General features: G+C 62.9%; 59 protein-coding genes and 1 pseudogene (2 of these 60 running past the window's edge). 30 read left to right on the top strand and 30 right to left on the bottom strand.

Going from position 1 to position 55,968, the window contains the following annotated elements:
• Positions 1 to 47, bottom strand: the 5' end (the start) of a protein-coding gene (locus IVB26_RS16675) for a metallophosphoesterase family protein (protein ID WP_247972648.1). 418 nt of this gene lie to the left of the window's left edge; the window shows 47 of its 465 coding nt (coding positions 1–47); the start codon lies at positions 45 to 47; the stop codon falls past the left edge of the window.
• 13 nt (positions 48 to 60) lie between these two features.
• The gene (locus tag IVB26_RS16670; RefSeq protein WP_247972647.1) at positions 61 to 216 is read right to left on the bottom strand and encodes a DUF6894 family protein; all 156 of its coding nucleotides are present in this window, start codon (positions 214 to 216) and stop codon (positions 61 to 63) included.
• Positions 217 to 423: 207 nt separating this feature from the next.
• Between IVB26_RS16670 and IVB26_RS42995 the strand changes: the two genes are divergently transcribed.
• Complete coding sequence (locus IVB26_RS42995; RefSeq protein ID WP_256468924.1) at positions 424 to 546, top strand: hypothetical protein; 123 nt, start codon at positions 424 to 426, stop codon at positions 544 to 546.
• Positions 547 to 1,000: 454 nt separating this feature from the next.
• Here IVB26_RS42995 and IVB26_RS16665 read toward each other — a convergent pair whose 3' ends face one another.
• From IVB26_RS16665 to IVB26_RS16615, 11 genes are all read right to left on the bottom strand, one after another.
• The gene (locus tag IVB26_RS16665; protein WP_247972646.1) at positions 1,001 to 2,155 is read right to left on the bottom strand and encodes an acyl-CoA dehydrogenase family protein; all 1,155 of its coding nucleotides are present in this window, start codon (positions 2,153 to 2,155) and stop codon (positions 1,001 to 1,003) included.
• A 22-nt stretch (positions 2,156 to 2,177) separates the two neighbouring features.
• Positions 2,178 to 3,677, bottom strand: a complete 1,500-nt coding sequence (locus IVB26_RS16660; protein WP_247972645.1) for a tripartite tricarboxylate transporter permease — start codon at positions 3,675 to 3,677, stop codon at positions 2,178 to 2,180.
• Between the two features lie 12 nt (positions 3,678 to 3,689).
• On the bottom strand, positions 3,690 to 4,157 hold the full coding sequence (locus IVB26_RS16655) for a tripartite tricarboxylate transporter TctB family protein (RefSeq protein ID WP_247972644.1): 468 nt from the start codon (positions 4,155 to 4,157) through the stop codon (positions 3,690 to 3,692).
• A complete protein-coding gene (locus IVB26_RS16650) occupies positions 4,154 to 4,969 on the bottom strand; it encodes a carboxymuconolactone decarboxylase family protein (protein WP_247972643.1) in 816 nt (271 codons plus the stop codon). The genes IVB26_RS16655 and IVB26_RS16650 overlap by 4 nt, the downstream gene beginning before the upstream one ends.
• A gap of 12 nt (positions 4,970 to 4,981) precedes the next feature.
• Positions 4,982 to 5,755, bottom strand: a complete 774-nt coding sequence (locus IVB26_RS16645) for an SDR family NAD(P)-dependent oxidoreductase (protein ID WP_247972642.1) — start codon at positions 5,753 to 5,755, stop codon at positions 4,982 to 4,984.
• Positions 5,756 to 5,766: 11 nt separating this feature from the next.
• Positions 5,767 to 6,786, bottom strand: a complete 1,020-nt coding sequence (locus IVB26_RS16640; RefSeq protein ID WP_247972641.1) for an acyl-CoA dehydrogenase family protein — start codon at positions 6,784 to 6,786, stop codon at positions 5,767 to 5,769.
• Between the two features lie 46 nt (positions 6,787 to 6,832).
• The gene (locus IVB26_RS16635) at positions 6,833 to 7,606 is read right to left on the bottom strand and encodes an SDR family NAD(P)-dependent oxidoreductase (protein WP_247972640.1); all 774 of its coding nucleotides are present in this window, start codon (positions 7,604 to 7,606) and stop codon (positions 6,833 to 6,835) included.
• A 46-nt stretch (positions 7,607 to 7,652) separates the two neighbouring features.
• Positions 7,653 to 8,864: an acyl-CoA dehydrogenase gene (locus tag IVB26_RS16630; RefSeq protein WP_247972639.1), complete on the bottom strand. Its 1,212-nt coding sequence runs from the start codon at positions 8,862 to 8,864 to the stop codon at positions 7,653 to 7,655.
• Between the two features lie 57 nt (positions 8,865 to 8,921).
• Positions 8,922 to 10,139, bottom strand: coding sequence for an ABC transporter substrate-binding protein (locus IVB26_RS16625; RefSeq protein WP_247972638.1), 1,218 nt, complete (start codon positions 10,137 to 10,139; stop codon positions 8,922 to 8,924).
• Between the two features lie 68 nt (positions 10,140 to 10,207).
• A complete protein-coding gene (locus IVB26_RS16620) occupies positions 10,208 to 12,340 on the bottom strand; it encodes an acetate--CoA ligase family protein (protein WP_247972637.1) in 2,133 nt (710 codons plus the stop codon).
• A gap of 1 nt (position 12,341) precedes the next feature.
• On the bottom strand, positions 12,342 to 13,112 hold the full coding sequence (locus IVB26_RS16615; protein ID WP_247972636.1) for an enoyl-CoA hydratase/isomerase family protein: 771 nt from the start codon (positions 13,110 to 13,112) through the stop codon (positions 12,342 to 12,344).
• Between the two features lie 192 nt (positions 13,113 to 13,304).
• On the opposite strand from IVB26_RS16615, the gene IVB26_RS16610 reads away from it, so the two are divergent.
• A complete protein-coding gene (locus tag IVB26_RS16610; protein WP_247972635.1) occupies positions 13,305 to 14,285 on the top strand; it encodes a Bug family tripartite tricarboxylate transporter substrate binding protein in 981 nt (326 codons plus the stop codon).
• A gap of 21 nt (positions 14,286 to 14,306) precedes the next feature.
• Here the strand turns inward: IVB26_RS16610 and IVB26_RS16605 are convergent, their stop codons facing one another.
• A complete protein-coding gene (locus tag IVB26_RS16605; RefSeq protein ID WP_247972634.1) occupies positions 14,307 to 14,981 on the bottom strand; it encodes a TetR/AcrR family transcriptional regulator in 675 nt (224 codons plus the stop codon).
• 98 nt (positions 14,982 to 15,079) lie between these two features.
• Here IVB26_RS16605 and IVB26_RS16600 point away from each other — a divergent pair, with 98 nt between their 5' ends.
• The gene (locus IVB26_RS16600) at positions 15,080 to 15,964 is read left to right on the top strand and encodes an SMP-30/gluconolactonase/LRE family protein (protein ID WP_247972633.1); all 885 of its coding nucleotides are present in this window, start codon (positions 15,080 to 15,082) and stop codon (positions 15,962 to 15,964) included.
• A 24-nt stretch (positions 15,965 to 15,988) separates the two neighbouring features.
• On the opposite strand, the gene IVB26_RS16595 is transcribed toward IVB26_RS16600, so the two are convergent.
• Entirely contained in the window at positions 15,989 to 16,906 is a 918-nt protein-coding gene (locus IVB26_RS16595) for a LysR family transcriptional regulator (protein ID WP_247972632.1), read from the bottom strand.
• Between the two features lie 131 nt (positions 16,907 to 17,037).
• Here IVB26_RS16595 and IVB26_RS16590 point away from each other — a divergent pair, with 131 nt between their 5' ends.
• The 3 genes from IVB26_RS16590 (at position 17,038) to IVB26_RS16580 (ending at position 19,036) form a co-directional block, all read left to right on the top strand.
• Positions 17,038 to 18,120, top strand: a complete 1,083-nt coding sequence (locus IVB26_RS16590; protein ID WP_247972631.1) for an LLM class flavin-dependent oxidoreductase — start codon at positions 17,038 to 17,040, stop codon at positions 18,118 to 18,120.
• A 47-nt stretch (positions 18,121 to 18,167) separates the two neighbouring features.
• Positions 18,168 to 18,671 carry a flavin reductase family protein gene (locus tag IVB26_RS16585; RefSeq protein WP_247972630.1) on the top strand — a complete coding sequence of 168 codons (504 nt, stop codon included), beginning with the start codon at positions 18,168 to 18,170 and terminating at the stop codon, positions 18,669 to 18,671.
• A 65-nt stretch (positions 18,672 to 18,736) separates the two neighbouring features.
• Positions 18,737 to 19,036 (top strand): hypothetical protein, encoded by a 300-nt coding sequence (locus tag IVB26_RS16580; protein ID WP_247972629.1) that lies wholly within the window; start codon positions 18,737 to 18,739, stop codon positions 19,034 to 19,036.
• Positions 19,037 to 19,431: 395 nt separating this feature from the next.
• Here the strand turns inward: IVB26_RS16580 and IVB26_RS16575 are convergent, their stop codons facing one another.
• Positions 19,432 to 20,604: an aminoglycoside phosphotransferase family protein gene (locus tag IVB26_RS16575; RefSeq protein ID WP_247972628.1), complete on the bottom strand. Its 1,173-nt coding sequence runs from the start codon at positions 20,602 to 20,604 to the stop codon at positions 19,432 to 19,434.
• Between the two features lie 287 nt (positions 20,605 to 20,891).
• Between IVB26_RS16575 and IVB26_RS16570 the strand changes: the two genes are divergently transcribed.
• The 3 genes from IVB26_RS16570 (at position 20,892) to IVB26_RS16560 (ending at position 23,675) form a co-directional block, all read left to right on the top strand.
• Positions 20,892 to 22,070, top strand: coding sequence for an ABC transporter substrate-binding protein (locus tag IVB26_RS16570; protein ID WP_247972627.1), 1,179 nt, complete (start codon positions 20,892 to 20,894; stop codon positions 22,068 to 22,070).
• A gap of 67 nt (positions 22,071 to 22,137) precedes the next feature.
• Entirely contained in the window at positions 22,138 to 23,286 is a 1,149-nt protein-coding gene (locus IVB26_RS16565) for a thiolase domain-containing protein (protein ID WP_247972626.1), read from the top strand.
• Positions 23,286 to 23,675, top strand: coding sequence for a Zn-ribbon domain-containing OB-fold protein (locus IVB26_RS16560; RefSeq protein WP_247972625.1), 390 nt, complete (start codon positions 23,286 to 23,288; stop codon positions 23,673 to 23,675). The genes IVB26_RS16565 and IVB26_RS16560 overlap by 1 nt, the downstream gene beginning before the upstream one ends.
• Positions 23,676 to 23,750: 75 nt before the next feature.
• On the opposite strand, the gene IVB26_RS16555 is transcribed toward IVB26_RS16560, so the two are convergent.
• Positions 23,751 to 24,896 (bottom strand): CaiB/BaiF CoA transferase family protein, encoded by a 1,146-nt coding sequence (locus IVB26_RS16555; protein WP_247973186.1) that lies wholly within the window; start codon positions 24,894 to 24,896, stop codon positions 23,751 to 23,753.
• 71 nt (positions 24,897 to 24,967) lie between these two features.
• The gene (locus IVB26_RS16550; RefSeq protein ID WP_247973185.1) at positions 24,968 to 26,176 is read right to left on the bottom strand and encodes an enoyl-CoA hydratase-related protein; all 1,209 of its coding nucleotides are present in this window, start codon (positions 26,174 to 26,176) and stop codon (positions 24,968 to 24,970) included.
• Between the two features lie 132 nt (positions 26,177 to 26,308).
• Between IVB26_RS16550 and IVB26_RS16545 the strand changes: the two genes are divergently transcribed.
• The 5 genes from IVB26_RS16545 to IVB26_RS16525 all read left to right on the top strand — a co-directional run bounded on the left by IVB26_RS16545 (position 26,309) and on the right by IVB26_RS16525 (position 31,336).
• Entirely contained in the window at positions 26,309 to 27,577 is a 1,269-nt protein-coding gene (locus tag IVB26_RS16545) for an acyl-CoA dehydrogenase family protein (RefSeq protein ID WP_346732876.1), read from the top strand.
• Between the two features lie 61 nt (positions 27,578 to 27,638).
• On the top strand, positions 27,639 to 28,400 hold the full coding sequence (locus IVB26_RS16540; RefSeq protein WP_247972623.1) for an SDR family oxidoreductase: 762 nt from the start codon (positions 27,639 to 27,641) through the stop codon (positions 28,398 to 28,400).
• Between the two features lie 18 nt (positions 28,401 to 28,418).
• Entirely contained in the window at positions 28,419 to 29,213 is a 795-nt protein-coding gene (locus IVB26_RS16535; RefSeq protein ID WP_247972622.1) for an enoyl-CoA hydratase-related protein, read from the top strand.
• 8 nt (positions 29,214 to 29,221) lie between these two features.
• The gene (locus IVB26_RS16530) at positions 29,222 to 30,151 is read left to right on the top strand and encodes a beta-keto acid cleavage family enzyme (protein WP_247972621.1); all 930 of its coding nucleotides are present in this window, start codon (positions 29,222 to 29,224) and stop codon (positions 30,149 to 30,151) included.
• 39 nt (positions 30,152 to 30,190) lie between these two features.
• Entirely contained in the window at positions 30,191 to 31,336 is a 1,146-nt protein-coding gene (locus IVB26_RS16525; RefSeq protein ID WP_247972620.1) for an acyl-CoA dehydrogenase family protein, read from the top strand.
• 4 nt (positions 31,337 to 31,340) lie between these two features.
• Here IVB26_RS16525 and IVB26_RS16520 read toward each other — a convergent pair whose 3' ends face one another.
• Genes IVB26_RS16520 through IVB26_RS16510 form a run of 3 tightly spaced genes read right to left on the bottom strand, consistent with a single transcriptional unit; the run spans position 31,341 to position 33,851 of the window.
• Entirely contained in the window at positions 31,341 to 32,528 is a 1,188-nt protein-coding gene (locus IVB26_RS16520; protein ID WP_247972619.1) for an acyl-CoA dehydrogenase family protein, read from the bottom strand.
• On the bottom strand, positions 32,521 to 33,402 hold the full coding sequence (locus IVB26_RS16515; RefSeq protein WP_247972618.1) for an HpcH/HpaI aldolase/citrate lyase family protein: 882 nt from the start codon (positions 33,400 to 33,402) through the stop codon (positions 32,521 to 32,523). The genes IVB26_RS16520 and IVB26_RS16515 overlap by 8 nt, the downstream gene beginning before the upstream one ends.
• The gene (locus IVB26_RS16510) at positions 33,399 to 33,851 is read right to left on the bottom strand and encodes a MaoC family dehydratase (RefSeq protein WP_247311537.1); all 453 of its coding nucleotides are present in this window, start codon (positions 33,849 to 33,851) and stop codon (positions 33,399 to 33,401) included. The genes IVB26_RS16515 and IVB26_RS16510 overlap by 4 nt, the downstream gene beginning before the upstream one ends.
• 127 nt (positions 33,852 to 33,978) lie before the next feature.
• Between IVB26_RS16510 and IVB26_RS16505 the strand changes: the two genes are divergently transcribed.
• Positions 33,979 to 34,992, top strand: coding sequence for an NADP-dependent oxidoreductase (locus tag IVB26_RS16505; protein WP_247972617.1), 1,014 nt, complete (start codon positions 33,979 to 33,981; stop codon positions 34,990 to 34,992).
• Between the two features lie 11 nt (positions 34,993 to 35,003).
• Here IVB26_RS16505 and IVB26_RS16500 read toward each other — a convergent pair whose 3' ends face one another.
• Positions 35,004 to 35,879 carry an SDR family oxidoreductase gene (locus tag IVB26_RS16500; protein ID WP_247972616.1) on the bottom strand — a complete coding sequence of 292 codons (876 nt, stop codon included), beginning with the start codon at positions 35,877 to 35,879 and terminating at the stop codon, positions 35,004 to 35,006.
• 132 nt (positions 35,880 to 36,011) lie between these two features.
• Between IVB26_RS16500 and IVB26_RS16495 the strand changes: the two genes are divergently transcribed.
• The gene (locus tag IVB26_RS16495; protein ID WP_247972615.1) at positions 36,012 to 36,815 is read left to right on the top strand and encodes an enoyl-CoA hydratase/isomerase family protein; all 804 of its coding nucleotides are present in this window, start codon (positions 36,012 to 36,014) and stop codon (positions 36,813 to 36,815) included.
• A 1-nt stretch (position 36,816) separates the two neighbouring features.
• Here IVB26_RS16495 and IVB26_RS16490 read toward each other — a convergent pair whose 3' ends face one another.
• The 3 genes from IVB26_RS16490 to IVB26_RS16480 all read right to left on the bottom strand — a co-directional run bounded on the left by IVB26_RS16490 (position 36,817) and on the right by IVB26_RS16480 (position 40,288).
• A complete protein-coding gene (locus tag IVB26_RS16490; protein ID WP_247972614.1) occupies positions 36,817 to 38,442 on the bottom strand; it encodes an AMP-binding protein in 1,626 nt (541 codons plus the stop codon).
• A 116-nt stretch (positions 38,443 to 38,558) separates the two neighbouring features.
• Positions 38,559 to 39,359, bottom strand: a complete 801-nt coding sequence (locus tag IVB26_RS16485) for an enoyl-CoA hydratase/isomerase family protein (RefSeq protein ID WP_247972613.1) — start codon at positions 39,357 to 39,359, stop codon at positions 38,559 to 38,561.
• Between the two features lie 47 nt (positions 39,360 to 39,406).
• The gene (locus IVB26_RS16480) at positions 39,407 to 40,288 is read right to left on the bottom strand and encodes an SDR family oxidoreductase (protein WP_247972612.1); all 882 of its coding nucleotides are present in this window, start codon (positions 40,286 to 40,288) and stop codon (positions 39,407 to 39,409) included.
• A gap of 223 nt (positions 40,289 to 40,511) precedes the next feature.
• On the opposite strand from IVB26_RS16480, the gene IVB26_RS16475 reads away from it, so the two are divergent.
• Positions 40,512 to 41,036: a MarR family winged helix-turn-helix transcriptional regulator gene (locus IVB26_RS16475; RefSeq protein ID WP_247972611.1), complete on the top strand. Its 525-nt coding sequence runs from the start codon at positions 40,512 to 40,514 to the stop codon at positions 41,034 to 41,036.
• A 46-nt stretch (positions 41,037 to 41,082) separates the two neighbouring features.
• Here IVB26_RS16475 and IVB26_RS16470 read toward each other — a convergent pair whose 3' ends face one another.
• Together IVB26_RS16470 and IVB26_RS16465 are read right to left on the bottom strand one after the other, a co-directional pair.
• Complete coding sequence (locus IVB26_RS16470; RefSeq protein ID WP_247972610.1) at positions 41,083 to 41,985, bottom strand: SDR family oxidoreductase; 903 nt, start codon at positions 41,983 to 41,985, stop codon at positions 41,083 to 41,085.
• 15 nt (positions 41,986 to 42,000) lie between these two features.
• The gene (locus IVB26_RS16465; RefSeq protein WP_247972609.1) at positions 42,001 to 43,191 is read right to left on the bottom strand and encodes an ABC transporter substrate-binding protein; all 1,191 of its coding nucleotides are present in this window, start codon (positions 43,189 to 43,191) and stop codon (positions 42,001 to 42,003) included.
• A gap of 242 nt (positions 43,192 to 43,433) precedes the next feature.
• On the opposite strand from IVB26_RS16465, the gene IVB26_RS16460 reads away from it, so the two are divergent.
• Positions 43,434 to 44,288: a MaoC/PaaZ C-terminal domain-containing protein gene (locus IVB26_RS16460; protein WP_247972608.1), complete on the top strand. Its 855-nt coding sequence runs from the start codon at positions 43,434 to 43,436 to the stop codon at positions 44,286 to 44,288.
• Position 44,289: 1 nt separating this feature from the next.
• On the opposite strand, the gene IVB26_RS16455 is transcribed toward IVB26_RS16460, so the two are convergent.
• The 3 genes from IVB26_RS16455 to IVB26_RS16445 all read right to left on the bottom strand — a co-directional run bounded on the left by IVB26_RS16455 (position 44,290) and on the right by IVB26_RS16445 (position 46,866).
• Positions 44,290 to 45,264, bottom strand: coding sequence for a Bug family tripartite tricarboxylate transporter substrate binding protein (locus IVB26_RS16455; protein WP_247972607.1), 975 nt, complete (start codon positions 45,262 to 45,264; stop codon positions 44,290 to 44,292).
• Between the two features lie 134 nt (positions 45,265 to 45,398).
• Entirely contained in the window at positions 45,399 to 45,797 is a 399-nt protein-coding gene (locus IVB26_RS16450; protein ID WP_247972606.1) for a hypothetical protein, read from the bottom strand.
• A gap of 91 nt (positions 45,798 to 45,888) precedes the next feature.
• A complete protein-coding gene (locus IVB26_RS16445) occupies positions 45,889 to 46,866 on the bottom strand; it encodes an amidohydrolase family protein (protein WP_247972605.1) in 978 nt (325 codons plus the stop codon).
• 183 nt (positions 46,867 to 47,049) lie between these two features.
• On the opposite strand from IVB26_RS16445, the gene IVB26_RS16440 reads away from it, so the two are divergent.
• From IVB26_RS16440 to IVB26_RS16390, 12 genes and pseudogenes are all read left to right on the top strand, one after another.
• The gene (locus tag IVB26_RS16440; protein WP_247972604.1) at positions 47,050 to 48,267 is read left to right on the top strand and encodes an NAD(P)/FAD-dependent oxidoreductase; all 1,218 of its coding nucleotides are present in this window, start codon (positions 47,050 to 47,052) and stop codon (positions 48,265 to 48,267) included.
• A 21-nt stretch (positions 48,268 to 48,288) separates the two neighbouring features.
• Positions 48,289 to 49,560, top strand: coding sequence for an aromatic ring-hydroxylating oxygenase subunit alpha (locus tag IVB26_RS16435; RefSeq protein WP_247972603.1), 1,272 nt, complete (start codon positions 48,289 to 48,291; stop codon positions 49,558 to 49,560).
• Between the two features lie 14 nt (positions 49,561 to 49,574).
• Positions 49,575 to 50,060 carry an aromatic-ring-hydroxylating dioxygenase subunit beta gene (locus IVB26_RS16430; RefSeq protein WP_247972602.1) on the top strand — a complete coding sequence of 162 codons (486 nt, stop codon included), beginning with the start codon at positions 49,575 to 49,577 and terminating at the stop codon, positions 50,058 to 50,060.
• A gap of 12 nt (positions 50,061 to 50,072) precedes the next feature.
• Positions 50,073 to 50,834 (top strand): SDR family oxidoreductase, encoded by a 762-nt coding sequence (locus IVB26_RS16425; RefSeq protein WP_247972601.1) that lies wholly within the window; start codon positions 50,073 to 50,075, stop codon positions 50,832 to 50,834.
• 9 nt (positions 50,835 to 50,843) lie between these two features.
• Positions 50,844 to 51,158, top strand: a complete 315-nt coding sequence (locus IVB26_RS16420; RefSeq protein WP_247972600.1) for a non-heme iron oxygenase ferredoxin subunit — start codon at positions 50,844 to 50,846, stop codon at positions 51,156 to 51,158.
• A 1-nt stretch (position 51,159) separates the two neighbouring features.
• Positions 51,160 to 51,348: pseudogene (locus tag IVB26_RS43535) on the top strand (hypothetical protein); the annotation flags it as partial.
• Positions 51,349 to 51,402: 54 nt separating this feature from the next.
• Positions 51,403 to 51,843: a hypothetical protein gene (locus IVB26_RS16415; protein WP_247972599.1), complete on the top strand. Its 441-nt coding sequence runs from the start codon at positions 51,403 to 51,405 to the stop codon at positions 51,841 to 51,843.
• A complete protein-coding gene (locus tag IVB26_RS16410) occupies positions 51,840 to 52,718 on the top strand; it encodes a VOC family protein (RefSeq protein WP_247972598.1) in 879 nt (292 codons plus the stop codon). Before IVB26_RS16415 ends, IVB26_RS16410 begins: the two co-directional genes overlap by 4 nt.
• Positions 52,719 to 52,736: 18 nt before the next feature.
• Entirely contained in the window at positions 52,737 to 53,597 is an 861-nt protein-coding gene (locus IVB26_RS16405) for a VOC family protein (RefSeq protein WP_247972597.1), read from the top strand.
• A gap of 477 nt (positions 53,598 to 54,074) precedes the next feature.
• Entirely contained in the window at positions 54,075 to 55,400 is a 1,326-nt protein-coding gene (locus IVB26_RS16400; protein ID WP_247972596.1) for a 4Fe-4S binding protein, read from the top strand.
• 124 nt (positions 55,401 to 55,524) lie between these two features.
• Positions 55,525 to 55,749, top strand: coding sequence for an acyl-CoA carboxylase biotin carboxyl carrier protein subunit (locus IVB26_RS16395; protein ID WP_247972595.1), 225 nt, complete (start codon positions 55,525 to 55,527; stop codon positions 55,747 to 55,749).
• A gap of 14 nt (positions 55,750 to 55,763) precedes the next feature.
• Positions 55,764 to 55,968: the start of an acyl-CoA carboxylase subunit beta gene (locus IVB26_RS16390; protein ID WP_247972594.1), read on the top strand. The gene runs 1,355 nt beyond the window's last position; only the first 205 of its 1,560 coding nucleotides appear in the window; it begins with the start codon at positions 55,764 to 55,766; its stop codon lies beyond the right edge, outside the window.

Below are 55,968 nucleotides of genomic sequence, written 5' to 3'. Positions count from 1 at the left end.
TCCGGCCTCAGCAGTCCGTGCGTGTCGGAGATCACCCCGATCTTCATGCGAGGTCACTCATCAATGGAGGACATCTAGTGACACCCGCCCGACCTCTTCGCCGTCCTGATTCGTGACGAGGATAGAGAAGTGACGCCCCGCGAGTTCGGGCCGCTCTTTCAGGAGCCGCCCTGCAATCTCCTCCGCGACATTCAGAGCGTTGATGTCATCGGGCAAGTCGGCCCTCCTTCGTCGGCTACGGTCTTAGAATCCACAAGGTCGAAATGATAACGCGGCAAGTCAATCCCTCAAGTTCGCCCGCAGGAACGTGCGGTCCCAGGCCTTCGTTCCGAGGCGAAGGGCACGGCTGTTACCGCATCCGAGAGGAACCTGCCCGTCAGCGAGGCATTGCAGCGTCGAACCACCGGCACTCGGGAGCTGAACATGCTGGAAGAGTTGCGCGTACTTGCCCAACCGGGCGCAATTATCGCCGTTCCCCTGGTCCTGTTGCTGATGGCAGCAGGAGATGCGGCCATCGTGATCGCCGCCAAAGGCTGGCCATTCTGATCGGTTGGCGCGGTGAGGACATAGTCTCCCGGTTCACGCTCCCGATTGCCTGAACAGGAACCTTTGTAGGATGGACCGGTTCCGCCTCTGAAGCGGAGCACGCGAAGCGTCTATGCAGGTCTGGTTGCGAAGGGGTCTGGTGTTATGCATGCCCTACCTGCTGGTTGCGTGCGCCGGACGGCAGTCAGCGCTCGACCCGCAAGGGCTCCAATCCGAGCAGATCCAGCAGACGCTCTTCATCTTTCTCGCGGTCGCGGCGGTCGTATGGATCGCGGTCGTGATTGTGCTCGTCTTAAGCATGTTGCGTCGAAAGCGCCTGGCAATATCGATCGCCGCGGATCATCAAACCGAAGGAGTCAGCGAAAATCCACCCGCCAACCTCGGGCCCGATGCCATCCGGTCTCACCAAAAGCTTGTCCAGCGTCCCCGAAACACATTGAACGTAGTTGGCGGATCACACTGCGTCCCGCAGCACGAGGCGCGCGATGTTGAGCTGGTGAATCTGGCTGGTCCCCTCGTAGAGCCGGAACAGCCGCACGTCTCTGTACCAGCGCTCGATCGAGGAGTGATCGGCGATGTAGCCGGCACCGCCGAACATCTGCACGCAACGATCGGCCACGCGGCCGCACATCTCGGTCGCGAAATACTTGCACATCGACGCTTCGAGCGCGACGTCCTCGCCCCGGTCGCGCTTGCGCGCTGTTTCGAGGATCATCGATTGCGCCGCGAAGATCTCAGTGCGGCAGTCGGCGATCATCGCCTGCACCAGCTGATAGTTCGCAACCGGCTCGCCGAACTGGACGCGGCTGGTGGTGTGGCGGATGACCATGTCGAGCATCCGGATCGCCGGCCCGGTCGACAGCGCGGCCAGATGAATGCGCTGCTTGTTCAGCACATTCATGATGGTCTTGAAGCCCGCGCCCTCGCGGCCGCCGATCAGATTGGCCGCGGGCACCCGGCATTGGTTGAAATAGACGGCGCTGACGGGCGAGCCCGCCTGCCCCATCTTGCGATACGGCGAGCCGGTCACAAGGCCGGAACTGCCGCGCTCGACGATGAAAGCCGAGACGCCCGCCGCGCCCTTCGAATGCGGATCGCTTCGCGCCGTGACGGTGAAGACGTCCGCAAGTGGCGCGTTGGTGATGAAGCATTTCTCGCCGTCGAGAATGTACTGATCGCCGTCGCGGCGGGCGGTGGTCCGGACGTTCGAGGCCTCCGAGCCTGCGTCGGGCTCGGTCACGGCGAGGCAGCCGGTCCACTCGCCGCTGGCAAGGCGCGGCAGGTAGGTCTGCTTCTGCTGCTCGGTCCCGTCGGCGACGATTCCCTCTGAGCCGATGCCGGTGTTGGTGCCGACGCGGGCGCGAAAGGCGACCGAACATTGCGACAGCTCGAACGCCGCCAGGACGAGCTCCTCGGTGGTGAGCCCGGCCCCGCCATAGGCCTCCGGGATGCTCCAGCCGAAGAATCCCTCAGTGCGCATGGTGGCGACGATGTCCGTGGGGACCTCATCGCTGCTTTCAACACGCGCCTCGGCGGGAATGGCGACGTCGCGGACAAACCGGCGAACACGGTCGAGCAGCGCTTCGAAAGCAGCAGGGTCGCGGATCATGACATTGGCCTTCCGGTGCCGCTCATTCCTGGAGCGCCTCCTCGCGTCGCGCGCGGATCGTCGGTAGCATGATCAGGAGGATCGCGATCGCAGCCGCGGCCAGCAGGCTCGCCGAGAGCGGCGAGGTCAGCAGCACGGTGGCGTCGCCGCGCGACAGCACCATGGCCCGGCGGAAATTCTCCTCGATGGCAGGACCTAAAACGAGACCCAGCAACAGCGGCGCCGCCGGCAGCTGCAGCTTGATCAGGACGTAGCCGAACACACAGAACAATGCAGCCTCGTAGACCTCGAACGTTCCGCCGTTGATCGAGTAGACGCCAATCGAGCAGAACACCATGATCGCCGGGAACAGATATCGATAGGGAATGGTGAGCAGCTTCACCCACAGCCCGACCAACGGAAGATTGAGGATCAGCAGCATCAGATTGCCAACCCACATCGAGGCGATCAGACCCCAGAACAGGGTCGGGTTCTTCGTCATCACCTCCGGGCCCGGGTGGATGTTGTGGATGTTCATGGCGCCGACCATCAGGGCCATCACGACGTTGGAGGGAACGCCGAGCGTCAGCAGCGGAATGAACGAGGTCTGGGCGCCGGCATTGTTCGCCGATTCCGGTCCGGCAACACCCTCGATAGCGCCCTTGCCGAACTGCTCGGGATGCCGCGACAGCTTCTTCTCCAACGTATAGGATGCAAAAGACGACAGCACCGCGCCGCCGCCGGGCAATACGCCCAGCAGCGTGCCGAGCACCGTTCCGCGCAGCATCGCCGGCACCATGCGATGGAAATCGTCGCGGGTCGGAAACAGATTGGTGATCTTCTGCGTCACCAGTGACAACTTGTCGTCCTGCTCCAGATTCTTGACGATCTCGGCAAAGCCGAAGATGCCCATCGCCAGCGGTACGAAATCGAGGCCGTCGAACAGCTGGGGAATGCCGAACGCGAAACGCTGGCTGCCGCTGTTGAGATCAGTGCCGACGAGACTCAAGAGCATACCCAGCACGACCATGCCGATGCCTTCGATGAACGGACCGCTCGACAGCACCGAGGCGAGGATCAGGCCCAGGATCATGAGCGCGAAGAATTCCTTGGGACCGAACAGCAGCGCGGTCGCCGTCAGCGGGCCTGCAAGGGCTGCCAAGGCAAGCGTCGCCACGCATCCGGCGAAGAACGAGCCGATCGCAGCCGTCGCGAGCGCCACGCCGGCGCGGCCCTGCTTGGCCATCTGATAGCCGTCGATCGTGGTCACGACCGATGAAGACTCTCCGGGCAGATTGACGACGATGGCCGTGGTCGAGCCGCCGTATTGCGCGCCATAATAGATTCCGGCGAGCATGATCAGCGCGGCATCCGGCGGCAGCGCATAGGTGATCGGCAGCAGCATCGCGATGGTCGCGAGCGGCCCAAGGCCCGGAAGCACGCCGATCAAGGTCCCGAGCAGACAGCCGACGAAGGCGTAGAGCAGATTGGCGGGCTGGGCTGCCGTAGCAAAGCCGATCGCCAGATTGTGGAAGAGATCCATCGATCGGCTCACTCAGTTGAGAAGAGAAGGCCAGACGGGCAATGGCAACCCGAGGCCGTAGACGAAGATGGCCAGACACAGCGCGATCAGAACGGCCGTATTCGCCAGCGCACCCGTCCAGGTGAACTCGTGACTGGCCCGGCTCGACACCATGATCAGGACGAACAGGGCTCCGGCCAGGCCGAGCGGAAACAGCAGGGCGCCGAACAGGACGACGGAGCCGGTTACCCAGGCGAGTCCCTTGAAGTCCCATTTGCGCAGCACCTGCGATTCCGCGGTCGGCTTCAACGCACTGAAGATCACGACGAGACCGATGGCGGCGAGCACGATCGCGAGCAGGCGCGGGAAATATCCGGGCCCCATCTTCGCGGCCGTGCCCGCGGGATACGCCAGCGCCTCGACGAAGAAGAAGATCGCAAAGGCGAGGAACAGGGCGCCGGACGCGAAAGCCCTCTGATTGCGGATCGGTAATCCCTTCATTCCCGTCCCCCTCCCTGGGCCGATGCTTTCCCGTCCTCGCCTGCACCGGCCTTCGCAGCGCGCTCGTCGAGCGCTTCCATCAGAACCGGCACGCCGATCGCGCAGGCATGGACGCCGAGATGAGCCGTCATCTGGAGAACCTGAAGGATCTCCCGCTGCGCGATGCCGAGCCGCAGGGCGCGCCTGATCCGCACGCGCAGCCCATGCGGATTGAGCGCCGTGAAGCAGGCGTTCAACGCGATCGAGATCAGGCATTGCGAACGTTGGTCGAGACCGTCTCCGGCATGCCCGCCTGCGAGGAGATCCAGCAAAACAGTGAAATAGCCGGGATCGCGCCGCAGCCACTGCTCGCAGAAATCAGGCCAGTCCCCGAATTGTGCGACATAGGCATCACGTAGCGCGCGCTGCTCATCCGAGAGCTCGGGCTGGTCGACGTCCCGACCGACGCTCGCCAATTCCTCCGCCAGGATCCCGATGCCGAGATTGCAGCCGTCCAATCCCTGAGCCGTCGCGAGGCGGAACACGTCGACGATCTCGCGTGCCGTGGCGCCTTCCTGAAGCGCGAGGCGAAGATGGAGCGCGAGGCCGGAGCGAAACAGATGCGTCGACGAGCCGTCGAGCGCGACGTAGATCAGCTCGCACATTTTGGAAGACAGCGGTCCCGCGGCCGCGGGATAGCCTGCATATCTGCCATAGGTGTCGAGAAACCCGGGATCGAGGCGCAACAGGCCTTCCGTCCAGGGCCGCCAATAACCGCGTGCCTTGATGTAGGCCTCTTTCAGCACCTGTTGTTCCGGCGTCAGATGGGACATTGCAATCAACCGTCAGGCAATGTTGGTCAGGACGATCCCGCCATCGACGGTGAGCACCTGCGCCGAGATGAAGCTGCTCTCATCGCCCGCCAGAAAACAGATGGCTTTGGCGATGTCGTCGACCGTGCCGAGCCGGCCCAGCGGAGTCCGTTCGATCCGGCGCGCATCGAGTTCGGCGTTGCGGTTGCGCATGGTTCCTTCGGTCGGAATCGCCGAGGGCGCCACCGCGTTGACGCGGATGTTGCGCGCGCCGAGCTCGGCCGCGGCCGCGCGCGTGATGCCCATGACCCCGGCCTTGATGCCGCTGTAGACCATGCTGTTCTTGGCCGAGATCAGGCCGGCCACTGACGCCACGTTGACGATGGCGCCGCCGCGCTCGGCATCCATGACTTCGGCGGCGGCCTGGATCCCCCAGATCACCGCCTTGAAGCCGATGTTGAGCATGCGATCGACGGTTTCCGGGGCGATATCCGGAACGGATTGATAGCGGACCCAGGCCGCGTTGTTGACGAGGATGTCGAAACGTTTCTGCCCCTCCGCCAATGCAAGAACCGCCTGCCGCATGCCGTCGCGACTGGAGACGTCCTGCGTGACCGCGACCGCGTTGCCGCCTGCGGCCTTGATTGCGTCCACCGTGCTATCAACGAATTCCCGCTTCAAATCGTTGACGCCGACGATTGCGCCGCGCGCCGCGAGCTTCAGCGCGGTTGCGCGCCCGATGCCGTTTCCGGCGCCCGTGACGAGTGCGACGCGGCCCGCGAGCGTCTGATCCCTGATTTCGGTCATGGCTGTCTCCCTCACGCTCCTGCCTCGGCAAACGGAGCAATTTCCGATACGTAACGGCGGCCGAACGTCCTGATCAGGCCGCTGGCGTCGCCCTGTGCCTGGAGCGTGCGGATACGGCGCAGATGGCGATGCACCGGCACGTCCCAGGTAAAGCCCATGCCGCCATGGATCTGCAGAGCGCCCTCGCTGATCGAGCAGCCATAGGTCGCCGCTGCCAGGAACGCCGCATCGCGCTGCACTGGGCCGCCGTCGTCGGACAGGCTCCGCGTGATCGCATGACGGATGCTCTCGAGCGCGAGCTTCTGGCGCGCCAGCGCATGGCGAATGGCCTGGTTGTAAGACAGGGCGTGGCCAAACTGGCGGCGTGTCGAGGCATGCTCCTGTGCGAGCGACAGGCATGCTTCGGCCGATCCCAGGATGGCCGCGGCCCGGAGCACGGTGGCATCCGAGTTGAGCATGTCCCATGTGCCGGGCGGCAGGATCGAGCCAATGGGAACTTCGACCTTCTCCAGCCGCACCGTGTGCTCCGGCACCGTCAGATCGAGGCCCGCCGCCTCCTCCACCGCGACACCTTCGGCATCGCTCGCGATCAGCACTGAGGCGCCGTCGCTCATCCGCACCAGGATGTGGTCGACCTGCGTCGCGCAGGGCGCGCGGCCGAGCGAGCCGCTCAGCTTAAGCAACTCGCCCTCCCGTTCGGCGCGAGCCTCGCCCTGCCAGGCAATGGTGGCCAGTTTCTCGCCGGACACGATCGCGGCGGCAAGACGCGGCAGCGATGATTGCAGCACGCGGCCGACCAGAATGGTCTCCAGAAGCGGAAAGGCGAGCAATCCCGAATGCGCGGCTGCGATCACCGGCACCGCGAAACCAATCGACAGGGCCAGTCCCCCCACCTCCTCATCCGCGATGATTCCGAGCAGACCGTCACCGGCGAGATTTTGCGCCTGCTCGCGCACGCCCAAACCGGCACATGCGGTCACTGCGCGCGCCGCGGTCGCCGCGAACTCGTCGGGCTGAAGTGCTACCGCCATGCTCATCATCGTCCTCTTCGAAAACCCTTGCGACTACAATCGTTCACTAGGCGAGATATCCGCCGTCGACGGGCAGGATGACGCCATTGACATAGGACGCCATCGCCGAGGCGAGAAAAACCACCGGTCCCGCGATCTCGTCGGGCTGCCCCACACGCTTCATCGGCGTGCGCGCCATCAGGCCGGACAACCTCGCCGGATTCTCGCGGGTCATCTCGCTCATCTCGGTCGCGATGATGCCGGGCGCAACGGCGTTGACCCGAATGCCATCGCCCGCGAGATCGCGGGCCAGGGCCTGCGTGAACAGCCTCACCGCGCCTTTCGACGGAGAATAGCCGAGCGCACCATTCATGCCGCCGAAGGCCGCGACGGATACAACGTTGATGATGGAGCCGCGCGTCCTGCGCAGCGCCGGGATAAAGGCATGAACCACATTGAAGGTGCCGTTGACGTTGACGTCGAAGACCTGGCGCCAGTTCTCATGGGCGCGCGGGCTATCGATCGGCTCCCGGATGATGATGCCGGCATTGTTGACGATGACGTCGACGGGACCGACCTCCTCGTCCACACGCTTTGCCACGTCACGACACGCCGTGGCATCGGTCACGTCGAGCGAATAGGCCGCCGCTTCCTTGCCTCCGTCCCCTATCTCGCGCGCGGCCGACTCGGCGCGGTCCTGCCGTAGATCGGTCAAGACGACCCTCGCCCCGGCGGCAGCGACGCCGAGGGCGATGGCGCGTCCGATCCCCTGGCCCGCTCCCGTCACCACGACGAGACGATCCTTCAGCAGGCCCGCAGCTCCGCTCCGGCTGTCGGACATCAGCGGCTCCTTGCCGTTCGCGGCGAGACAACGCGAAGGATGACCATCACTTGCCTCGCGACAGCTGGAGGATGCGATCGGCGATGATCCCGAGCTGAATCTCGGTCGTACCGGCGTAGATCGTCTCAGCGCGGGCCTGGAGGTAGATAGCCTCGAAGCGTCGCCGCGCCACCTTGATCGCCGGGTTCTGCGGCAAGGATGCCTGCTGGAGCAGCTCGAGCGCGAGCGCGGCAAAGCGCTGATGCGATTCGCTCCAATAGAGCTTTGCAAGACTGCCGCGCGCGCCGATCTTGTCACCGCTCGCGAGCGCTTCGACGGCGGTCTCGACGTGCGCCTTCAGCACCTCGATCTCGACGGCGACCTCACCGAGCCTGACCGCGTAGTGCCTGTCCGCAACTATCGCCGACAACGCCGTATCAGCCTTGCAGGCCGAGATCAGATGTCGCAGCTCGTTCTCGAACCGCCAGGCGCGATACATGCGGTTGGTCGCACGCTCGATTTCCAGCACGCGGATCGCCGCGGCCCAGCCCTCGTCGGGCGCGCCGATCGCATCCGCTTGCGCGACCTCGACCTCGTCGAAGAAGACTTCGCAAAAGCTCTCGCGGCCGTCGATCGACTTGATCGTGCGCACGCCCACGCCCTTCGCATCCAGCGGCACCGCGAACATGGCAAGGCCGCGATGGCGGTCCTCCAGCGGTCCGGTGCGGGCGAGCACCAGGCAGCGCTGCGAGCGATATGCGCCGCTGGTCCAGATCTTCTGACCGTTGATCCGCCAACCGTCACCGCTTCGCGTCGCGCGTGTGCGGAGACCCGCAAGATCGGATCCGGCTTCGGGCTCGGAAAATCCCTGGCACCAGATGTTGCGCATCTCGAGGATCGCCGGCAGGAAGCGTCGCTTCTGCTCCTCGGTGCCGACGGCCAGAATGATCGGACCGGCGAGCTCCTTGCCGATCGAGTTGACGCTCTCCGGCATCGCAAGCCGGCCGATCTCTTGATTGGCGATGAGGTGTTCACGCAGCGAACGGCCATGCCCGCCATAGGCCTGCGGCCAGGTGATGCCGGTGAGGCCGGCGCGATACATCGCCGCCTCCCAGCCCACCGACTGCGGAAGCGAGGGCGGCGCGAATGCGGCGCTATCGCTGCGGAAGCTGGCGGGCAGATTGGCGCGCAACCAGCGATGCATCGCATCGCGATAGGCTCCGCCCGTCAGGTTCTCACCCGCGAGGGCTTGCGTCGGCACAGCTTCAACCACACTCATCGCCCGTTTCCCGTCTTCGCCGTCCGGGCCAGCGTGGCTGGCCCGGCTCCCTGTTCCCTACTGCGACTTGAGAAGATCGCAGGCGCTCTCCGATGCCGGCCGCCACGCATCCTCGGGCGCGATCGTGCCCGTGATGTCGTAATAGTCGTAGGCGTATTTGGATTCCGCCGGCGCCTTGATCCGCGCGACATAGAGCGGGCGCATGACCTGGCCATCGACCCTGATGCTGACATTCTTCATCTCGAAATCGTTGATCGGCGTGTTCTTCATCTGCCGCATCACGGCGTCGCCATCGTCCGAACCGGTGGCCGCGACAGCCTTCAGATAATGCGTGAGGGCGCTGTAGGTGGCCGCCTTGCCCTCGTTGAGAAGCTGTCCGCCGGTCGCCTCGGCATAGCGTTTGGCGAAGGCCCGGCTCTCCGGCGTCATGTCCCAGTAGAAGGGCGTCGTCAGCCGCACGTTCTGGAGATCCTTGAGGCCAATGCCATGCGTCTGGCTGATCATGAGGCCGAGAGGAACGAGCAATTGCTTCTTGGTCAGCCCGAACTCCTGTGCCTGCTTGATCGCGTTGGCGAAATCCGCGCCCGAATTGGCCAGCGCAATCGCCTTGGCGCCGCTGGCCTGCGCCGTCAGCAGAAACGACGAGAGATCCGACGAGTTGAGCGGATGCAGGACCGAGCCCACCACCTTGCCGCCGCCCGCCTCGATGAACTTGGTCGCATCCGCCTGCCACGCCTTGCCGAAGGCATAGTCCACCGTCAGGAAGAACCAGCTGTCGATACCCTGGGCGAGCAGCGCCTTCACCGTGGCTTTTGGCTGGGCATAGGTGTCGACCACCCATTGCGTCGTCATCGGCGAGCATTTGTCGTTGGTGAAGAACGAGCCCGCGGTGCCGGCCAGCATGTACGGCTTCTTGCGGTTCTTCATGATGTCCTGCACGGCAAGCGCGATCGACGAGGCCGAGCAGCCGACGATGGCATCGACACCTTCATTGTCGACCCAGCGCAGCGCGATGGCGACGCCGACATCGGGCTTGTTCTGGTCGTCGGCGATCACGAGTTCGATCTTCTTGCCACCAACTGTTCCCCCGAGATCGGCAACCGCAAGCTTTGCGGCCGCGACCGAGCCGAGGCCACAATTGTCGGCATAGGGACCGTTCTGGTCGTTCATGATGCCGATCTTGACGACGTCGCCGGAGATGCCCTGCGCGGACAGCGGCGCATTCATCAACAGCAAGGCAATCATGCTGAGCGTAGCAATCGTCGATCTCTTCACCGTTTCCTCCTGCTTTTGCTTTTTGCGTTTCCTCTGGGCCGGCTTTTGCGGCCTCTTGTGATTTGAGTTCAGTGATGCCCCCGGACGGGAGGCTTGCCGTGGGGGATCAGCAGCGCGTCGAGCGCCACGGCGCCCTCGCCCTCCGCGCGCAGCAGCAGCGGGTTGACGTCGATCTCCGCGACCGTGTCGGCATGCGCGGCGGCAAAGCGCGACAGCGCGGCAACGGCCCGGGCCGCGGCTGCGAGGTCGGCGCGCGGCCGGCCGCGCGCGCCGTCGAGCACCGCGAACGCCTTGAGCGATCGCAGCATCGTCATGGCCTGCGTCTCGCTGACCGGCGCCATCTGCACGGCGGAATCCTGGAGTATCTCCGCGAAGATGCCGCCGAGACCGACCATCACCACCGGTCCGAACACCGGATCGATGCGGCTACCGAGGATCAGTTCGGCGACGCCCTTGGCCATCGGCGCCACGATCACGCCGTCGATCGTCGCGCTGGGCGCCCTGGTGGCGACGCGATCGCGCATCTGGGCATAAGCGCGCCGACCTTCGGCTTCCGAGCCGACGCCCACGACCACCCCGCCGGCCTCTGTCTTATGCGGCAGATCGGGCGAGGCGATCTTCAGCACCACGGGAAAGCCGATCTCGGTGGCGGCACGTGCCGCCGCATCGGCATCCTGCACGAGACGTTCGGCCAGGACCGGAACGCCGGCATCGGCAAGCGCGCGCTTGGCCCCGAGTTCGTTGCGAAAGGCATCGGTTGCCAGCGGCTGCGCTCGCTCGACCGCCGCGGGCCTGTCCTGCGGACCCGTCGACGCTGCCTGCAATCGCACCAATGCAGCGATGGCTGCGCAACAACCGTCGAAGCGTTCCACCGTCGGAAAGCCAAGCCCGTGCAGCTCGGCCAGCGCATCCGCCGGACCGTCGACGCACAGGATGATCGGACGATGGGGGAATTGCGCCCGGATGTTGCGCAGCGTGTCCATATAGATCGAGCGCAGGCGCGGCAGATGCAACGAGAACGGCAGCGGCAGGATCACCGTATCGGCACGCTCGTCCGCCACGACAGCGGACATGATCTTCTCCAGAAGATCGGGCCGGCTCGACATCTGCGCGGTGGCATCGACGGGATTGCGGGCCGATGCGAACGGCACCAGATCCAGAATCCGCCGTTGCGTCTCCTGCCCGAGTTCCGGCAGCGTCAACCCGACGGCCTGCGCCGCATCCGCGATCAGCACGCCGAAACCGCCCGACGCCGTGAGGACCGCGACGCCGGGCCCTTTCGGCAGCCGGTCCGGCAGCAGGATCGATGCCGCGTGACCGAGATCGATGAGCTCGTCGATGCTGCGCACGCGCACCGCGCCGCAACGGGCAAACAACGCATCGAAGACGGCGTCCGATCCTGCCATGGCGCCGGTGTGCGAGGCTGCGGCGGCCTGGCCTGCCGCCGACGTCCCGATCTTCATGGCGATGACGGGCTTGCCGGCATCGCGCGCCTCTTCGAGCGCCGCGATCAGGCGCCCTGCGTCGCGGCAGGCTTCGAGGCAGCACAGGATGACCTTTGTGGCGGGATCACGGGCCATCCAGGCGATCCCGTCGGCGATATCGACGTCGCACTCGTTGCCCGTGGTGATGAAACGGCTGACACCGACGCCGCGCTCGCTGGCGAGGCGCATGGTGTAGCTGCCGAGATTGCCGCTCTGGGAGACGATGCCGAGCGAGCCGGCCGCCGGCATGCTGTGCTCGAGCACGATCGAGAACGTCGCGATGCTCTTCTCGGCGATACTGACGGCGCCGAGGCAGTTCGGTCCGAGCAGACGCATGCCACCGTTGCGCGCGGCAACGCGCAGCCGATCCTGCATGGTGCGCCCCTGCTCGCCAAGCTCGGCAAAACCCGACGAGAACACGACGACGCTGCGGACGCCTCGGGCGGCGCACTGCTCCACCGCCTCACCCGCACGCTCAGCGTCAACGGCGATGATGGCGAGATCCGGCGCCTCCGGCACATCAGCGACGGAGGCGTAAGCCTTGAGCCCCTGCACCATCGCGGCCTTGGGATTGACCGGATAGATATGCCCGGCATAGCCGTGCCGGCGCAGGAGATCGACCGGCCGGCCGCCGATCTTGGTCGCCTCTTGCGAGGCGCCAATGATCGCGATCGACCGCGGCGACATCAGCGCGTCGAGACCTTCTCCCGGCCGCATCTCAGCGCCCCTTGAACACCGGCGCGCGCTTCTCCAGGAACGCCATCCGCGCTTCCTTGGCATCCTCGGTCTTGGACAATGCCATCGTGATGTTCTGCTCGAAGCGATAGGCATCGCGCGGCGGCATCAGCTCGACCATGTTCGCCGCGTTCTTGGCGTACTCCATCGCGATCGGGCTCTTCGAGGCGATTTCCCGGGCGATCTTCATCGCTTCGGGGATCAGGTTTTCCTTGGTCGTGCAGGCCTCGATGATGCCGAGGCGATAGAGCTCGGCGGCCGGCACGCGATAGCCGGTGAAGAACATGCGGCGCATCAGCGAGCGACCGAACAACGTATTCAGCATGGCCGCACCACCGGCGAGCCCGACATTGATCTCGGGCATGCCGAACACGGCGTCCTCGCTGGCGTAGAAAATATCGCAGGAGGCCATCAGGCCGACGCCGGCGCCGAGCGCAACGCCGTTGATCGCCGCAATGACCGGCTTCGAGCACTCGCGGATGCAATTGCCGGTCTCGCGCGTGATCCGGTTGTGGCTGTGGAACGCGCCGATCTTCGCTGGATCCGGACGATCCTTCAGATCCGCACCGCTGCAAAACACCTTTCCGGCGCCGGTCAGGATCGCGACCCTGACGTCGCTGCGCTCGGAAATCTCGTCGAACACGGCCACGATGCGGTCGCGCATGGCGCGATCAAGCGCGTTCACGGGAGGACGGTTCAGCGTCACCAGCGCGATGTGATCCGATACTTCGAGGGTGACGATATCTGCTGACATTGGCTTCCTCCTGGACTTCTGTTCGTCTTGCTTGCGTTGATTTTGCTTGTCCTGACCGATCGGTCAGCCTTGAGCGCTGATACCACCGACTTCGATCGCTTGCAATATCCTGTTGATCTTCTATTGACCGACCGATCGGTCAGTCGTTAGATTTACAGCCAATCAAAGAAGCGACCTTGAGGAGGAACTCGCATGCCCAGGATCAGCCGGCGCCAGGCGACAAGTCTGATCGCCGGGTCCCTCGCCGCCCCGTTTGGCGCGCCCGCCATCGTGAGCGCACGCTCATCGCAGACTGTTTTCATCATCGTGCCCTACGCGCCGGGCGGCTCGATCGACAGCCTGATGCGCTCGATCGCGAAGGCGATGGCGGAAACCCTCGACCAGCCGGTCCTGGTCGACAACAAGCCCGGCGCCAACGGCATCGTCGGATCTCAATACGTGGCGCGCGCGCCCAAAGATGGATCGGTCCTGCTCGCGGGCGGCACCGGCCCGATTTCGCTGAACGTGCTGCTGCGCAAGGCCCTGCCCTACAAGCTCGAGGACTTCGCCTCCGTCGCCATGCTCTGCAACGGGCCGCTGTCGCTGACCGTCAACGCGAAGACGCCCGCCACCGACGTGAAGAATTTCGTCACCTATGCCAAGGGCCGCGACAAGCCGCTGTTCTACGCCACGCTCGGCCCTGGCAGCGTCACGCATCTGTTCGGTATCATGATGAGCAAGTCGATGGGATTTGCCGTCACCGAGGTCGCCTATCGCAACAATCCGGCCTCGATCATGGAGACGCTGTCGGGCGAATGCGATCTCAACTTTGCGACGCCCGCCGCCGTCATCGAGCACGCGCGCGGCGGCCAGCTTCGCATTCTCGCGGTCTCCTCGGACAAGCGCATGGCGAGCTTCCCGGAGATTCCGACGCTGGCTGAATCCGGCTATCCGGAGCTGACGGCTTCGTTCTGGACCGCGCTGCACGCGCCCGCGGGCACGCCGCGCGACGTCATCGCGCGGCTGAATGCGGCGGCCAACGCTGCGATGCAGAAGCCCGAGATCGCCAAGCAGCTCGAGACCGACGGCCTGATGGCCGATACTGGCGGGCCGGAGCGGCTCGACGCCCAACTGACCAAGGACGCCGCGCTCTGGGGACCGGTGATCAAGGCGCAGAACATCGTTCTGGAATGAGGCGGGGCTGCCGCCCGCCGGTCAGCGCGACTTGCGCCGGCCGGCCTTGGGCGGCTCCGCTCCGGGAAGCTCGACGAGCTCGCCGCTGCGCAGGCCGTTGAAGATCATATCGAAGAATATTCCCGCGATCTGCTCGGGCGTTGCGGACTTGTTTGGATTGTACCAGCGATGCATCCAGTTGAGCGAGGACAGGATCAGCCGACCGGTCATGGGAACATCGACCTTGCGGATTTCGCCGGCATCGATGGCTTCCTGGATCAGGCCACGCAGAAAGTTCTCGAAACGGTCGCGGCGCGTCAGCCGCTCCTTGTGCCTTTGACGATCGGGATCGTTCCAGAAGGCGGTCGTGGAGGCGATCCAGGCCCAGCGGTAGCGGCGGAAATATTCCGCTGTGGCGACCATGAAAGCGCGGATCTTCTGCGACGGCGGCCCGTCGGGAATGCGATCGCGCACGAACAGATAGAGCTCGAGCGTCGAGCCGACCGCCACGCGCGCGTAGATTTCATCCTTGTTGGAGAAATGATGGTAGAGCAGCGACTTGGAGATGCCGCAGGCGAGCGCGATGTCGCGCATCGAAGTTCCCTCGAACCCCTTGCTGGCGAACAGCCGCCCGGCCTCTGCGAGGATCTGGAGCACGCGGTCCGAGGCCTCGGCCTGGTTCGCAACGCCATCCTTCATCGTCGACAGTTCAGTCATGAGGTCCGCAATCCATTCGTCAGCCCGAGAGTCTTTAGAATGAAACTAGTTTTTCACCGACCGATCGGTCAAGCCCGACGAATCCCGCGCGAGGAACCATGAACACGGCCCGGATCACGCGCATCGGCGCAACAAAGGATCAGCTCGGCGAGAGCCCGGTGTGGGACGAGCGCCGGCAGCGCCTTTACTGGATCGACGCGCTGGCCGGATTGATCCGCACGCTTGATCCCCTCACGGGTGCGATCGAGCAGTTCAGCGTGCCCGCGCCGATCGGCTCGATGGCATTGCGAGACGATGGCGGCGCGGTACTTGCCCTGCGCAACGGATTTGCGGCTTACGATTTCGACACGCGCGCGGTGACGGAAGGTCCGTCGATCGGGCTCGACCACCCGAAGGTGCGCCTGAACGACGGCAAGGCCGATCTCTATGGACGCTTCGTGGCTGGCACGATGCATGGAGACCGCGCCGCGGACGAAGCGCCGCTCGGCGGTCTCTATCGCCTGGACGAGTCGGGTGCGCTGGAACTGCTCGAGACGGACCTCGCCGTGAGCAATGGGCCGTGCTTCGGCCCTGACGGCCGGACATTCTATCTCGCGGACAGCGCCAGGCGGATCATCTGGGCCTATGACTACAGCCAGCATGGCCCGCTTACGAACAAGCGCATTTTCGTCAACACGGAGGCGCAAGCCTCCGGTTGCGACGGAGCGACGGTCGACGCGGAAGGCCACCTCTGGTCCGTCCTCGTGCGCACCGGCAAGATCGCGCGATTTGCGCCTGATGGAAGAATCGTTCGGACAATCGACATGCCGACCCGTCATCCGACCAGCGTGACCTTCGGGGGGCCCGATCTCGATATTCTCTACGTGACGTCGATCTCGCGCAGCCACGCGCTGGCGGACGACCATCCGGACGCTGGCGGCTTGTTCGCCGTCGAAGGCCTGAGCGTTCGCGGACTGCCGGCGCACAGGTTTGCCCCGGACTAATCGGCCACTGATCGGCTCCTTGGACTACCGGGCCGATCTCTTGATCTGCTTCGGCACGTTCTCCGCCATGTAGTCCACGAAGACCCTGATCTTCTCGGGCAGATAGCTGCTCTGGAGAAACGTCGCGTAGATGCCTTCGTCGAAGGTGGAATTCGTGACCCGGAAGCCCGGCAGCAGACGTATCAGGCGCCTGCTCTTCAGCTCCTCCGCGACCGTGTAGTCGTCGAGCAGTGCGATGCCGTGCCCGGTGACGGCCAGATTACACAGCACCACGCCGTTGTTGCTGCCAAAGGACGACGGCACAGCGATCTCGCGCAGCTTGTTCCTGCGCATGAACTTCCAGACCACGTCGTCCGGGCCCATCCAGTAGGTCAGGCAATTGTGGCGGGTGATGTCCTCCGGCTCGCGCAATTTCGGCATCCGGCCGACATAGTCCGGCGACGCCACGAGAATCCGCTCGCTCCCCAGGAGCCTTCGCTGCATGAGAGCGGGGTCCGTCGGCGCCTGGATCTGGAAGTCGACGTCGAATTCGTCCTCGCGCAACTGGGGACGTCGCTCGGACAGGCGCACCTCCACCTTCAGCTCCGGATAGAGCTTCTGGAAGCCCGGGATCAGCGGCGTGAGCACCTTGATGCCGAACAGCGTCCGCGAATGCACCCGCAGCGTTCCGCGCGGCGCGGTCTGCAGCGCGAGTGCCGCGGCTTCCGCATCCTCGATGCCGTGCAGCACCTGCTCGGTCCGCTGGAAGAAGATCTTTCCGGCGTCGGTCAATCCGAGATGGCGCGTGCTGCGATTCAAGAGCTGCACGCCAAGCTGCGCCTCGAGCTCCCCGACATAGCGCGACACGGATGCCGGCGAGAGCCCGACCCGACGGCCGGCCGCGGAAAAGCTGCCCTCGCGAACGGCGCTGACGAACAATTCCATGGCCTGGAGGCGGTTCATTCGATCTTTTCAGATTTTGCAAAGGACATGCTCAGATTACGTCAATTGTTCGAAAAAGCTCAAGGCCATAAGTTGATGAGAACGCGTCGCAAGAGCGAGCGAGACAAGCAAACCGGCGGAGGACGCGACCAATGGAATTCGGCGTATTCATCCTGGCGCAGCAGCGCGGCTATCATCAAACCTCGCAGCAGGTCATCAACAATGCCGTCGAACAGACGGTTGCCGCCGAGCACGCCGGCTTCGATACGGCCTGGTATGCGGAGCACCATTTCAACAATTACAGCCTGTGCCCCTCGCCGCTGATGATGGTCGCGCATTGCGCCGGCCTGACCAAGCGGATCCGCCTCGGCTCGGCCGTCTGCGTGTTGCCGCTGTACAATCCGGCGCGGCTGCTCGGCGAGATCGGCTTTGCCGACACGGTCTCGAACGGCCGCCTCGATCTCGGCATTGGCTCAGGCTACCAAAAATTCGAGTTCGACCGCTTCGGCGTCGACCTCGACCATTCGCACGCGCTGTTCGCCGAATTCTACGACGTGCTCCAGGCCGGCATGCGCGAGCGCATCTTCTCCTATTCCGGCGAGCACCTGAAGATGCCGCCGACCGCGATCGCCGTGCGCACGGTACAAACGCCGATGCCGCCGATCTGGGTCACGTCGGGACACGGTGAGACGCTCGGCCGCGCCATTCGCGACAACCACAATCTGTTCGTCACCGCGCTGCTGAACGGCCTCGACGCCATCAAGGCCCTGCGCGAACGGCTCGAGGGGATCGCCGCCACGGAAGGCCGATCCATCGACGACACGCATTTCGGCTTCCTGCGCTGCGCCTATGCCAGCGACAATGACAGCGAGATCCAGTCGTATCTGGACAATGCGCGCTTCCAGCGCCGGCTCTCCGAGAGCCTGAAGTTCCGCCGCGCCCAGAGCGACGACGGCTATCTGATCAAGGAGGAAGCCGGACCGAACGACATGAGCCTGGAGACGATGCGCAGCAACCTGCCCGTCGGCAGCGTCAACCAGGTGATCGACCGCATGCTGGAGGAGATCAGCATCCTCAAGCCGACCCACATCGCGCTTCAGACCCAGCTCGGGGATTTCGATCAGCGCACGATGCTGCGCCAGATCGAATTGTGGGGCAGCAGGATCATTCCCGCGATCCGGAAGGAGCTGAAGTCCGGCCGCAGCAGGGTCGCGGACGAAGCGGTCTCGGCGTAAGCGCAACCGGGCGCGCGAGGTTCGGGAGGTCCATCATGGGATATCAGATGTCTCAAATGACCGATGTCCGCTCTGTCGAGGCTGCCGAATTCCGCCTGGCCATGCGCAACCTCGCCAGCGGCGTTGCGATCGTGGCGACGGGATCGGAGGCGGCACGGCGCGGGCTGACGGTCAGCTCCGTCACCTCGCTGTGCATGGATCCGCCCTGCCTGCTTGTCGGCGTCAATGCGAGCTCCGAAACGCATGCCGCCATCCTCGCCAACGGCCGCTTCGGGGTCAGCCTGCTCGGCAGGGGTCAGGAGGATCTGGCCCTGCGCTTCGCCGGCGGTGCGAAGGGCATCGACCGGTTTGCGACGGCCCCATGGGAGCAAGGCGTCCTCGACGTGCCGTTGCTCGAACCGGCGATCGGCGGATTGGAGTGCGTGCTGCACCATCACCAGATGGTCGGCACGCACGGTCTCTTCATCGGCAGGATCGTGGCCACCCGCGGCGGCAATGGCGATCCCCTGGTCAATTTCCAGGGGGCGCTGCGCGCGCTGCCGCAAGCATAGTCGCCCCTTGATGCCAATCCTGGATCAGCACTAGGCCCGCTGAAGGTGTAGGAAGGAGCGCCATTGTGATCATCGAATGCCTGGACGGCAGTGTCGTCCGACTGATCGAACCGAACGACTTCCGCAGGTTCAAGCTCGTGCTGCACGCCGGTGTCCGCACGGATACCCAGAGCTGGAACGGCATCACGCTTCTCGATGATCGTGATGCGCTCGTCTCGATCGATCTGGTCCCGGCCCTCGCGGGTCGCCCCGATGATGCAACCTGGGATCTGCAATATGCGGAGATGGTGGCCAAGGCCCGCGAGCATGGCTGGATCGATTCCGAGCGACAGGCGATCCGCGCTCACGTTGAACGAATACCTTAGTCGTCACCCGCGACATTCGTGCACGTTCTCGAACTGACCAGCGATCGCCTCGGTTCGCAGCACCCCGATCTGCCTCTGTTCGAACGCCGGCAATTACTTACGGTCGCCGTCTTCTTCACCGTGGCTTCCTTCGTCGGCTGGCGCTCGGCATCAGCATTTCCTCCGGCCAGCTGCAGCCTTGCGCGGCTTCTTGGCCGGTTAGGCGGCCCTTGCGGACGGAGGCTCCTGATCGACGCTTCGCCGCAGCGGCGCCATAGCGCCCGACGGGGCTTTTGACGACTGCGACCTCATCAGATTCAGGGCGTGGGCGGCGCGGCACACGACGGTGATCGATTGCGGCGAATGCCGGCTCACGGCGGCCTGACAGGCTGCCCGTTCGCTGCCACCGACCCCGATCAGCTACGCAAGGAATCCAGATCGGCCATCGCCGTCGAGATTCGCTCGATCATTGCGAGCGTCGTCGCCTCCGACTGCATGGCCGGCAACAAGGGCGAATGGCACAAGGTGATCGTCCACATCAGCAGCGCATGCACCATCTGCTGCCGATAGTTGAGGAAACTTCGATCGAAGTTCGGCATCGTACCTGTCAATCCCGCGAATCGGTCGAGATAGCGACGGAGCAGGTCCTTCTCCCAGTTGCGGCGGTCGTCCGGTGTCAGCGCCGCCGTCACGGCATAGGAAAAGTCCCGGGACCAATGACCGCGGGCAAGACACTGCCAATCGCACAGGCCCATCCTTCCGGCCTCGGTGCGATACCAATTGCCGATATGCACGTCGGAATGGATCAGCCCCTGCGGCTCGTTGTCGTGAACGGCAAGCGCCTGCACAGCGGCCGGCCAGACCGCATCACGCCGCGCGAGCACGCTCTTCGGGATGACGTGGGCGGCGACGTCGAACGCCTTCCGGGTGTAGTGCTCGAGGCTCATCTTTTCCGCACCGATGGTGAACCAGCGCGGATAGCTGGCCACCCACGGATACCGTGCCGAAAGCTCGCTATCGCCGTAGAAGCGCGCATGCAGTGCGGCAAGCACATCGATCATGTCCTCCGCCATCTCGCGATCGACGTAGGTCGTGGAGTTGCAAAAGCTCGCCGATTTGGTTGCGACCATGTCCTCGAGGAGAAGAATCGAGGCGTAGGTCTGACGATCAAACGCCGCGTGATAGCCGATCGGCGCTTCGATATCGAGCTGCGGCCGCAGCTGCATGTAGAAGCGACCCTCGACCCGCGCGGTGCCGTTAAAGCCGCCGATCATACGTGTGACGACGCTCGGCAGCGACTTCGTGAACATCGACCGCGGCAAGCCCGCGCGCTGGCCCGCGTCATTGTAGCTGACGATCAACTGGTGGCGCTCGTGCGTCCCGGCGCTCGCAGGCTTCACCACGACGTCGGTGACGACAGCGCCAGGACTGTCCTGGCAGAGCACGGCAGTCAGCCACTCCGGCGTGACGGCGCCCGGCGAGCACGGAACATCCTCGGCGCGGCGGGCCTTCGGTCGCACCAGCCGTTCGAAGGCCACGCGTCCGCCAATCCTGAGCGCAGCCAGTGCCGTTGCACCCGACGCAGCCATGGTCCCTCCCTTCGCCGGTAATCGGCCGCACCGCTTGCGACGCTCGCCCGACATTTCGTACGCTTACGTACTACCTGAACCACAATCGCATCGACGTCAAGGCGACTGCGGCCCTGGAATGCGGGCTCGCCAACCAACGCTCTCCCTGTTGCGGCGCGATACATTGCGCGGCCTTTGGCGGCCGACACATTCTGCATTTTCCGGCTTCCAAAATATCGTACTATAGTGTACTTATATTCCGATAATCAAGAAGCGATAGGGGAGCCAGCATGAGAACTTCGATTTTGGTGAGCGCTTCAGTCCTATTTCTAACCAGCACAGTCATGGAGGCCGGCGCCGCCGAGAAGCAATACGGCCCGGGTGTTACCGACACTGAGATCAAGATCGGCCAGACCGTTCCTTATAGCGGGCCGGCGTCCACTTTCTCGAGCTACGGCCGCGTGATGACCGGCTACTTCCAGATGCTGAACGAGCAAGGCGGGATCAACGGCAGGAAGGTCAACATGATCTCCCTCGACAACGCATTCAGCCCGCCAAAGGCCATCGAACAGACCCGCAAGCTGATCGACGACGACGGCGTTCTGGCGGAGGTCGGCACCGTGGGCACCGTTCCCAACGTTGCCGTTCAAAAGTACCTCAACCAGAACAAGGTGCCTCAGGTCTTCATCTCGGCAGGCGGCCGCCGCTTCAACGATCCGCAGAATTTTCCGTGGACCGTTCCGTTCTATCCGCCATTCGAGATGGAGGGAGCCACGTTCGGCAAGTTCATTCTCAAGAAGCTGCCGAACGCGAAGATCGCCGTGCTTTACCAGAACGACGACTATGGGAAGGACTACCTCACGGGCCTCAAGGCCGGCTTGGGCTCTGATGGGCAGGCGAAGATCGTGGCGGAAGCTTCCTATGAGCTCAGCTATCCGACGATCGACTCCGAGATCCTCAAGCTCAAGGCATCAGGCGCAGACACGCTGGTCTACTTCACGACGCCGAAATTTGCCGCCCAGGGCATCAAGAAGGCGAACGAGCTGAACTGGAAGCCGGTCCAATTCCTCGCCAGCCCGGTCAACTCGATCCAGGGCGTACTGACACCTGCCGGGCTCGACAACGTCCAGGGGGCCTATACGACCCAATTCGCCAAGCAGGCCAACGATCCCGGCTGGGCCGAAGACGCCGAGGTGAAGGATTACGTCGCCTTCATGAAGAAATGGGCCCCCAACGACAGCCCGAACGACTTCATTGCGCTGTCCGGCTACATCAATGCACAAGCCATCGCGAAAGGCCTGCAGCGATGCGGCGATAATCTGACCCGGGAGAACCTGCTCGCGCAGGCCACGAGCTTCAACAAGGAGCGGGTCGGCATGCTGCTTCCGGGAATCGAGCTCACCAACTCCAAAGAAAACTACGCCCCTTACCGCTCCTTGCGCATGGCCACTTTCGACAAAACGTCCTGGAGGCTGCTCGACGAGTAGAGGTGGCGATGGCCTGCCGCGAGACGCGGCAGGCCCTGCACGCCGACAACCCCAACGGAGACTTTCTTTGACCATCAAGGGCAAGGCGTACATCGCTGGGATTTATGAGCACCCGACCCGGCATGCGCCGGACAAATCCACCGCGCAGCTCCATGCCGAGGTTGCCAAGGGCGCGATCGAGGATGCGGGGCTGACCAAGGATGACATCGACGGCTATTTCCTCTCTGGCGATGCGCCCGGCGGCGCCTGGCCGATGGTGGATTATCTCGGGCTGAAGGTGCGCCATGTCGACAGCACTGATACCGGCGGCTGCTCCTACATCATCCATCTTGGCCACGCCGCCGAAGCGATCGCGGCGGGCAAGTGCTCGGTCGCACTTATCACGCTCGCCGGCAAGCCGCGCACCGGTCCGGCTCAGGTGCGCGCTCCGGGCGCCGAGGCCGATTTCGAGACCGCCTATGGCGCAACGACCCATAATGCTTACGGCATGTGCGCCATGCGTCACATGCACGACTATGGCACGACGAGCGAGCAACTCGCCTGGATCAAGGTCGCGGCTTCCCATCACGCACAATACAATCCGCATGCGATGCTCAAGGACGTCGTCACCGTCGAGGACGTCCTGAGCTCGCCGATGATCTCCGATCCGCTGCGCAGGCTTGATTGCTGCGTCGTCACCGACGGCGGTGGTGCGCTGATCGTGACCACGCCCGAAATTGCGAAGAGCCTGAAGAAGCCTCTCGTGCGCCTGATCGGCCATGGCGAAGCCATGAAGGGTCCGCGCGGTGGCAAGGACCTCGACCTCACTTATTCCGCCGGCGTATGGTCCGGTCCGCGTGCGTTCGAGGAAGCCGGCGTCACGCCAAAGGACATCAAATACGCCTCGATCTACGACAGCTTCACCATCACGGTGCTGATGCAGCTCGAGGATCTCGGCTTCTGCAAGAAGGGTCAGGGTGGCAAATTCGTCGCCGACGGCAACCTGATCTCGGGCGTCGGCAAGCTGCCGTTCAACACCGATGGCGGCGGCCTGTGCAGCAACCACCCCGTCAACCGCGGCGGCATGACCAAGATCATCGAGGCTGTGCGGCAGCTGCGCGGCGAGGCGCATCCGAAGGTGCAGGTTCCGAATTGCGATCTCGCCATCGCCCACGGCACCGGCGGCCTTTTGGGTGTTCGCCATGCCGCCTCGACCGCCATTCTGGAGCGTGTGTGATGAGCGAAGCGAAGAAATATCCGGCCCCGGTCACGAACCCCGAGACCGCAGCGTTCTGGGACGCAGCGAAAGAGGGTAAGTTCATGATCAAGCGCTGCACCGCCTGCGGTGAAGCGCATTTCTTCCCGCGCTCGATCTGCCCGTTCTGCTACTCCGACAAGACCGTGTGGGAGCAGGCCTCGGGCGAAGCCACGATCTACACGTGGAGCCTGATGCGGAAATCGCCGACCGGTCCTTACGCGATCGGCTACGTCACGCTGAAGGAAGGTCCGTCGGTGCAGACCAATTTCGTCGACTGCGATCTCGAAAAGCTGAAGATCGGCCAGACGGTGAAGGTGGTGTTCAAGCCCACGGATGGCGCACCGCTGCCGTTCTTCACACTGGCTTGACTTCTTCGCTTCTCGCCAAGGGTAAAGGGCACAACGACCGGGATCCTCGCTGATGCGATTCCCGGCACGCACCGATCAACTGACGATCTCCTCACGGCGCAATTCGGCAATTTTCGTGGCGGAGAGACCGAGCTCTTTGAGCACATCATCGGTATGCTGGCCGAGCGTGGGCGGGGGCAGGCCGGGGCTACGTTCCTCCCCGACAAACGTGACGGGGTGGCCGACGCAATTCAGGTGCCCCGCCGCAGGATGATCGTACTGCATCATCAACTTGTCGGCCTTTGTGTGCGGATGGTCGAGAAGTTGCGCCAGCGTATTGATGGGCGAACAGGGAATGCCGACCTCGTTGAGCGCTGCGTTCCAATGCTCGACGGTCCTGGTCGAGGTCACCGCCTGGACGTGGTGCAATGTTTCACTGCGGTGCCTGACCCGATCGGCATTGGTCCGGAATTTCGGGTCATCCACGATGGCGCTCAAACCAGCAACGGCGCAGAACTTGCGCCAGAGGTTGTCGTTGGCGACCCCGATCATGATCGGTCCGTCGGCAGCCTCGAAGGCCTGGTACGGGCATAGCGACTCATGGCTGGAGCCGCATTTGGCTGGCTGCGTTCCCCGCTCCCAAAAGGTCTGGAGATTGTAGCCGAGCAGCCCGAGTGCCGTATCGAACAATGACACCTGAATCGCCGTTCCCCTGCCCGACTTTTCCCGCGCGAACAGGCTTGCAAGTATGCCACTGAACGCATGCACGCCGGTCATCTGGTCGATCGGTGAAATCGGGCTGCGAATATAACCACCGCCATCGTCGCCCGTCATGGACATGATGCCGCTGAACGCCTGCAGGATCACATCGTAGCCGGGCGAATTCTTGAGCGGACCGGTCCGACCGAAGCCCGAGATGCTGCAATGGACCAGGCGATCATTCAGCGCACAAAGGCTCGCAGCGTCGATTCCCAGTCGCTCCGCTACGCCGGTACCGAAACTTTCGATCGCGACGTCGGCGGACTTGGCGAGCTCATGCACCAGCTTGCGCCCCTTGTCGGATTTCATGTTGATTGCGATACTGCGCTTGTTGCGGTTGGCGCTCAGAAAGACGGTACCGAGCCCAGGGACAGGAAAGGGCGGCCACCCCCGCGTCTCATCCCCCTGCCCCACCGCCTCGACCTTGATCACCTCGGCGCCGAGATCACCAAGATATTGCGCGCAGAGCGGACCTGCGAGCACCTTCGACAGATCAAGAACCTTGATCCCTTCAAGAGGTCTGGACACGACGTCTCTCCTTGTCCGAAAATCGATTAGCTCAGCCCGGCTGCAAACAGGCCGCCGAGATAGGCTGGAAAGCCCTCCTGCGTGACCAGGACATAGTCCGCAGCGCGACGCTCGGAATCGTCAAGCTGGGATCGCCAGCTCGCGGCGGCGGCCTCGGCATCCGCCAGCCGCGCGCGCAGCACTTCCTTGCCGCAGGTCCTTGGTTCGTCGTCATGCCAATAGACGTCGCCCGCGACACACCCATCGAACTCGACCTTGCGCATGTGCTCGATCCGGAAGCCGGCCCGCGCAAACGCCTCGGTCAGCTCCTTGCCACGCTCCGACTGCACGCCGAGCACCTTCGAGACGGAAGCCACGGCTTCCGTGATCTTGGGATTTGCGCCCGTCTTTTGCATCCGTTCATGATCTAGCCGGCCGAGGAACAATGTCCTGATCATGTTGCGCGGCTCGCGTCGCTGGATCAGCTTTGCGAAGATCTGCATCTCAGTCCGTATGGCCGTATCGAAGTCCTGCGGGAGCCCCCGCTCAACACAGTCGAGAATGGCGGAGGGTGCCGGATAATGGCCGAGCGTCTCGGCCAGCATCTTGCTTCGCTTCTGTCCGATGATCGCGCTCACGTGCTCTGCGTCCGCGGCCCGGCGATCCGGCCGATCCCAGGGCTGCGCCGCCTGCGGCTGCGACAGCACCCAGCGCTCGGCGGCGGTGACTTCCTCGCCCGTCGCCACCAATTCATGTGCCAGTCCGGCCGCGACCGCCGCCTGCCGGCCGATCCGCGCGCCGTCGAGCAATACAGGCAGTGCAGCCTCTATCCCGATCAGACGTGGCAAGCGCTGGGTTCCACCGCCGCCGGGCAGCAATCCGACGAGTGATTCCGGCAAGCCGAACGTCGCCTGCGGGCGATCAGCAATGACCCGGTGATGTGCAGCAAGCGCAAACTCGCAGCCGCCGCCCAAGGCAAGGCCGGCGATTGCGACCGCAACCGGCTTCCCCGCCGTCTCGAGCTTGCGCAGACCGCGGCTCAATCGAAAGAAATGATCGAAGGCGAGCTGATCGCGATCACCCGGCGGCGCCGCCATAATCATATCGTAGGCCGCCTCCAGCTCCGCCAAGTCCGCGCCTGCACAGAAGGCGGACGTTTTGCCGGAACGGATAACGACGCCCGCCACATCGCTCTGTTTCAGCCAGTCCGCAAACAGGCCAAGCTCCTCAATCGCCGCATTCGAGAATACGTTCATCGAACGTCCGGGCATGTCAAAGATGAGGTGCAGGACGTGCTGCTGCGACACTTCGATGCGAAACTGCTTCAGCTCCAGCCCGTCCGTCATCGCTCCCTCTCCCTTCCTATTACCGTTCGTTGGTGTACGATCATGATTGCGGGAATTTCTTTTCGGGTTGTACGACCCGACCAATTACTGTACACTAGCAAACTAAATCAGACAGGAAGCACTTTGACAATGATCGAACGCACGATCTTTCGCGAGGAACACGAGATTTTCCGGCTGACGGTCCGCCGCTTCGTCGAGCGCGAAATCGTGCCCTTCCACGCCCAATGGGAAGAGGATGGGATCGTCCCGCGCGATTTGTGGCTGAAAGCCGGCGCAGCCGGTCTGCTCTGCTGCACCGTGCCGGAGGAATATGGCGGCATGGGCCTCGACTATCTCTTCGACGTGGTCGTGTTCGAGGAACTGTGGCGCGCCGGCGCCAGCGGCCCCGGCTTTCTCATCCACACCGACTTGGTCGCCACCTATCTCCTGTCGTTCGGAAGCGAGGCTCAGAAGCGCAAATGGCTGCCCAAGATGGTCTCGGGCGAGGCAATCGGCTCACTGGGCATGACGGAACCTCACGCCGGCAGCGATCTGAAGGCAATCCGCACCCGCGCCACGCGTGATGGCGACGACTTCGTCATCAACGGTCAGAAGGTCTTCATCTCCAACGGTCAGCTTTGTGACTTCATCGTGCTCGCGACCAAGACCGACGGCCAGGCCGGTGCCAGGGGCGTGACCCTGTTCATCGTCGAAAGCAATCGACCCGGTTTCAAGCGCGGCCGAAATCTGGAAAAGCTCGGCATGAGGGCGCAAGATACCTCCGAGCTGTTCTTCGACAATGTCCGTATTCCCGCCAGCAACATGCTCGGCACCGAAGGTCGGGGCTTTGCGCAGATGATGACAAAACTATCGCAGGAGCGTCTGGCCCAGGCCATTCGGTCGGCGACCGTTGCCGAGACCGTCATCGACTGGACGCTGCAATATACCTCTGAACGGAGCGCCTTTGGCCAGAAGCTCGCCGATTTCCAGAATACGCAGTTCAAGCTGGCCGAGCTCAGGACCAAGGCCGCCGTCGCGCGTGTCTTCACCGACAAATGCATCGCCCTTTTCATGGAAGGCAAGCTCGATCCCGTCGACGCTGCCATGGCCAAGATGTTCACGTCAGAGCTGCACTGCGAGACGGTCGACGAATGCCTGCAGCTCTTCGGTGGCTGGGGCTATATGTGGGAATATCCGATCGCCAGGGCCTATGCCGACGCACGCGTCGTCAAGATCGCCGGCGGCTCGATTGAGATCATGAAGACGATCATCGCGCGCCAGATGTATTCGCAGCGCGGATACGACATTCAGAAGAACGGGTCGGCCTCATAGCCCCCTCGCCTTCGCCCTATCGAAGGCCGCCAAAAAAACGACAAAACGACAAGGGAGATCGATGTTGAAGGGCCTATCGGGAAAAGTGGCCGTCGTGACCGGCGGTGGACAGGGCATCGGACGAGGATTGACGCTGCGGCTGGCCGAAGAGGGCTGCAGGATCGCGATCTTCGACGTCAACCCGCAAGGCGGCGAAGAGACTGCAAGGCTCGCGCCTCAGGCCGTCATCAAGACCTATGCCGTCGATGTGGGCGATGCGGAGTCCGTCAATGCCGCGGTCGCCAAGGTCGAGGCCGAGCTCGGGCCGATCTGGCTCCTGGTCAACAACGCCGGCTGGGATCGGCCGATGCCGTTCCTGAAGACCGATCGGGAACTGTGGGACAAGATCATCCGCATCAACCTCTATGGGCCGCTCAACACCCACAAGGCGATCGCGCCGCTGATGGCCGAGCGCGGCGGCGGCCGGATCGTCAATATCGCGTCCGATGCGGCGCGCGTCGGCACCAGCGATGAGGCCGTCTACTCCGCCTGCAAGGGCGGGCTGATCTCCTTCACCAAGTCGCTCGCGCGCGAACTTGCGCGCAAGAACGTCCTGCTAAATGCCGTTTGCCCCGGCCCTACCAACACGCCAATGATGGCGGCGGTGCTTGGCGAGGGCGAGCACGCCGTGAAATGGAAGGATGCCATGCTCAGGGGCATCCCGCTCAAGCGCATGGGTGAGCCCGACGACTACGGCGGGATCGTCGCTATGCTGGCTTCCGACGACGGCAAATTCATCACCGGGCAAACCATCTCCGTCTCCGGCGGAATGAACATGATCTAACCTGCGCGAGGAAATCCCATGACCGATCCCCAACAATTCACCGACGTCATCTACGAAGTCCGCGACCGCGCCGCATGGATCATCATCAACCGGCCGAAGGTCTACAATGCCTTCCGCGCGCGCACGCTGGACGAGCTCATCCAGGCCTTCCAGCTTGCCGGCAACGATCGCAACGTTGCAAGCATCGTACTGACCGGCGCTGGCGAGAAAGCCTTCTGCACCGGCGGCGACCAATCCGCGCATGAAGGCCAATATGACGGACGCGGCGTGGTCGGCCTACCGATCGACGAGATCCAGGGCTTGATTCGCGATGTGCCCAAACCGGTGATTGCTCGGGTCAACGGCTTTGCCATCGGCGGCGGCAACGTGCTCGCAACGCTCTGCGATCTGACCATCGCCGCCGAGCACGCCCAATTCGGCCAGGTCGGCCCCAAGGTCGGCTCGGTGGACGCGGGCTGGGGAACGGCCTTCCTTGCCCGTCATGTCGGCGACAAGAAGGCGCGGGAGATCTGGTATCTGAACGAGCGCTATACCGCCGAACAGGCGCGCGAGATGGGTCTCGTCAACAAGGTCGTCCCGATGGCGCAGCTCGACGCTGCTGTGAAGGACTGGACCGACAAGCTCGCGCAGCGCTCGCCGACCGCAATTGCGCTCGCGAAGCGCTCCTTCAACGCGGATTCGGACAATATCCGCGGCATCAGCAACTTCGCGCTCCATGCCGTAAAGCTGTTCTACGACACGGCGGAATCGAAGGAAGGCGTCGCGGCGTTCAACGAGAAGCGCGATCCGGACTTCCACAAGTTTGCGCGCTAAGGCCTCTCATGGCGCCTCACAAGGTCATCATCTCCTGCGCGGTTACCGGGTCGATCCACACACCGTCGATGTCACCGCACCTACCGGTGACGCCGGCCGAGATCGCCGAATCCGCGCTCGGCGCTGCTGCGGCGGGGGCTGCAATCGTGCATCTGCACGCGCGAAATCCGGCCGACGGGCGCCCGGATCAATCGCCGGAGGCGTTCGAGCCCTTCCTGCGCGTGATCAAGCAGAGCTCCAACGTCGTCGTGAATCTCACGACCGGCGGCTCGCCCTATATGACGGTCGAGGAGCGCGTGCGTCCGGCTGCGACCTGGAAGCCGGAGGTCGCCAGCCTCAACATGGGCTCGATGAACTTCGGCCTGTTTCCGATGCTGAAGCGGTACAAGTCGTTCAAATACGACTGGGAGCCGCAGATGCTGGAGGGCTCGCATGACCTCGTCTTCCGCAACTCGTTCAAGGATATTCGCTACGCCTTGGAGACGCTCAACAACTCCGGCGCGCGCTACGAGTTCGAATGTTACGACACGAGCCATCTCTATAACCTGCACTATTTCTGGACCGAGGGGCTGGTGAAGGCCCCCCTCTTCATCCAGACGTGCTTCGGCCTGCTCGGCGGCATCGGCTCGCATCCGGACGACGTCATGCACATGAAGCGAACGGCAGATCGGCTGTTCGGCGACAACTACCGCTGGTCGGTCCTTGGCGCCGGGCGCGCACAGATGCCCGTTGCAGCGATGGCGGCGGCGATGGGCGGCAATGTCCGCGTGGGGCTCGAAGACAGTCTCTGGATTAGCGCCGGCCGCCTCGCCGAAACCAATGCGGCGCAGGTTACGCAGGTGCGCAAGATCATCGAAGGCCTCGGGCTCGAGATCGCAAGTCCCGACGAGGCCCGTGACATGCTTCAGCTCAAGGGCGGCGACAAGGTCGCGTTCTAGCTCTCAACGCTTCTAGCTCTCAACTCATGGCGGACAGACATGCTGCCCAATCGCCCCGTATTCGATGAAGAGCACGTCCTCCTGCGCGAAAGCGTCCGGCGCTTCGCCGCCTCGAAGATCGCGCCGCGTTTCCAGGAATGGGAGAAGGCCGGGATCATTGATCGCGCATTGTGGCCGGCGGCAGGCGACGCCGGCCTGCTCTGCCCCCAGGTGCCGGAGCAATATGGCGGCATCGGTGGAGATTTCCGCCACAACGCCGTCGTCATCGAAGAGCTCGCCTATTCGGGCTTCGCTGGTCCGGCCACCGACTTCTCGGTCCACAACGATGTCTGCTGCGGTTACATCCTGAGCTACGGCACCGAAGAGCAGAAGAAAAAATGGCTTCCGCGCATGATTTCGGGTGAGGCCGTATGCGCCATCGCCATGACCGAGCCGGGGACCGGCAGCGATCTCCAGGGCATTCGAACCCGCGCCGTGCGCGACGGCGACGAGTATGTCATCTCTGGACAGAAGACCTTCATTTCGAACGGCCAGATGTGCGACCTCGTCATCGCGGTGACACGTACCAATCCGGACGGCGGATCGCGCGGCATGAGCCTGATCCTCATCGAAACCGATCGGCCGGGCTTTCGTCATGGTCGCAATCTCGACAAGCTCGGCCATCTCTCTTCCGATACCTCGGAGCTTTTCTTCGATCAGGTCCGTGTTCCCGTCACCAATCTCCTTGGTTCGGAGGGTGGAGCGATGGCCGCGCTGATGAGCGAGTTGCCGCAGGAACGCTTGACAATCGCACTCCACTCGATTGCGTCGGCGCAGAAGGCGTTCGACATCACCAAGGCCTACGTCCTGGAGCGCAAGGCGTTCGGACAGGCCATCGGCTCCTACCAGAACACACGCTTCAAGCTCGCGGACCTCAAATCCGACCTTCAGGTCGGCTGGGCCTATGTCGATCAGTGCCTGAGCCAGCATATCCGTGGAGAGTTGACGACCTATGCCGCCTCGACCGCAAAATTGTGGGTCACCGAGATGCATGGGAGGCTGGTCGATCAGTGCCTGCAGTTCTTCGGCGGCTATGGCTTCATGCGCGAATACGAGATATGCCGCCTATTTGCGGACGCACGCGTACTGCGGATCTATGGCGGCACGTCGGAGATCATGCGGGAGTTGATCTCCCGCAATCTCTGACGCGTCAGTAGCTCTTCGGCAGGTCGAGCACCTTCTCCGCGATGAAGCTCAGCATGAGTTGCTCGGTAATCGGTGCGAGCCGGGTGATCGAGACTTCGCGGAACAGGCGCTCGACGTGATACTCCTTGGCATACCCGAAGCCGCCATGCGTCATAATGGCTTGCCAGGCGGCATCATGCCCAGCGCGCGCACCGAGGAATTTGGCACTGTTGGCCTCGGCGCCACACGGCTTTCCGGCATCGTAGAGCCAGGCGGCGCGCATTGCCATCAGCCACGCTGACTCGAGGTACATCCATTTCTCGGCTAGCGGGTGCTGGATGCCCTGGTTCTGACCGATCGGACGGTCGAACACGACCCGCTCCCTGGCATAGCGGGTGGCACGGCGCAACGCATCCTGCCCGATTCCGATCGCCTCGACCGCAATCAGGATGCGTTCGGGATTGAGACTGTGGAGGATGTAGGAGAAGCCCTTGCCTTCTTCGCCGATCCGATCTGCCTCGGGAATGAAGAGGCCGTCGATGAAAATGGCGTTGGAATCGACAGCCTTGCGTCCCATCTTCGGGATACGACGCACTTCAATCTTGGAGCGATCGAGATCGGTATAGAAGATGGTGATGCCGTCGGTCGGCTGCTTGCAGTCCTCGAACTTGGTCGTCCGTGTCAGCAGCATGATCTTGTTCGCGATCTGTGCAGTGGACGTCCAGACCTTTTGTCCGTGCACGCGATAGCCGCCAGGGACTTTCTCTGCGAATGTCTTGATGCGGGTGGTGTTTAGCCCGGCATCAGGCTCGGTGAAGCCGAAGCAGCATTGGTCTTCGCCCGCCACGAGGCGCGGCACCCAGCGGCGCTTCTGGTCATCGGTCCCTTTCACCACGATCGGGTGCGGCCCGAAGAGGTTGATATGCACGGCCGACGCCGACGTCATGCCGCCACCGTGGCTCGCGACTTCATGCATCATGATCGCGGCCTCGGTGACCCCCAGCCCGGCGCCGCCATACTCCTCGGGCATCGTAATGCCAAGCCAACCGGCTTCGGCCATGGCGCGATGGAATTCGCGCGGGAACTCGCCGTCGTCGTCACGCGCCAGCCAATACTCATCGTCGAACCGCGAGACGACTGCACGCACGCCTTCACGGATCGCCGCATGATCTTCGGGCACGTCGACCTGATTGGAGAATGACCTGTTATCCATTCGAATGTCCCTCCCCGACCGACGCAAGGGTACGCCGCGCCGCCACCAGATGCGGAATGTCGTACATCTTCCCGTCGATCCCGACCGTACCGACATCCGGCGCCGCGGCGAACGCCGCGACGACGCGGCGTGCGTGTACGAGATCGGCATCCGAGGGCGTGAAACAGGTATTGATGGTCGCGACTTGATCGGGGTGGATCGCGACCCGACCGATGAAGCCGTCACGGCGTGCGAGGCGGCAGCTCTCGGCGAGCCCGTCCTGATCCCTGAAGTCCGCATAGAGCGTATCCAGCGCAGCGACACCGGCCGCACCCGCGGCGAACAGGCATTGCGCGCGAGCCACCTGGTAGGGGAAGGTCCAGTTGCCGTCCGCCTCCTTGTTCGTGAGCGCACCCAAGGCCGCGCTCAGGTCTTCCGCTCCCCAGGTCATCGCAACCAGCCGCTCGTTCTTGCGCGCGTAGCCATTGAACCCAATCATGGCGGCCGGCGTTTCGGTCGCAACAACCAGCAGCTTGACGTGCCCCGGCGGAATGCCGGCCGCGACCTCCAGCACATCGACATAGTGCGAGACGAGGTCGACATCCTCGATGCCGTTGACCTTCGGGATGAGGAGACCGTCGAGTCCCGGACGAACCACCGCCGCCAGGTCTTCCAGCGTGAGGCCCGTCCCGAACGGATTAATGCGGACCAGGAATGACCAGTTGCGCGGCCGCCCGCCCAACAGCTCCTTCACGGCTCCTCGCGCAAAAGCCTTCCGCCCGGGTGCCACGGAATCCTCGAGGTCGAGGATCAGCGCATCGGCGCCGATGCCGTCCGCCTTGGCGAATTTGCGCTCGCTGTCGGCGGGCACGAAGAGAAGCGAGCGCAGCTTCATGCGGGCCTCCGCATCATCAACCCGCTTCGGCGGCAGTACACCACTTCCTCATCGCGCTGATTGAAGCCGCGATGTTCGAATGTCACGATGCCCTGCGTCGGTCGCGACTTGCTCTCCCTGACTGCAATCACTTTGGTCTCGGCCCGCAGCGTGTCACCGGCAAACACCGGTCGCGGGAATTTGGTGTCCTCCATGCCGAGATTGCCGACCGTGGTTCCCAGCGTCGTGTCCTGGACCGACAGGCCGATGATCAGGCCGAGCGTGAAGATCGAATTCATCAGGGGCTTTCCGAACTCGGTGCCCTTGGCGTATTCGTGGTCGATATGGACCGCCGCCGGATTGTAGGTCAGCGACGAGAACAGGATGTTGTCCATGTCCGTCACCGTGCGCCGGATTTCATGGACGAAGGTCTGTCCAACCGAAAACTGCTCGAAGTAAAGCCCCGCCATTGCTGCCTCTTGTCATCTATTGCAGGGTGATGCGGCGGTCGCTGCCGCCGCAATATCCTTGTCTCCCGCCCGACTTCTACCGTATACTCATATCGTACACAAGCGTACTAGTTATGAGGGAACGCTCATGTCCCGGCGCGAAAATCGACAGGTGCGGCTGACGACCCGGCCAAGCGGGATACCGCAGGCCGAACACTTCTCGCTCACGACAGAGCCCGTGACCGCACCCGGCAAAGGCGAGATCCTGGTCGAAAACCGCTATCTCTCGGTCGATCCGGCACAGCGCGGATGGGCCAATGACGAGGGGAACTACAGCGCGCCGGTGCCTCTGAACACGCCGATGCGCGCGCTCGCCGTGGGCGAGATCGTCGAAAGCAATGTGCCGGCGTTTCGGCCTGGGGAATTCGTTTACGGATGGTTTGGCTGGCAGCGCTATTGCGTCGCCACACCGGACGCCGTTCTGCGCCGCGTCGTTCCATCCGCCCTCCCGCTCAGCGCCAATCTCAGCGTGCTCGGCATGAACGGCCTGACCGCCTATCTCGCCTTTCACGGCCTCGGTGATCCCAAGCCCGACGAGCACGTGCTGGTGTCGACGGCTGCCGGCAGCGTCGGAAGCTTTGTCGGCCAGCTCGCGCGCATCGCAGGCTGCCGAGCGGTCGGCCTCACCAGCTCCGCCGACAAGATCGCGCAGGCCAAGGCCCGGTATGGCTATCAGGACATGATCAATTACCGTGAGACCGCCGACCTGGGCGCGGCGCTTCGCGCGGCATGCCCGGAAGGCAATGATATCTTCTTCGACAACACCGGCGGCGAGATCGCCGATGCCGCGATTCGGACCATGCGGCTGCGCGGACGCATCATCCAGTGCGGCACGGCCGCGAACGCGTCCTGGACGCCCGTTCCGAGCGGCCCACGCCCCGAACGCGAGGTTCTCACGCGCCGCCTGCGCTGGTCGGGCTTCATCATCTTCGATTACCTCACCGAATTCGACGCGGCTGCGGCGCGCCTCGCCGAGCTCGCGCTTGCCGGCAGGATCGTCCACGACGAGCAGATCCTCCCAGGACTGGAGCATGCCCCCGGCGCAATCGCGCAGCTCTATCGCGGTGAAAACCACGGCAAGTTGATCATCGCTGTCGACTGATCGACCGGCCGCTACGCGCTGGCCTTCCGTTTCATCACCTCGGGCAATTTCGCGCGGTGGAAGCCCTCGAAAGGCAGGCTGCGATTGTGCGGCGCGAGCTTCCATGTCGTGCGGGCATTTGGCGTCCCGCCATCGACGCGGATGCAGGATCCGGTGACATAGGCAGCTGCAGGCGACAGCAAATATGTGATTGCGGCGGATATCTCGGCCTCCGTCCCGAAGCGCTGAAGCGGCACGCCAGCGGTGAAGTCATGGAGCTTCTTCTGCATCTCCGGTGTGTAGGTATCGAACCCACTGGAGACGATGCCGCCGGGGGCGACGGCGTTGACGCGGACGCCTGAGGACGACCATTCGCACGCAGCCGTCTCGGTCAAGGTGAGCATGCCGCCGCGGGCGGCCGCCGAGTGGCCGAACTCCGGCCAGCCATGCCAGATATCGGCGATGATATTCACGATCGAACCACCATTGGCCTCCATCCAGCGATTGTAGACCTCGCGCATGAAGATGAAGCCGCCGGTCAGGTTGTTGCGCACGACGGCCTCGAAGCCTTTGGTCGAGATCGTCTTCAACGGCGCCCGGAATTGTCCCCCCGCATTGTTGACCAGGCCGTCAATGCGGCCGTAACGCGCGAGCACGGCGTCAATTGCGCCAACCACCATGGCCTCATCGCGGATGTCGCAGGCATGGCTCATCGCCTGTCCGCCGTCTTCCTCGATCTCACGCTGGACTTCGACGAGCTTTTCCATCGTTCGGCCGAGAATTGCGACATTCGCACCGAGGGCCGCAAGCTCGTGAGCGGTGCACCGTCCAATCCCGCTGCCGCCACCGGTCACGATGATGGCCTGCCCTTTGAACAGGTCCGGCCTGAACACCGACTGGTATGGCATCTCCTGTCTCCCTTGAACGTCGTGTGGTTGGCCGTCTTCTCTCTTCGGCAAGCGAGGACGGCATTGCGCGTCATGATCGTACACTTTATTACTATATGACATCAAAGACAATCACCGATGGAGAGCGAGCCCATGACGAAGCCGAGCACCATCACCGTCGAGAGCCGCGGCGCGATCGATATCCTGACGTTGAACCGTCCGGCCGAGCTCAACGCTGTCTCCCCCGATATGATCGCGGAACTGGCCGCCTATTTTATCGACCTGCACGACCGACCGACGACGCGCGTCGTGCTGTTGCGCGGCAATGGGGAACAGTTCTCCGCCGGTGCTGAACTCGGATCGGATGCGTTTGCCGCGCCCGGCAAGGGTCGGCCGCAGCGCCAACTCAAGGTGCAACAGAACTACTCCGGGGTCATCCGCCTGATGCGGTCATGTCCGCAGCCGATCATCGGGCTCGTCCACGGCGCGGCGTGTGGCGCGGGCTTCTCTTTCGTGCTCGCCTGCGACGTCCGCTTTGCGGCGCCCGACGCGAGGATGAACGCTGCCTATATCCGTATCGGTGTCGGCGGCTGTGACATGGGCTCGGGCTATCTACTGCCACGTCTCGTCGGCCTCTCAGTGGCCTCCGAGTTCCTGCTCACGGGTCGCTTCCTCAAGGCTGAACGGGCGAAAGCGATTGGGCTGGTCAGCGACATCGTTCCTGCCGAAGATCTTCTGACAAAGGGCATTGAGCTCGCCGAGGATATGTTACGTGTGTCGCCGATGGGTCTGCGCATGACCAAGCAGGCCCTCAACATGCTGATCGACGCGCCGAGCCTCGACGCGGCGCTAATGATGGAGGACCGGCAACAGGTCATCCTCCTCGAAACCAACGATCATGCGGAAGCCGTCGCCGCGTTTCGCGAGCGACGAACTCCGACCTACTCCGACCAGTGACCTACTTTACATCGGCAAACGCCGCAGCAAGCTCGCGCAGCCTGAATTTCTGGATCTTGCCGCTGGCCGTGCGCGGAAGCTCGGCGACGAGTTCAACGCGCTCCGGCCAGAACTGCTTCGCCATCCTCGCCTCGCCAAGATAGGCCTGCATTGACGTCAGATCGATCGTGCAGCCGCTGCGGGGCACGACGAACGCACAACCGCGCTCGCCGAGCCGGGCATCCGGAAAGCCGACGACCGCGACTGCGGACACCGCGGGATGCTTGTAGAGCAGATTTTCGATCTCGACGACCGGCACATTCTCGCCGCCGCGGATCAGGATGTCCTTCACCCGGCCGGAGATCCGAATGTATCCGTCCTTGTCCATGTAGGCGAGGTCGCCGGAATCGAACCAGCCGTCGCCGTCGAAGGTCGGCAACTCCGGCCGCTTGTAGTAGCCCTTGAACATCTGAGCACCTCGGACCAGCAACCGGCCCGGCTCGCCCGCAGGCACTGGATTCCCCTCGGCGTCGACGATCCTGACTTCCATCCCCTCCAGCGATCGGCCGTCCGTGCTCGCCGACTTCTCGGCCGCGCGTGACGGCTCTGTCAGCGTCCCCGACAGCACTTCCGTCATACCCCAGAGCGAACAGACCTTGAGACCGAGTTCACCGGCCGCACGCTCGATGAGAATCGACGGAATCGGCGCCCCGCCACACAGGAAGGACCGCAGACTCTTCGGCTGCGGCGAGCCATCCTTCACGGCATCACAGATGTCACTCAGGAACGGCGTCGAAGCCGCAGTATAGGTGACACCTTCACGAGCCATCAGGCTGACGCCGCGTTTGGCTTCCCAGACGTCCTGAAGGATCATCGTGCCGCCGAGATACACGGACAACAGGACGACCGCAGCATAGCCGGTCATATGGCCCACCGGAGAGGCCACCAGCAGCACGTCGCTGGAATCAAGACCGAACCGGCCTGACAATGCCTTGCAGCATGCGATCAGCGAGTTCGACGTGTGCATGACGCCCTTCGGCTCGCCGGTCGTGCCCGACGTGAACATCAGCACGGCCATGTCATCCGGGCGTAAGCCGGGCGGGAGCTCGTCTGCGCCGGCCGATAGCAGCATTCCCTCAAACCCCTGGTCGCCCTCGCCGTCGGCGACGATCACGTGCTTCAAGTGCGGCAGCTCGGCGCGCATGCCCTGCGCCATCGCCGCATAGTCGAAGCCACGGTAGCTTTTCGGCACGATGAAGACCTTCGCCTGGCAGAAGTTCAGGATGTAGACCAGCTCGCGCTCTCGCAGGATCGGCATCACCGGATTCATGACCGCGCCGATCTTGCTGCATGCGAAGGCCGTGACGACGAACTCCCACCAATTGGGTAATTGCACGGTGACCACGTCGCCGTGCCCAACGCCGAGCCGCAGCAGCGAGCTCGCGGCCCGATTGGCGAGATCATCCAGCTCCCTGTAGGTGAAACGCCGGCCCTGATCGCGATCGGCGCGGTCGGCAACTACCGCGACCTTGTCGGGAGATCTTGCAACGACCTCCGTCAGAAGCTGATCGACGGTTTTGTCCAGCCAATAGCCGGCTTGCCGAAAGTTCGTATGAGACGTGTCTCGTATGGCGGCGACCACGATCATTTCTCCCTCTACTGGTGCTCTTTCCGGCTTCGGGGCCGGATTATTCATTCGCTATGATACGTTACTGTAGCGTACGATTTCTTGCCAATGGTCGAAATTGTCGCTTCCGCTCGTATTCATCTTCCGGAAAACACCGGCTTCCGCTTCTCGACGAATGCCCTGACGCCTTCCTGCGCATCGGCCGTTCGCGACATCGCGGCGAGCGTCTGCGCCTCCTCCTCGAGCTGGCTCTCGAACGATCGATCGGCCGTTTGCGAAAACAGACGCTTGATCGCGCCAAACGCCTCCGTCGGGCCCGTCGCAAATTGCCTTGCCAGCCGCGCAGCCTCCGTCTGCACCGCAGCATCCGGAACGACGAAATCAACCAATCCAAGCGACAGCGCCGTCGCGGCATCGAGCGTCTCGCCGAGCAGGAAAAAACGTCTTGCGCGCGCGACGCCGATGCGTCGCGTGACGGTCGTGGTCGACCCACTGTCTGGGCTGAAGCCGATCCTGGAGAAAGCAGCCGAGATCTTCGCCGATTCCGCCATCACCACGAGGTCTGCCGCCGCCATCAGCGAAACGCTGCCGCCCGCGACGTTCCCATGAACCGCCGCGACGACGGGGGCTCGCATGCGCACCATCCGCGAGAGCGCTACGTGAAGATCGGCGGTCCAGGCCTTGATCGTTCCGGGCAGCGCGTCGCCCTGCTTCATAAACGCCGCGAGGTCGCCGCCCACACTGAACAGCCGCCCGCGTGCGGATAGCAGCACGGCCCTGACGTCAGTACGCTCGCTCAGTTCAGCAATCGCCAGGCCAAACTCGCGACAGAAGTCGCCGTCAATCGGATTGCCACGGGTGGGCTGATCCAGAACGATATGGACAAGACCACCGTCGATGGTGCATTCGAAACTCTTTGTCGGTATGGCCAGTCCCATCGGCTCTTCCCTTCATAACGCGCCCGAGGCGCCGGCTCCCCAGAAGCTCAGATGGAGCGCGCCTGTTTCTCTTTCTGAACCGATGCTTGAATGGATTCGCGCGCACGCTGCCAGTCGGCCGCCGATAGTTTTGAAAGGCCTGCGAAAGTGCTTGGCGCCGCCAGATGATGCCCGCCGTCGATACTGATCGTGTCACCCGTGATGTAACTCGAGCCATCCGACATCAGGAAGATCAGGAGATTGCGCAACTCGTCCATCTTGCCGAAACGGCGTAGCGGCACCTCCTCGGCCTGGGTCGCGCCGACGCCGGTCTCGGCGAGCGGATTAAGCTTGTCCCAGGCCCCCTCGGTCGGGAACGGGCCGGGCGCGATGGCATTGACGCGGATATTCTTGGGTCCCCACTCGACCGCGAGCGACATGGTCATGGCGTGTACGGCGGCCTTCGCCATCGCCGCTGGCACCACGTAGGCCGATCCGGTCCACACCCAGGTGACCAGGTTGCTAATGATGCTGCCTGGGAGGCCCGCGGCGATCCACCGCTTGCCACAGGCAAGCGAGACATAGAACGAACCATCCATCACCGTGGAGCGGACGGCCTCGTAACCGCGCGGCGACAGGCTTTCAGTGGGGGCGAGGAAGTTGGCCGCGGCGTTGTTGACAAGCCCTGTGAGTGGCCCCTCCGCCCAGATGCTCGACATCATCGCTTCGACGCTGTCGGGATCACGCACGTTGGCAAGCAGCGCGGAAACCGCCCCTCCGGACCTCTCGCCGATGTCCCGCACGGCCTGGTCGAGGACCTCTTTCCTCCGCCCGCAGATGTAGACGTGAGCACCGTGGGCGGCGAAACCGACCGACATCTCCTTGCCGAGACCTGTCCCTCCGCCCGTTACCAGGATGCGCTTTCCCTTGAGCACAGCGGGGTCGAACATGGCGACTTCCTTCCTGTGATTGAATTCCTGCCACGGGCGCCTCTGCAATCTGGTGAAGGGGCGCCTACCACCAACTAATACACTAGCGTACTGGTTTTGTAAATCTGAGGTCCCGGCAAGAAATGAGGGATTTTCGGCCGGTCCCACGACCTTTCCTTTAAAATACGCTGGTGTATGGTATTAGTTGAACCTCTACCTCCGACTCGCCTCAAGGGAAACATCGATGGTTGATCAGCCCGATTGGGATCTTCGGCTTGGATATCTCATCCATGACGTATCGCGGCTCAGGAGGATGATGTTCGATCGGGCGCTTGCGCCGCTCGGGATCACCCGCTCGCAATGGTGGGTCCTGGCGTTCATTTCCCGCAAGGATGGCCTTCCCCAGGTGCAGCTCGCCAACGAGCTCGATGTCGGCAAGGTCGCCGTCGGGGCCCTGATCGATCGACTGGAGACATCGGGCTTCGTAGTTCGGCAGGCCGATCCGGTCGACCGGCGGATCAAGCGCGTCTATGTCACCAAGCAGGCCCGCGGATTCCTCGAAAAGCTCCGGAAGGAAACCGACAAGTTCAATGCAAGAATCGTCAATGGTATCGATCGCAAGCAACTGGAAGCCGCTTCGGAAGCGCTCCTTGCGATGAAGCACAACCTTCTGGCCATGTCTGATGGCACGGAGACCGAGCGTGGAGAGGGCGAGGAGGAAGACGCGCCGCGGTCCAAAACCCGGAAAAAGCGGCGGGCGGCGGCCTGAGGCCAGCCACCCGCCTGAGGTGCTCCGGGAGGAGTCCTTGGGAAGCTCATGAGACGATGTCTCGCCCCCAGATATCGGCGTTGGGCCGCGCTTCCTGCATCAGTTTCGCCACCTGAGGGCCGAGTTCGTTGGGATCCTCGACCGGCTCAATTCCTGGCCCCGCATGCCAGCCCTCGGCAACCTTGAGGATTCCATCGCCGGCCTCGAAGACGCGACCGGTCACGTCCTTTGACTCTTCGCTCGCGAGCCAAACCACGATCGGCGCGACCCAACGCGGGTTCCGGCGCTTGATCTCCTCCTCGGTGCGCTCACGCAATCCTTCGGTCATGCGGGTTTGCGCGCGCGGCGCGATCGCATTCACGGTGATGCCGTATTGGCGCAGCTCCATCGCGCTGATGATCGTAAAGGCGGCAATACCGGCCTTGGCCGCCCCATAGTTGCTCTGGCCGACATTGCCGAACAATCCGGAGGCCGACGAGGTGTTGACCAGGCGGGCGCTGACCGGCGCGCCACGCTTCTTGGTTTCCTGACGCCAATACTGCGCGGCATGGTGAGACGGGGCGAAGGTGCCTTTGAGATGCACCTTGATCACGGCATCCCATTCCGCCTCGGTCATGTTGACCATCATGCGATCCCGCAAGATGCCGGCGTTGTTGATGAGGACGTCGAGCCGGCCGAAAGCGTCGACGGCGGCGTCAATCAGAGCCTTGGCGCCGGACCAGTCGCTGACATCGCTGCCGTTCACGATGGCTTCGCCACCGGCGCGCCTGATCTCGTCGACAACCTCTTGAGCAGGCGAGAGATCGGCGCCCTCACCCGCTGCCGTGCTGCCGAGATCGTTGACCACGACCTTGGCGCCCTGCTCCGCCAGCATCAGCGCGTATTCGCGACCAAGTCCGCGGCCGGCCCCCGTCACGATCGCGACCCGCCCGGCACATAATCCTCCCATTTGTCGTCTCCCTGCCTAATTCTTCGTTTCGCCGCTCATGACGTCGCCGAACAGATGCCAGTTCGCCCCCTCGAAGCGCATCAACTGCCATTGCTTCACCGGGGCGAAATCGCCCGGTGACGTATTCAAGCGGATGCCGGGAAGCAGCATGCCCAGTTCGACCTCTTTCAGCTGCGCCGCCCGCCGCATGACGTTCTCGCGCGTGAGATCATCGCCACACTGCTTGAGCAGATAGACGAGCGCCTGCGCCGTGTTGTAGCCGTTCACGATCAGCGTATCGCTGCGATCCGCGCTCGGAAAATACTCATCCAAAAACTGGTTGAGCTGCTTGAGGCCGGAATCGTCTTTCCATGTGGGGTCGTTCGGATCCTTGAAATACGCAGCCGAGATCACCCCCTGCGCATGCTCGAACCCTGCGGGTTTGATCACGCTACCGATCGAGGCCGACACATAGCTGAGAAGATGCAGCGGCTGCCAGCCCAGCTCCGACACCTTCTTAATTGCCTGCGCCGCGAACTTCGGTGTTGCGATATTGAACAGCACGTCGGCGCCAGTCGCCTTCAGCTTGACGAGGTGGGAATCGATCGTCGGCTCCGACACGTCGAAGGCTTCCTCCGCAACGATCATTGACCCTGCCTTGTCGCCGAGCGCTTTCCTGATCCCCCTGAGGTAGTCCTTTCCGAAATCGTCGTTCTGGAAGAAGATCGCGATCTTCGCCGCGGGCCGCTCTCGAAGCACATATCTTGCGTAGATGTAGCCCTCGGTCTCGTAGCTTGGGGTAAATCCCATGGTCCAGGGAAAGTTCTGGGGATCATTCCACTTGGCCGCCCCGCTCGACACGAACAGTTGCGGCACCTTCCTGGCGTTCAGATATTTTTGCACGGCCGAGTTGGCCGCGGTGCCGAGCGCGTTGAAGACCAGCAGAACCTCGTCGCTCTCGACCAGCCGTCTCGTCTGTTCGACCGTCTTCGGCGGCGAGTACGCGTCGTCATATGACAGGAAGACAATGCGCCGGCCGTTAACGCCTCCCTCCGCGTTGACCTTGCGGAAATACGCCTCCTCGGACTTGGCGACCATGCTGAAGGCCGATGCCGGGCCGCTATAGGGCGACGTGTTGCCGATCTTGATCTCGGTGTCGGTGACACCTGGGCCATATCGCTTCTCTCCAGCCGAGGCCTGACTTGCGTGCAGACCAACCAGGATCACCGCCGCGGCCCTGACAGCGTCGCGACCTCCTTGTCGCCCAAAAAGCCGCGTGTACAGTCCCGCGACACAGGCCGCCCGACTTGAATGGCCAGCATCCCACTCCACGGCGCCTCTCCCTCTCGCTCCCATTGCACTGCCACGGGCAAATTAGTACACTTGTGTACTATGTGATGGGGCATAGTTGCAACTGCCATTCGATCGCATCCCGATAAATCGAAGCCTCGCAATCCCGGGAGGACATCTTGAACCTCGAAGCCGTACGGAATTTCCGTTTTGAGCCAGTCACTCAGAGCTACACGCATCGCGACACCATGCTGTACGCGCTCGGCCTCGGCTTTGGTTGCGATCCACTTGACCCAGCACAGCTCGATTTCGTCTACGAGGCGGCTCTCAAGGCCGTACCATCGATCTGCTGTGTGCTCGCCCATCCCGGATTTTGGGCGAGACGGCCTGAGCTCGGCATCGATTGGTTGAAGCTCCTGCACGGCGAGCAGCACTTCGAAATTCATGCTCCGATACCTGCGGAAGGTACGGTTAGAGCCGGCTATGAGATTGTCACCGCGGCGGATAAGGGCGCGGAAAAGGGCGCGATCCTTCACCTCGTCAAGACACTCGACGACGCTGTCAGTGGACGGAAGCTGGCGACGGTTCGCAGCGTGCTGTTCCTGCGCGGCGACGGTGGATGCGGCGGCTTTGGCAATGTCCCTGCCGAACCCGCCGCCCTTCCGGAGCAGGCCCCCTGGCGGGCCAAGGACATTGCGACGCTGCCCCAGAGCGCGTTGATCTATCGGCTGAGCGGCGACTACAACCCGATACATGCCGATCCCGACGCCGCCGCACAGGCCGGCTTCGACCGCCCGATCCTCCACGGCCTGTGCACGCTCGGAATTGCAACGCGCGCGGTGATAGCCACCCTCGCGGATGGCCAGCCCGACCGTCTCCTCTCACTGTCTGCCCGTTTCAGCCGTCCGGTCTTTCCGGGGGAGACAATCCGAACGGAATTCCTCTCCGTCGGCGGCGAAATCCGCTTTCGCTCACGGGTCCTCGAACGCGATCTCGTGGTGCTTGATCGGGGAACAGTAATACTCCGCAATTGACCTACTTCTTCTCGATCTTCGCGATCGCGACGATCTCGGCCCAGCGCCGCGTATCGGCTTCCTCGAACGCCTTCAGCTCGCCGGGGCCAGCGGGAAACGGCTTTGCACCCACGGACTCGAGATATCCGGCAGTATCCTTGCTGTTGACGAAGGCCAGCACTGCCTGACTGAGCTTCGTGACGATATCGGAAGCCGTACCTGCCCGCACAAAGACACCGACCCAGGCGGTCAGCTCGGCGCCCGGCAGTCCGGCCTGCGCGAGCGTCGGAACATCGAGCATGCCAGCCGGCCGATCGCTGCTCGTCACAGCGAGAATGCGCAACCGGCGGTCCTGGATCAATCCCTGCGCACTCGCAGGATCGGCGAAGACACAGTCGATCTCGCCCGCCAGCACGTCCGTCAGAGCCTGTGGCATCCCGCGATACGGAACATGCTGCATGTTGATCCCGGCCCTCGCCTGAAACAACTCCGCAGCACCCCGGCTCGACGTGTTGCCGCTTCCAAACGAAATTGGTTTCTCGCGCGCCTTCGCCAAGGCGATGAACTCTGCAACCGTTCTTGCCGGAAACTCCGGCTTGACGGCCAGCATCATCGGAATGGTCATGATCCCGGCGACAGGCGTAAAGTCCGCAGCGGGATCATAGGGCATCGCATTGAACAGGTTGATGTTTGCCGCCTGCGTCGAGTTTGTGGTGACGAACACCGTGTAACCGTCGGCCTCGGCCTTCAGCACCGCAAGCGCGGCCAGATTGCCGTCAGCTCCCGGTTTGTTCTCGATCAGCACAGTCGCTCCGGTCTCGATGCGAATGCTTTCGGCGAGCCGCCGCGTCACTGCATCAGTCGCGCTGCCTGCGGGGAACGGCACGATGAGGTTGATGCGTCGCGAGGGATAGGTTTCCGCTGCCGCCTGCTGCCAACTGGCCGTCGCGATCAATACGGCGAGAAGGTACTGAGCGATCGCACGCCGAAATCGCATGGCTTCTCCTTGAGTGTAAGTCGCACTTGACGATACGCTCGGCGGCTCAGCCGAGCCCGTAGTTCCGATTTGTTCCGATATCGTACTCTGCTTTACAATCTACGAGAACACCCTCTGGCCGACTTCAGAAGACATCAGGCGCACGGTTCCGACTCGCCGCTCGTCGGGCTCAGTTCGACGCGGTCGGCCCTTGGAAAAAGCCCCTCGTCCAGATCAATATCCGCCGCGAAATGCATGGGATCGGCGTGGCCGCAGATCACGTCCGGAAAGTGCCAGTTCACGGTCCCCAGAACGGTCTCCCCGGCAAGTACCGCAATCTTCAGCGGATGCCTCGCACCCACGCCGCGTGCGCTCTGATAACCGTCCGCAACGCAGTAGAGCTCAATCCGCATTCTGTCCCCGGCCACGTACTGGACCGACAGCTCGATCTCGCAGAAGCCAAAGGCGGGATCATCCTGCGAGCCTCCGGCGTAGAAGTAGAAGGCGCCGATCTTGCCATGTGCGCACGGACCGAGCTTGTAGTCCTTCGGCACCTGCGGATCCGGTCGTGCCGGCGTGCGAGGCGGCAACGGGCCGAGCGAACAGAATTGGCGATAGGAATAGCATTGCCCCAATGTCTCCTCCCTATCCGAGCACAAACAGCCGCTTTGCATTGGCGGATAGCACTCCACGTTCGACAGACAGGGCCTGCTCGGCGAACTGTGCCGGCTTCTCTTGCTTGATCGTGAACGGGTAATCCGACCCAACAACGAGCCGGCCTGTCCCGACCTTGTCAGCGAGATATCGCAGCGCCGGTCCGTCGTAGAGTATCGTATCATAGTAGAAGGACCGGGCGATCTCCGTCGGATTGCTCGCGAAGAGACTCTCCAGCGGCGGCCCCATCCCATACGCGTGGCGCAATCTCGGCATCAGCCAGGGTAGTGCTCCACCGCCATGGCTGAGCAGGACTCGCAAGGCAGGAAAGCGCTCGAGCACGCCGCTGGTCATCAACGACACGGCGGCAAAGGCTGTCTCCAGGGGAAAAGCGGCCACCGCCGCAAGCTCCGGACGGCCGCCCATTCGATCAAGCCCGAGGGGATGCAGCGGATGGATCATCACCGTCAAGCCGCCCTGTTCCGCCGCGGCATAGACGTCATTCAGGCACGTATCGCCGAGCGCCATACCATCGATGTGTGTGCCGATCTCGATGCCACGCAGACCGAGCGATTTCACCTCTTCGATGCGCCGCACGGCGAGCGCAGCGTCTTGCATGGGGATCATCCCGATCCCGACAAAGTGGCCCGGATGATCTGTACATAGGGCCGCGATCCCCTCGTTAACGTGACGGCACAACGCGTCCGCGTCGGCGGTCGGGAACCAATGCGACAGTAATTCCGGCATCGGCGAGACGACCTGCACATCGATGTCGTCAATCGCCATATCGTCGAGCCGGCGGCGCGCGTCCCAGCTTCGAGAGTCGATCACCCGAAACACTTTACCCCCCACCATAACGGCGGCCGAAGCGTGGCGGATCTCGACGGAGGGCCAGAGCGGATTGCGCCCCGGTTCCGCGGGGATATGCCGCGGAACGAAATGGGTGTGGGTATCGATCGCTTCGACCAAGGCGTTTTCCCGACGGATTTCTTGCGCTGCAACCCGCGTACCCGACAGCCTTACGAAGATGCAGGTCGTCCGCTTACAAGCAGGTTGGACTGTTTTTATTATCTAGGCAACCCAATATTCGTATGCTAGTGAACAATCTAACAAGGAATGCGACGGGCAATCGCACCAAGGAGCAAAGCGAGCGTGGCGCGAACGATCAACGACATCGTGATCGCGGGAGCCGGCCAGGCCGGAGCGCGTGCTGCGGAAGCGATGCGAGCCCGCGGGTTTAGGGGTTCGATCACGATGATTGGTGAGGAGCCCCACCCGCCCTACGAACGCCCGCAGCTGTCAAAGAGCCTGCTGCAATCTTCCGATGCGCCTGTCGCCTACATCAAACAGGCCGCAGACTGGACCAGGACGCTTGATATCCGCATCGAGACTGGCGCCCTGGCGATTGATTGCGATGCCGATCGCCACATCGTGTCGACCGCAGATGGACGCAATTTCCATTTCGACAGGCTTTTGCTCGCGACAGGCACACGGCCGCGGCGGCTTCCCGCGCTGGAAGGTGCACGCATCGAGGTCCAGTATCTGCGCAGCGTCGAGGACGCGCTCCGATTTCGTCGTCACATCCAGGCCAGGTCGCAAATTGCGATCGTCGGAGGCGGCGTCATCGGCCTGGAAGCTGCTTGCGCCGCTGCCAAGAGCGGCTGCCAAGTCACTGTGATCGAGAGCGAGGAGCGTCTCCTCGCACGCGCGTTTCCGCCGCTGGTTAGCGGCCTCGTTGCCGACAGGCACCGCAGCCACGGTGTTACTTTTGTCTTCGGCGCGACGGTGACCGGAAGCACGTCGCGTTCGGTCAATCTGAGCAATGGCGCGGAGATCGCCGCCGACCTGGTTTTGGTCGGCGTCGGCGTCACCCCTTCGGCCGAACTCGGCGTCCGGCTCGGTCTGCCCGCCGCCGAGGGTATCGCCGTCGACGCCTGCGGCCGCACCGCAATGCCCGACATCTTCTGTGCGGGTGATGCCGCCCTGCAATGGAGCCGCTGTCACGGCCGCGCGGTCCGCGTCGAGACCTGGGCCAACGCCCAGAACCAGGCGATCTCCGTCGCCGCCAATATGATCGGAGAACCGAGGGAATACGACGACCCGCCCTGGTTCTGGACCGACCAATACGACCTGAACATCCAGGTCACCGGCGATATGCGCGATGCCGATCACATCGCGCGCGGCGATCCGAACAACGGACGATTTTCGATCATGGCGATGCGCGGCGCCGAGCTTGTCGGCGCGCTCTCGGTGAACGCGGCGAAGGATATGGCGATGCTGCGGCGGATCATCGCTGCCGATGCAAGGCCGCGGCGCACTGATCTGGAGGCACCGGGCTACGACCTCAGATCGGCGCTAAAACCACACTGAGATATCGAAGGAGGGACTGCAATGAATGCGTTCCAGCGAATGAACACAGCGCTGATGGTCGACGAGGCCAAGCAGATCTTCAAGGTCTCCCGACGGGCTTTCGTCGATCCGGATATTCTCGAAGCCGAGCGCATGCGCATCTTCGAAAAATGCTGGCTCTATCTCGGTCACGCTTCGGAACTTCCAAAGCCCGGCGACTTCGTCACCCGTCAAGTCGGCGGCCGCAACATTCTGTTCGCGCGCGACGCCAGGGGAGGCTTGCGGGCCATGTTCAACACATGTCCGCATCGCGGCGCACAGGTTTGCCGTGAAAAGCACGGCAACGCGAAGTCCTTCCAGTGCTTCTATCACGGCTGGGTGTTCGGGCTGGACGGTGCGTTGCGCAGCCAGCCGGGCGAGGCCTCATACGCGCCCGATTTCAAGGAGCGCAGCACGTCCAACATGCAGCAGGTGCCACGGTTCGAAACCTATCGCGATTTCTGCTTCGTGTGCTTCGACCGGAATGCCGAGGCACTCGATGTCTATCTCGGCCCGGTGAAGGAATATCTCGACATCATCGGCGACCAGGCCGAAACCGGCATGACCATCGTCGGCGGCACGCAGGAATACTCGATGCGCGCCAACTGGAAATTGCTCACCGAGAACTCGATCGACGGCTATCACGCGCTCACCACCCACGCGACCTACTTCGACTACCTCAAGGCCACCAATGGCGGCCTCGTGCCGGTGCCGCTGGAGGGCGCCGCGCGCGATCTCGGCAATGGACATGCCGTGCTGGAGTACAAGGCGCCGTGGGGACGTCCGGTCGCACAATGGGTTCCCATGTGGGGCGATGAGGGCAAGCGCGAGATTGACCGGCTCTACCAGGGACTGGTGACCCGCTTCGGCGAAGAGCGCGCCAAGCGGATCGCGCACTACAATCGCAATCTGTTCGTGTATCCCAACCTCGTCGTCAACGACATCATGGCCGTGACGATCCGCACCTATTATCCGCACGCTCCCGATTTCATGACCGTCAACGCATGGGCGCTCGCGCCACAGGAAGAGACCGACTGGGCACGCAAATACCGCCTGTTCAATTTCCTTGAATTCCTGGGCCCTGGTGGCTTCGCGACACCCGACGATGTGGAGGCGCTGGAACAGTGCCAGCGCGGCTTCCGCAACGCCACGGAAGCGCAGTGGAACGACATTTCCAAGGGGATGGGCAAGGAAACGCCGGCCTATGACGACGAGCTACAGATGCGCGCGTTCTGGTCGAACTGGAACAAGCATGTCTTCGCCGCATCGGCCTAAGGCAGGAGAGGCACATGCAGAACATCACCCGGGCCGACGTCGAGGATTTCCTGTTTGCCGAGGCCGAGTTGCTCGACGAATGGCGGCTACCGGAATGGCTCGAACTGTTCACCGAGGACGCGATCTACTACGTACCGTCGACCGACGTTCCCGCGGACTCCTCGCCCGAGAAGAACCTTTTCTATGTTGCGGACGACCGCTTTCGCCTCAGCGAACGCGTCAAGCGCCTGATGAAGCGCACAGCGCATGCCGAATTCCCGCATTCGCGCACGCGGCACCTGGTCAGCAACGTGCGGATCCGGAGCCGGAGCGACAGCGAGATGGAGGTCGCCGCCGCCTTCATCACCTATCGCACCAAGGATGGCGTCACGGATACCTATTTCGGCAGCAATCGCTACCGGCTGGTCGCCGAGAACGGGCGTTTGCGCATCAGAGAGAAGCGCTGCCTGCTCGACAGCGAAGGACTGCGCACGCAAGGGCGCGTCAGCATCATCCTCTAGGAACGTTCGATCGTGGACAAGAAGCTCATGAACAATGTCGCCGTAGTGACCGGCGCTGCAAAAGGCATCGGCCTTGCAATCGCGGAGAGGCTTGCCAGCGACGGCGCGAGGTTGATTCTGGCCGACCTCGACGAGGCAGGGCTGAAGGACGCTTCGGCACGCCTCGCCAGCCAGTTCGATGTGGAGGTCGCAAGCGAAGCCGGAGATCTCGCCGAACAAGCCGTCGCCGAGAAGACCATCCGGCTTGCGTCCGAACGGTTCGGCCGCCTCGACATCCTCGTCAACAATGCCGGCGGCGGCATTATCAAGCCGTTCGCGGAGCATACACCGGAGACGTTGAAGAGGACGATTGATCGTAATCTCTGGACGGTGCTGTGGTGCTCCTGGTATGCGGCTCCTGCGATGCGGAAGCAGCGCTACGGGCGCATCATCAATCTCGGCGCCGATTCCGTGCGCAATGGTCTCTGGGACCACGCTGCCTACAATGCGGCCAAGGGCGGCGTCCACGGCCTGACGACCGGCATGGCGCGCGAGTTCGCCAGGGATGGCATTACCGTGAACACGGTTGCTCCCTGCGCGGTGAACACGCCGCAGATGGCCGCCATCACCAAGAGCGACCCGGCACTTGCCGCCAAATTCGTCAGCGTCATCCCCATGGGGCGTCCAGCCGAAATGGAGGAAGTCGCCTCAATGGTCTCCTATCTCGCATCCGCCGAAGCATCGTTCGTGACCGGCCAGGTCATCAGCGTCAATGGCGGCAGCACCATGCTCTAGGTTCTCGCCATGCCCGAAACAGTCAATCTCTGCGCTGCCGTCGAAGTTGTCGAAGGAGAGATCAAGCAGGCTTCCCTGCCTGACGGCACCAATGTCGCGTTGTATCGCGTGGCTGGCACGATCTACGCGACGGCCGACATGTGCACCCATGGCGAGGCGTCCTTATCGGAAGAAGGCATCATCAGCGGCAAGATCGTTGAATGCACCTTCCACTTCGGAACCTTCGACGTCACTACCGGCGAGCCGACCGGCATGCCCTGCGAGATTGCCCTGAAGACATATCCCGTCACCGTCGTGGACGGGAACGTCCAGATCGAGGTCTGACATGCCATCCCGCCCCAATCGCACTCCTGCTCCGCTCAAGACCGCACGGCGGTCGCTGGCGCCGCCGCGCCGCCGGACTCAGGCCGAGCGGACCGCCGAAACGCGGCTGCGGATCCTGAAGGCGGCCGCCAATCTGATCCGGCGTCGAGGCTATGCGCGATTTCGGACCGCCGAGGTTGCGGCTGAGGCCGGCATCTCCCGTGGCGCCCAGCTCCATCACTTCCCGACCAAAGATTCCCTCGTCGTGGCCACGCTCGAATATGTGTTCGAGCAGGCGCAGATCCTCAGCCGTCGTCGCGCCGCCGCGGTAAACCGACCACGAGATCTAATCGAGGCGGTCATTGCGGACGCGAGGGAGTTCTTCTTCAGCGAGCACTTCATGGTGGCGATCGACATCGTGCTTTCGACCTCCACCGACCAGGCCGTGCGCCGGCAAATTCTCGACATCTCACGCAAGGCACGCCGTCCGGTCGAAGCAGCTTGGGCCGAGGCGCTGGTGACGGGCGGTGTGCCCGCAGCCGTCGCGGCCGATATCGTCGCACTCACCCTCGGCGTCGTCCGGGGCATGGCGTTGCGCGCACTCTGGGACAACGACCCGAAATGGTTCGACGAATTGTTCTCGGTATGGCGGCGGATGATCAAGATTTTCCTGGAATCTCAATCCACAAGGGCGCAGACGAAATGATCAACGGCCAGGCGACGCCTCTGATTACGTCCGTCTGCTATGTCCGGCTTGCGGTCAGCGAACTCCACGCCAGTGCGCGGTTCATGTCGGACGTTTTCGGCCTGCAGCGGGTTGCGGAGCATAACGGCGAGATCGCATTTCGCTCGGACGACCGCTACCGCACGGTAAGCCTCGGCAGCAATTCGAGCGAGAACGCAAGCGTCGGGATCGAAGTATGGGACGATAAGGCTCTCGAGACGATCAGCAAGCGCCTGAGTCAACTCGGCTTTGCAGTGAGAGACGCCAGCGCGGCTGAATGCAACCGCCGTTATGTCCAGTCCGCGTTGCTGACCGAAGACGCCTCGAACAACCGGATAGACTTCGTGGTGCGCCCCAGCCGTAGCGGCCGCCGCTATTTTCCGACCCGCGATGCCGGCATCGTGCAATTTCATAGCGTGGGGCTTCGTACCGCCGACCACGTCCGCGACCTCGTTTTCTGGCAAGCCGTCGGCGCCGCGGTCAGCGATTGGGTTGGCGATATCACCTACTTGCGGATCGACGGGATGCATCACCGCGTCGCGCTGTACCCGTCAACACGCAACGGACTCCTCTATGCGGCCTTCGAGGTCGAGGCACTCGATCAGATCATGCAGAACAGCTACTTCATGCAGGAAAGCCAAGTCAAGATCGTGCAAGGCCCGGGGCGAGAAGCTGCTTCGCGCCAGATCTTCCTGCACATCGAAGGTCCGGACGGTCTGATTTTTTCCTACGTCAATGGCATGTCGAAATACGGCGACAAACCGCGTCCGGCGCGGCAGTTTCCATTGACGGCAACATCTCTGTGCGAGTGGGGCAGCGAAAGCAGCGACGTACCGGAGCTCAGTGCGCTGGTCTAGAAAAACGAGGAAAACAGCATGATCCAGCTCAAGGATGTCAGCTACGTCCGGCTTGGCTCACCCGACCTGGAATCTGCGGAGAGCTTCGCAACGACCTGTCTCGGCCTGCAGATCGCCGAGCAAGGCAAGAAGGAGCTTTATCTGCGCTCCGACGACCGTGCCCACACGCTGTGCTATTCGGAAGGAGATCCGCGGAGCCAGACCGTCGGCTTCGAGGTCGAGAATGAGGCAAGCTTGCAGGATGCGGCGTCCACGCTTGAATCGCTCGGCCACCCCGTCCATGCTGGGACGGCTGATGAGGCCAGCCTTCGCAAGGTGAAGGCCTTCATCGGCTTCAGTGATCCGACCGGAAATCACGTCGAGCTGGTGGTCCGGCCCGAGCGCCACGGACGACGCTATTTCGCGAGCCGTGACGCCGGCATCACCGGCTTCAGCCATATCGGACTGAACTCGACCGATCCGGCGCGCGATGAGCAATTCTGGACTCAGGTCTGCAATGCCCGCGTCAGCGACCGCATTGGTGATATTCCCCTGATGCGGGTCAACGCCATCCACCACACTATTGCGCTGGTCCGCGCGCCGTTCGCCGGCATCCAGCACATCAACCATCAGGTCCAGAGCAGCGACGACGTGCTGCGCTCGTACTACTTTCTTCATGAGAAGCGCGTGCCGATCGTGTTCGGTCCTGGCCGGCATCCGACCTCAGGCGCCCGGTTTCTGTATTTCAAAGGACCGGATGGCATGATCTTCGAGTATTCTGTTGGCGTTGATGAGATCGAAGATGAAGCGACCCACAGGCCACGGCAATTCGGATTTGAGCCGGCCAGCTTTTGCATGTGGGGCTCCAAGCCCGCAGGCATGACGCTTCCATCCAACTGAAGAATAGAGCAGACCCATCACCGAACGGGGTGGAGCAACTTCGTAGGAGGTCACATGGATCTCGGATTGAAGGGGCGGAAGGCTATTGCATGCGCGGCAAGTCAGGGGCTGGCTTTTCCCGATCAGCCCCACTGCCGAATGGCGCAGCGCTTTTTTGTTTGCACATGGATGCAGACACCCAAGGTGGCGCCTGACGAAATCTAACGTTCCTTTTTTAGACTAAATGAGCACCCAACCATTCCTGCACCCCATCTAGATTTGCGACACCCAATAAAGGCAGCTGAATTCTACCCAAAAATACCGTTATATTTCTCATACTTACAAGCGGTCGACCAAGCGAACGATGCGGTCCCACCAAATATCTGTCAGTTCGTTTTTTGAATTATTGTTGGTGAAGTGGCCATTTCTCGTTATAACCCTCGTCCAAGGCATGGAGGGAAGCGATGACGAGCCATTCTATCGAGATAGGGGATCGCCTTGAGCCTTGAAGATCACCCCACGGTGAAGAGCGTCCGCTCCCGCAGCCGTCAGCACGTTGCCGACATCCCCGTTTCTGCGAATCTGATCAAGCAGATCGCGCGCGACTGCGGCGCCGATGATGCAGGCATCATCGAGATCAATCGCGCCGCGATCGCACCTCAGGTAAAAGTCATCCGGAAGGTCTACGGCCGCACGCGGTCCTTGCTCGCGATCGCTTGCAGCATGAATCGTGAGCCGGTCCGATCCCCTGCCCGCTCGGTCGCCAACGAGGAATTCCACGGCACCTATGATCATGCGAACGAAACTGCGCGCGCGATCGTCCGCGCGCTCGAAGAGCACGGCATCCCGGCCTGCAATTCGGTGGCCGCCTTTCCGATGGAGATGGATCTGCCACGGGTCATGATGGTCCAGCACAAGCCGATCGCCGTGGAGGCCGGGCTCGGTCGCATGGGAATCCATCGCAGCATCATCCATCCGAAGTTCGGAAGCTTCATGGTGCTCGGCACGATTCTGCTTGGACGGGAGGTCGACGCCTATGATCAGCCGATCGACTACAATCCCTGCCTGGAATGCAAATTGTGCGTCGCCGCCTGCCCGGTCGGGGCGATCAAACCGGACGGCGGCTTCGATTTCCTGTCCTGCCAGACTCACAACTATCACGACTTTCTCGGCAACTTTGCGCAGTGGGTCGAGAACGTTGCCGATTCGAAAGATGCCAAGGACTATCGCTCACGCGTGCCCCGCACCGAAACACTGAACATCTGGCAGTCGCTCTCATTCAAACCGGGCTACAAGGCCGCCTATTGCATCGCGGCCTGTCCGGCCGGCGAAGATGTCATCGGCCCCTTCCTGGAGAACCGCGACGCCCACTTTGCGGAGGTGGTCAAGCCGCTGATCGACAAAGACGAGTTCGTCTACGTGATCCGGGACACCGATGCCGAGGACACGGTCACACGGCGCTTCCCTCACAAGAAGGTGCAGTATGTCACCTCGGGCCGCTATAGCGCCAACATTCAGGGTTACCTCTTCTCCCTGTCGCTTGGTTTCCAGCGCGGCAGGGCCAAAGGGTTGGACCTTGTGACACATCTGAGCTTCACGGGAACGACGACGCTCGATGCGACGGTCATCATCAAGGACCGGAAGCTGGAGGTCGTTCCCGACCGCCATGTCGGTGACGCGGGATTGAAGGTCACGGCGGATTCCAAGGCATGGTTGAGCGTTACCAACCATGATCTCGACCTTGCCGAAGCGATCGGATCCAAACTGGTGAGCCCGAGCGATGAAAAGCTGTTTGCCGCCTTCATTCGCTGCTTCCCGATCTGAATCCGGTCGCCAAGCCGAGGTCGGCTTTCACTGAGCCGAGGTTCGGCCCCGAATGAAGCCGGCCAGCCGGTGTCATCCCGTCCACCGATCAGTGCGCGTCGAAGATCGAGATGAAAGGCTGCAAATGAGCGAAACAACGATACGGGCGGAATTGGCGGGACGGCTCTTGAGCTTCAGCGTGAGCGAGGGCGATCCGCTGGAGGCTGGTCAGGACTTCGCACTGCTCGAAGCCATGAAGATGGAGATACCGCTGACCAGCCCTGCCGGTGGTACGGTTGCAAGGCTATTGCGGCAGCCCGACGATATGCTGGCGGAGGGCGATCCGGTCATGGTGATCGTGTCAGCATGAACCAGAGGGAACTCATGGCCGATGAGCAGCCGCAGGACCGAGCAGCCGAGATCAACGAACGGCGGCGGCTCGGCAAGCTCCAGGGCGGCGACGAAGCCGTTCGCAAGCAGCATGCGAGAGGCAAGCTCACGATTCGGGAGCGGATCCTGGGCGTGCTTGACGCCGAATCTTTCAGCGAGATCGGGCCCCTGGCGGGATCAAGCGAAAGAAGCGACGCCG

This window comes from Bradyrhizobium sp. 195, assembly GCF_023101665.1.
Lineage (GTDB): Bacteria > Pseudomonadota > Alphaproteobacteria > Rhizobiales > Xanthobacteraceae > Bradyrhizobium.
This window is presented reverse-complemented; position numbering and strand designations above follow the sequence as displayed.

Bases quoted from the DNA above. Each gene is read 5' to 3' on its own strand.
- IVB26_RS42995 (WP_256468924.1), top strand. From the start codon at position 424: ATGCTGGAAGAGTTGCGCGTACTTGCCCAACCGGGCGCAATTATCGCC.
- IVB26_RS16665 (WP_247972646.1), bottom strand. From the start codon at position 2,155: ATGATCCGCGACCCTGCTGCTTTCGAAGCGCTGCTCGACCGTGTTCGC.
- IVB26_RS16660 (WP_247972645.1), bottom strand. From the start codon at position 3,677: ATGGATCTCTTCCACAATCTGGCGATCGGCTTTGCTACGGCAGCCCAG.
- IVB26_RS16655 (WP_247972644.1), bottom strand. From the start codon at position 4,157: ATGAAGGGATTACCGATCCGCAATCAGAGGGCTTTCGCGTCCGGCGCC.
- IVB26_RS16650 (WP_247972643.1), bottom strand. From the start codon at position 4,969: ATGTCCCATCTGACGCCGGAACAACAGGTGCTGAAAGAGGCCTACATC.
- IVB26_RS16645 (WP_247972642.1), bottom strand. From the start codon at position 5,755: ATGACCGAAATCAGGGATCAGACGCTCGCGGGCCGCGTCGCACTCGTC.
- IVB26_RS16640 (WP_247972641.1), bottom strand. From the start codon at position 6,786: ATGGCGGTAGCACTTCAGCCCGACGAGTTCGCGGCGACCGCGGCGCGC.
- IVB26_RS16635 (WP_247972640.1), bottom strand. From the start codon at position 7,606: ATGTCCGACAGCCGGAGCGGAGCTGCGGGCCTGCTGAAGGATCGTCTC.
- IVB26_RS16630 (WP_247972639.1), bottom strand. From the start codon at position 8,864: ATGAGTGTGGTTGAAGCTGTGCCGACGCAAGCCCTCGCGGGTGAGAAC.
- IVB26_RS16620 (WP_247972637.1), bottom strand. From the start codon at position 12,340: ATGCGGCCGGGAGAAGGTCTCGACGCGCTGATGTCGCCGCGGTCGATC.
- IVB26_RS16615 (WP_247972636.1), bottom strand. From the start codon at position 13,112: ATGTCAGCAGATATCGTCACCCTCGAAGTATCGGATCACATCGCGCTG.
- IVB26_RS16610 (WP_247972635.1), top strand. From the start codon at position 13,305: ATGCCCAGGATCAGCCGGCGCCAGGCGACAAGTCTGATCGCCGGGTCC.
- IVB26_RS16605 (WP_247972634.1), bottom strand. From the start codon at position 14,981: ATGACTGAACTGTCGACGATGAAGGATGGCGTTGCGAACCAGGCCGAG.
- IVB26_RS16600 (WP_247972633.1), top strand. From the start codon at position 15,080: ATGAACACGGCCCGGATCACGCGCATCGGCGCAACAAAGGATCAGCTC.
- IVB26_RS16595 (WP_247972632.1), bottom strand. From the start codon at position 16,906: ATGAACCGCCTCCAGGCCATGGAATTGTTCGTCAGCGCCGTTCGCGAG.
- IVB26_RS16590 (WP_247972631.1), top strand. From the start codon at position 17,038: ATGGAATTCGGCGTATTCATCCTGGCGCAGCAGCGCGGCTATCATCAA.
- IVB26_RS16585 (WP_247972630.1), top strand. From the start codon at position 18,168: ATGTCTCAAATGACCGATGTCCGCTCTGTCGAGGCTGCCGAATTCCGC.
- IVB26_RS16575 (WP_247972628.1), bottom strand. From the start codon at position 20,604: ATGGCTGCGTCGGGTGCAACGGCACTGGCTGCGCTCAGGATTGGCGGA.
- IVB26_RS16560 (WP_247972625.1), top strand. From the start codon at position 23,286: ATGAGCGAAGCGAAGAAATATCCGGCCCCGGTCACGAACCCCGAGACC.
- IVB26_RS16550 (WP_247973185.1), bottom strand. From the start codon at position 26,176: ATGAACGTATTCTCGAATGCGGCGATTGAGGAGCTTGGCCTGTTTGCG.
- IVB26_RS16545 (WP_346732876.1), top strand. From the start codon at position 26,309: ATGATTGCGGGAATTTCTTTTCGGGTTGTACGACCCGACCAATTACTG.
- IVB26_RS16540 (WP_247972623.1), top strand. From the start codon at position 27,639: ATGTTGAAGGGCCTATCGGGAAAAGTGGCCGTCGTGACCGGCGGTGGA.
- IVB26_RS16535 (WP_247972622.1), top strand. From the start codon at position 28,419: ATGACCGATCCCCAACAATTCACCGACGTCATCTACGAAGTCCGCGAC.
- IVB26_RS16530 (WP_247972621.1), top strand. From the start codon at position 29,222: ATGGCGCCTCACAAGGTCATCATCTCCTGCGCGGTTACCGGGTCGATC.
- IVB26_RS16525 (WP_247972620.1), top strand. From the start codon at position 30,191: ATGCTGCCCAATCGCCCCGTATTCGATGAAGAGCACGTCCTCCTGCGC.
- IVB26_RS16520 (WP_247972619.1), bottom strand. From the start codon at position 32,528: ATGGATAACAGGTCATTCTCCAATCAGGTCGACGTGCCCGAAGATCAT.
- IVB26_RS16515 (WP_247972618.1), bottom strand. From the start codon at position 33,402: ATGAAGCTGCGCTCGCTTCTCTTCGTGCCCGCCGACAGCGAGCGCAAA.
- IVB26_RS16510 (WP_247311537.1), bottom strand. From the start codon at position 33,851: ATGGCGGGGCTTTACTTCGAGCAGTTTTCGGTTGGACAGACCTTCGTC.
- IVB26_RS16505 (WP_247972617.1), top strand. From the start codon at position 33,979: ATGTCCCGGCGCGAAAATCGACAGGTGCGGCTGACGACCCGGCCAAGC.
- IVB26_RS16500 (WP_247972616.1), bottom strand. From the start codon at position 35,879: ATGCCATACCAGTCGGTGTTCAGGCCGGACCTGTTCAAAGGGCAGGCC.
- IVB26_RS16495 (WP_247972615.1), top strand. From the start codon at position 36,012: ATGACGAAGCCGAGCACCATCACCGTCGAGAGCCGCGGCGCGATCGAT.
- IVB26_RS16490 (WP_247972614.1), bottom strand. From the start codon at position 38,442: ATGATCGTGGTCGCCGCCATACGAGACACGTCTCATACGAACTTTCGG.
- IVB26_RS16485 (WP_247972613.1), bottom strand. From the start codon at position 39,359: ATGGGACTGGCCATACCGACAAAGAGTTTCGAATGCACCATCGACGGT.
- IVB26_RS16480 (WP_247972612.1), bottom strand. From the start codon at position 40,288: ATGTTCGACCCCGCTGTGCTCAAGGGAAAGCGCATCCTGGTAACGGGC.
- IVB26_RS16475 (WP_247972611.1), top strand. From the start codon at position 40,512: ATGGTTGATCAGCCCGATTGGGATCTTCGGCTTGGATATCTCATCCAT.
- IVB26_RS16470 (WP_247972610.1), bottom strand. From the start codon at position 41,985: ATGGGAGGATTATGTGCCGGGCGGGTCGCGATCGTGACGGGGGCCGGC.
- IVB26_RS16455 (WP_247972607.1), bottom strand. From the start codon at position 45,264: ATGCGATTTCGGCGTGCGATCGCTCAGTACCTTCTCGCCGTATTGATC.
- IVB26_RS16435 (WP_247972603.1), top strand. From the start codon at position 48,289: ATGAATGCGTTCCAGCGAATGAACACAGCGCTGATGGTCGACGAGGCC.
- IVB26_RS16430 (WP_247972602.1), top strand. From the start codon at position 49,575: ATGCAGAACATCACCCGGGCCGACGTCGAGGATTTCCTGTTTGCCGAG.
- IVB26_RS16420 (WP_247972600.1), top strand. From the start codon at position 50,844: ATGCCCGAAACAGTCAATCTCTGCGCTGCCGTCGAAGTTGTCGAAGGA.
- IVB26_RS16410 (WP_247972598.1), top strand. From the start codon at position 51,840: ATGATCAACGGCCAGGCGACGCCTCTGATTACGTCCGTCTGCTATGTC.
- IVB26_RS16405 (WP_247972597.1), top strand. From the start codon at position 52,737: ATGATCCAGCTCAAGGATGTCAGCTACGTCCGGCTTGGCTCACCCGAC.
- IVB26_RS16395 (WP_247972595.1), top strand. From the start codon at position 55,525: ATGAGCGAAACAACGATACGGGCGGAATTGGCGGGACGGCTCTTGAGC.